The following is a 54,631-nucleotide window of genomic DNA, read 5'->3' as shown; positions in this document are numbered from 1 at the left end:
CCGCTCGCGCCCCATCAACGCCGAAACCAGCATGAACAGCGTCGATTTGGGCAAATGGAAGTTGGTGAGCAGGCCGTCGATGCCGCGGAAGGTATAGCCGGGGGTGATGAAAATCGCGGTGTCGCCTTCGAACGGGCGGATCACCTGGTCTTCGCCGCTCGCGCTTTCGATCAGGCGGAGCGAGGTGGTGCCGACCGCGATCACCCGGCCGCCGCGGGCGCGGACGGCGTTCAGGCGGTCGGCGGTGGCGGCGTCGATGCGGCCCCATTCGGCGTGCATCCGGTGGTCGTCGGTGTCGTCTGCCTTGACGGGCAGGAAGGTGCCGGCGCCGACGTGCAGCGTCAGCGTCTCGTGGCCGATGCCGGCGGCATCCAGCGCGGCGATCAGATCGGGCGTGAAGTGCAGCGCCGCTGTGGGCGCGGCGACGGCGCCGGGTTCGGCCGCGAACATCGTCTGATAATCGTCGGCATCGCGCGCGTCGGTCGGGCGCTTGGCGGCGATATAGGGCGGCAGCGGCATGCGGCCGGCGCGTTCGAGCAACAGCTCGACCGGCTCGTCACCGGCAAAGTCGAGCGCGAGGCTGCCATCCTCGCCGCGATCGGTGGCGATGGCGGTGACGCCCGAGCCGAAATCGACGCTGTCGCCGTCACGCAAACGGCGCGCGTTGCGGACGAAGGCGCGCCAGCGGCGCGGTCCTTCGCGCTTGTGTAGCGTCGCGCCGATCTTCGCCTCGCCGCGTCGCCCTTCGAGCTGCGCGGGGATCACGCGCGTGTCGTTGAAGACCAGGCAGTCGCCAGCGCGCAATTCGGCCGGCAGGTCGCGGACGATACGGTCGCAGGTCGCATCGCCGTCGAGCACCAATAGCCGTGCCGAATCGCGCGGCGATGCCGGCCGCAGCGCGATACGCTCGGCCGGCAGCTCGAAATCGAAAAGCTCGACCTTCACTTGCGGGCAGGCGCCTTCTTGGCGGGTGCCGTCTTGCGGGCCGGGGCGACCGCCTTCTTGGGCGCCGCGGTGCCAGCCGATTCGCCGCCAGGCAATGTCACGGGGGCGCCGAGCGTGACCGGGGCCGGAGCAGGTGCGGGGGTGTAGGCCGGAGGATTGTCGGCGGCGATGTAGGCGTGGACGATCTTGGTCGGGTCCGCAGGCGGCTCGCCACGCTGGATCGCGTCGACATATTGCATCCCGTCGATCACCCGGCCGAAGACGGTATACTTCTTGTCGAGGCTGAGCTTCGGCTGGAAGACGATGAAGAACTGGCTGTTCGCGCTGTTCGGATCGTCCGCACGCGCCGCCGACACCGCGCCGCGGACGTGGGGCAGATAGTTGAACTCCGACGGTACGTTGGGCAGCGTCGATCCGCCGGTGCCGTCGCCCTTGGGATCGCCGCCCTGCGCCATGAACCCGTCGATCACGCGGTGGAAGGCGAGGCCGTCATAGAAATGCTGGCGGGTCAGCGTCTTGATCCGTTCGACCATCTTGGGCGCCACGTCGGGACGCAGCCAGATGGTGACGCGGCCACCGTCCGACAGGTCGAGCAGCCACAGGTTTTCCTTGTCGGTGGTCAGCGGCGGCGTCGCGCGCTGGGTGACGTCGTCGGTGCCGGGTACGCTCTGCGCAAAGGCAGGCGCGGCGAACAGGCACAACAGAAACGCAAACAGACGGGCGAACGGGCGCATGAGATTCCCAACCTAGGTGATGCGGTGCGGCTTAGAGCAAATCGCAGGTTGCACCAAACTGAACATCGTGGCGGCAATGGGGCGGGCAGGTGCCTTACTCTCTCGTCACCCCGGACTGGTTCCGGGGTCCACTCTGCGGCGAGGGGGATGATTGGAGCCTCTTGCCATTCCCCCGCGACCCCGTGGACCTCGGAACGAGTCCGGGGTGACGAGAAGGGGGCGTCAGCTGCCCCGCCGGCCCAGCTTCTCGACCCGTGCCACCACTTCCTCGCACACGGTCGGCGTGACGAAGCGCTGGATCGGGCCGCCGAACATCGCGATTTCCTTGACCAGACGGCTGGCGATCGGCTGCAGCGCGACGTCGGCCATCAGGAAGACGGTTTCGACGCGCGGATTGATCTGCTGGTTCATCCCCGCCATCTGATATTCATACTCGAAATCGGCGACGGCACGTAGGCCGCGGACGATGACTTTCGCGCCCTCGCGCTCGGCGAAGTCCATCAGCAGCGAATCGAAGGCGACGACGTCGATCGATCCGGCAATCCCCTCCACCTCGCGGCGGACGATTGCCATGCGCTCGTCGACGCTGAACATGGGGGACTTGGAGGGGTTAGTGGTCACGCCGATCACCAGCCGGTCGACCAGCTTGGCGCCGCGGCGGATGATGTCCATATGCCCCAAAGTGATGGGGTCGAAGGTGCCCGGATAGACGCCGATCCGCTCGCTCATGTCCGCCCCCTGTGTTCGATCATTATCGTGTTGGATGAATGTCGGTCAGCGATCCCGCTCGACGACGTAGCGCGCAATCGCGCGGAGCACATCGGCCTCCGGCCCGAAACCATGCAGGTGCGCGATCGCCTGGTCGACCAGCATGCGGCATTGGTCGCGCGCGCGGTCGACGCCGAGCAGCGACAGGAACGTCTCCTTGCCGGCCGCACCGTCCTTGCGCAGCGCCTTGCCGACCACCGCCTCGTCGCCCTCGGCGTCGAGCAGGTCGTCGGCGATCTGGAAGGCGAGGCCCAGGTTGTGCGCATAGCCGCGCAAGCTGCGGCGCCCCTCTGGCGGAACGCGGCCCAAAATTGCGCCCATTTCCACCGACACACCGATCAGCGCACCGGTCTTCATCTGCTGCAGCCGGGTGACGGTGGCGAGGTCGAACGTCATGCGTTCGGCGACCAGGTCCATCATCTGCCCGCCCGCCATGCCCGACGGGCCGGAGGCGCGTGCCAGTTCCATCACCAGTTCGGCGCGAACGAAGGGGTCGGCATGCGTCGCAGGATCGGCGAGCACTTCGAAGGCGAGGGCGTGCAAGCAATCGCCCGCCAGGATCGCGGTCGCCTCGTCGAACGCCTTGTGCACCGTCGGCTTGCCGCGGCGCATGTCGTCGTCGTCCATCGCGGGCAGATCGTCGTGGATCAGCGAATAGACGTGGATCGCCTCGACCGCCATCGCGACCTCGCCCGCGCAGTCGCGGTCGACGCCGAACAGGTCGGCGGTCGCGCACAGGAGCAACGGGCGCAGCCGCTTGCCGCCACCGATCGCGGCATGGCGCATCGCCTTGTAGAGGTCGGCGCGCGGATCCTCGGGTACAGCGAGTAGCCGGTCGAAGCGTGCGTCAATATCCGCGGCGACGGCGGCGAGCGCCTGATCGAGCGAGGGCGCGGTCGCGCTGGTCATCGGATCAGCCGGCTGCAAAGGGGCGGGTGCCGGCGGCCTTGCCCTCGGCATCGAGGCGGATCGCCTCGATCCGGGCCTGGGCTGCGTCGAGCCGATCGGCGCAGCGCTGGCGCAGCCGATCGCCGCGTTCATACAGCTGGATCGATTCGTCGAGCGTCGCTTCGCCGCTTTCGAGGCGGCTGACGATGCGTTCCAGTTCCTTCAAAGCATCTTCGAACGACAGGGTTTCGATCGGCGTATCCATGCGCGTCGCTATGGGGCAGCGGCGGGACGCACGCAAGGATGCGCGCAGACCCCGCCGCTTAGCCGAATCAGACGCGCATCGGCATGAGCACGTAGAGTGCGGGCGCCTTGTCGTTTTCGCGGATCAGCGTCGGGGCTGCGGCATCGTTGAGATGCACTTCCACCACGTCGCCATCGATCTGGCCGAGGATGTCGAGCAGATAGCGGCTGTTGAAGCCGATCTCGAACGGCATCGCGGCATAATCGCCCGGCACCTCTTCGGCGGCGGTGCCGTTTTCGGGGCTGGTGACCGACAAAGTGATCTTGTCGCGATCGAGCGCCATCTTCACCGCGCGCGTCTTTTCGGTCGCGATCGTCGACACGCGGTCGACGCCCTCCATGAAGCTCTTGGGATCGAGCTTCAGGATCTTGTCGTTCGCGGTCGGGATGACGCGGCTGTAATCCGGGAACGTACCGTCGATCAGCTTGCTGGTCAGGATGGCATTGCCCAGGTCGAAGCGGATCTTGGTGCCCGACAGCGACACGCCGACCGAGCCATCGATCTCGTCGAGCAGCTTGCGCAATTCACCGACGCACTTCCGCGGTACGATCACGTCGGGCATGCCCGCAGCGCCCTCGGGGCGCGGCAGCGTGACGCGGGCGAGGCGGTGGCCGTCGGTGGCGGCGGCCTTCAGCGTCGGCTCCGACGCTTCGTCCTGAACGTGCAGGAAGATGCCGTTGAGGTAATAGCGCGTCTCTTCGGTCGAGATGGCGAAGCGGGTCTTGTCGATGATCTGCTTCAGCGTGTCCGCCGGAATTTCGAACTGCGTCGGCAGCTCGCCCTCGGCGATCACCGGGAAGTCATCGCGCGGCAGCGTGCCGAGGCTGAAGCGCGCGCGGCCGGCGACGATCGTCATGCGGCCTTCGGCGGCGGTCAGCTGGACCTGCGCGCCTTCGGGCAGCTTACGCGCGATGTCGAACAGGGTGTGCGCCGACACGGTGGTCGAACCCGGCTGGTCGACCGCGGCCTGCACCGATTCGTTGATCTGCAAATCGAGGTCCGTCGCCATCAACCGCAGCTGGCCCTCGGCCGTCGCCTCGAGCAGCACGTTCGACAGGATCGGGATGGTGTTGCGCCGCTCCACGACGGACTGGACATGGCTCAGTCCCTTGAGGAGCGTTGCACGTTCGATCGTCGCCTTCATGGATATCCCCCGTCCCCCGAGTCCGGGGCGTGTTCCTCATCAGTCCTACCCACGAAAAAGGGGTCGGAGCAAGCACTCCGACCCCTCGGGCGATTCCGGTTAACAGCCGGTTAGCGGATTGGCCGCGATTCCGGTTCCATCACGCCCGTTATCCGTTACCCCGGGTCGAGCCCGGGGTGACGGGAGAGGGCTGGCCGTCAGAAGCGCATGCCGACGCCGGCGACCAGCTGGTGGCGATCGACGTCGATATTGTAGCGGCCGACCGAATTGTCGGCCTTGCCGTAGTTCGAGTAGCGATATTCGCCCTTGATATAGGTGTTCGCACCGATCTGATGCTCCAGGCCCGCGCCGAGGCGGAAGCCGTCGAGATCGGTGTGATCGCGCGTCTCGGTCGTCCCTTGCGTGTAGCGGGTGTCGACGCGGGCGTTTGTATAGCCGCCCTTGGCATATGCGAGCGTGGTCGGGTTGAGCGGCACGCCGACGCGCGCGCCGAGATAGACGTCGCGGCCCATGCCGACGCGGAAACGATCGCCCTGGTTGATCAGATTGTCGGTGCGCGTGTCGGTGGTCGATCCGGTCAGCTCGCCCTCGGCGCCGACGACGAGGTTGTTGAGCTGCACGTCATAGCCGACCGCGCCGCCGTAGACGAAGCCGTCGCTGGTATCGTGGCCGTCCTTCAGCGCGTCATAGCCGGCGACGCCTTCGATGCGCAGGCCGGTAAAGGGGGCGCCGGCGGTGGTCTGCGCGAACGCGGGGGCGGCGAGGGCGGTGGTGGCCACCGCGGCGAGAATCAGGTTACGCATAAGCTACTCCGTATGACGGGCGCCCCGAACGCTGGGGCGCGATGGGTCAATGGCCCAGACGGAACGGCGTTGCATGAACCTCAGCTAAACACGGAAAACCGTTGCTTTTGCGCCACAGCGATCCGAGACAGCGGGGATGACGCCCACCTCTCTGCCGGTCCGCAAGGGCCGCGACTTTATCGCGCGACATGGCGAAACGGTGTTCAATGCCGCCCGGCGGTTGCAGGGCGATGCACCGCATACGCCGCTGACCCGCGCGGGCTTTGCGCAGGCCGACGAGATGGGGCGGGCGCTGCGCGATACACTGGGCGCGGCGCCGGCGCTGACCTTGTGGGCCTCGCCGACAGGCCGCGCGTTGCAGACGCTGGCGGTGATCGCCGAGCATCTGGAACTCGACTGGCATGGCGCGCATCATGACGCGCGGCTGGTGGAAATCGGCATGGGGCGCTGGGGCGGGCGCTATTATGCCGATGTCGGAGGGGAGGTGGGGCCGGTGATCACCCCCGAGGGCCTGCTGCGTCCCGCCCCCGATGGCGAGGATTATGAGGCGATTGCGGCGCGCGTGACCTCATGGCTGGAAGCGACCGCGGACGATCCCGGCGATCGGCTGGTGATCATGCACGGCATTTCCAGCCGGGTGCTGCGCGGCGTTATGACCGGCCTGCCCGATCACCCCGAATGGCGCGCGCCGATCGCCGACGGCCTGCCGCAAGGATCGCTGGTGGTGATCGAAGGCGGCGTCGAAACGCTCGTACACCGCGGTACGGGCCACGCCCCCGCGTGAGGCTGGGGGCGGTCCTGCTGCTGGCGATGGCGGTCGCGGGGCCCGCGGCGGCACGCGAGACGCTGGGCGTCTACAAGGGCTGGGGCGCGTTCCGTGATGCGGTGCCGCACCGCTGCTATGCCATCGCGCGTCCGGTGACGGCGGGTGGACGCAGTGCGGGCTGGGCGAGCGTCGCGAACTGGCCGGGCCGTGGCCTCAGCGCCTCGCTCCACATCCGCCTGTCGCGGGAGCGCGACCGCTCCGCCCCCGTCACGCTGACCATCGGCGAGCGCCGGTTCGAACTCGCCGCGGGCGGGCTCGACGCCTGGGCGACCGACGCACCCAGCGATCGCGCGATCGTCGCCGCCCTGCGCTCGGGCCGCAGCATGAGCGTCGAGGCGGTGGGCGGCGGGGGGCGCCCCTTCGCTGATGTCTACCTGCTCGCCGGTGCCGCCACCGCCATCGATGCGGCGACCTTGGGGTGCGTCGGATAGCCCGTCCCGGCGGCGGGATGGAAATGGACGCGGTTTTCCGCTATAGGCCCGCGATGCTCGACAGCGTTGCGCCCCCCATGCCCATTCCGGGCCATATCGATCCTGTGCCCGTGCCGCGCGCGAAGACGCTGCGCGAGGATGGCCGGATCGACCTCATCGGCCTCGGCAAGGACGAACTGCGCCAGACGTTGCTCGACGCCGGCATGGAGCCGCGGCAGGCGAAGCTGCGCGCCAAGCAGATCTGGCACTGGCTGTACAATCGCGGCGCGACCGAATTTGCGGCGATGACCGATATCGCCAAGGCGCAGCACCCGTGGCTGGAGCAGCGTTTCGTCATCGGCCGGCCGGAGGTGGTCGAGGCACAGGTATCGACCGACGGCACGCGCAAATGGCTTCTGCGCTCGCCCGACGGGCAGGATTACGAGGCGGTGTTCATCCCCGACGCCGATCGCGGGACGCTGTGCGTGTCGAGCCAGGTCGGCTGCACGCTCAACTGCCGTTTCTGCCACACGGGCACGATGCGCCTCGTCCGCAACCTGACCGCGGGCGAGATCGTGGGGCAGGTAATGCTGGCGCGCGACGCGCTGGGCGAATGGCCGAGCCAGCCCGAGGGGCGGATGCTCACCAACATCGTGATGATGGGCATGGGCGAGCCGCTGTATAACTTCGACAGCGTCCGCGATGCGTTGAAGCTGGTGATGGACGGCGACGGCTTGGCGCTCTCGAAGCGCCGCATCACGCTCAGCACCAGCGGCGTCGTGCCGATGATGGCGCGCGCAGGCGAAGAGATCGGCGTCAACCTTGCCGTGTCGCTGCATGCCGTGACCAAGGAGGTGCGCGACGAAATCGTGCCGCTGAACAAGAAATACGGCATCGAGGAGCTGCTGCAGGCCTGTGCCGACTATCCCGGCGCCAACAATGCGCGCCGCATCACGTTCGAATATGTGATGCTGAAGGATAAGAACGATTCGGACGCGGAAGCGCACGAGCTCGTCCGCCTGCTGCGCAAGTACAAGCTGCCCGCCAAGGTCAATCTGATCCCGTTCAACCCCTGGCCGGGCGCGCCGTACGATACGTCGACGCCGGAGCGGGTGCGCCGGTTCAGCGACATCATCTTCGAAGCGGGCATCTCGGCGCCGGTGCGTACCCCGCGCGGCCGGGACATCGATGCCGCCTGCGGCCAGTTGAAGACTGCCGCGGAGAAGAAGAGCCGCGCGCAAATGGATCGCGAAGCCGAGGAAAAGATGGCGGCGCTCGGCTGAGCCCCGGGCAACCCGTTGGCGCAGCGCGGGTTATGACCCGGGCAACGCCATTATGGGATGTCCTTCATGCTACGCTCTTTCCTGATCGGTCTCGTCGCGGGCCAGCGCGGCATGACGCCGCTGGCGGTGGTCGCGGGTGCGGCACGGCAGGGGACGCTGTCGGCCGGCGCGCCGGGCGCTCGCCTGTTGGCGCATCCGGTCGTCGCCGGCGGCGCGGTTGCGATGGCGGCGGCGGAGATGGCGGGGGACAAGATGGCGACCGCCCCCGATCGCACGATCCCGCCGGGCCTGATCGCCCGCGCGATGAGCGCCGGATTTGCGGGGGCAGCGCTCGCCGAGCGGCGGCGCATGACCGGCGCGCTCGTTGCCGCCACGACCGCGGTGGCCGCGGCCTATGCGGGTCTCGCGCTGCGGCGCTATGGCATGCGGCGCTGGGGGCAGGCTGCGACCGGCTTCGTCGAGGATGCCGCCGTGCTGGCCGGCGGGATCGCCATCGCGCGTCTGCCGGCGCGCTAAACCCTTTTCGTCGACCGAGCGGCCGGCCCATTGCGGCCGTCATCGCCGCGCGCTAGGCGCGGCCTTCGATGCGGTCCTATCAGCCATCGTCGGACCGTCGTCGAGCGCTGTCGCTGGCGCTGACCATTGCCGCGCATCTGCTGCTCGTCTGGCTGCTGATCCATCTGGCGCCCGTGTTCGACGTGCAGAAGGAGCCCGGCCGCTCGCTCACCGTCAACATGCTGCCGATTGGGGATAATCAGTCGACCGCGACGAAGAGCGCCAAGGCGCCTGCGCGCGCTGCCCAGGCAAGCCGCCGCACCGCGCCCGAACCGCCCGCCGCTCCCAGAACGCTCGCCGACGACACGCCGGTCCCGCCCCCGGTCGAGACGCCGTTCCCCGGCTATCTGGTGCTCAGCCGCAACGATTTCCGCGCGTCCGACGTCGGCAAGATGCCCTCGACCCGATCGGGCGGCAGCGCGGGCAAACAGCTTGCCGCAGCCGACGGTCAGGGTGACGGTGACGCGGGCGAGACGAGCGCGTCGGCGGGCATCGGCCCGGGCGGTCAGCGGCTCTACGCCGCCGAATGGTATGTGCGGCCCAGCGCATCGCAGACCGGCCCGTACATGCCGCGCGAACTGCCGGCGGGATCGTGGGGCGAGATCGCGTGCAAGACCGCGCCCAATTACCGTGTCGAGGACTGCGTTCAGCTGGGCGATTCGCGCCCCGGCCTAGGGCTGGCCCGCGCGCTGCGCGAGGCGGCGTGGCAGTTCAAGGTCCGTCCGCCGCGGATCAACGGCAAGCCGCAGATCGGTGCGTGGGTGCGCATCCACTATGATATCGTCGATCGCGATCCGGGCTGATCAGCCCCGCGCGCGTGCCCGTCGATACGTGCCAAGCACGCGCACCCATTTGGAATGGAAGCCCAGTTCCTCCAGCGCGCGATCGACCGCGGGGTCGCCCGGCTTCCCCTCGATATCGCAGAAGAATTCGGTCGCCACGAACTGGCCGCCGCGCTGATAGCTTTCCAGCTTGGTCATGTTGACGCCATTGGTCGCGAAGCCGCCCATCGCCTTGTAGAGCGCGGCGGGGATATTCTTCACCTCAAAGATCAGCGTCGTCATCCACGGGCCCTCGCCGACCGGCGGCTTGCCACCCCGCGCCAGCACGACGAAGCGCGTCGTATTGTGTTCGGCATCGGCGATGTCGACGCCCAGCAGGTTGAGGCCATAAATCGCCGCCGCGCCCGGCGGGGCGAGCGCCGCGATCGCCGGATCGCCGAGCTCGGCCACATAGGCCGCGGCGCCGGCGGTGTCGGGATAGGCGGCCTGCGCGATGCCGTGCGCCTTCAGCCAGTGACGGCATTGGCCCAGCGCCTGCGGGTGGCTCATCGCCTCGCGCACCTGGTCGCGCGTGCCCGGTCCCATCAGGGCGTGGCGGATCGACAGGAAATGTTCGCCGGTGATGACCAGCCCCGATTCCGGCAGCAGGAAATGCATGTCGGCGACACGGCCGTGCAGCGAGTTTTCGATCGGGATCACCGCACAATCGGCACGCCCGTCGCGCACCGCGTCGATTGCATCTTCGAAGCTGAAACAGGGCAAAGGCAGGCCACCGGGAAAGGTTTCGGTGACGGCGACATGGCTGTTCGCACCCGGCGCGCCCTGAAAGGCGACGGCGCGTTCCGGCTCGGCGGCGGCGGCGGCGGTCATCGCGGCGACGATCGGGCGGGCGGGGGCGGCGTAGGTCTCCATGGGGCCGCGGGCCTAGTGGCGTGGGGGGCGACCGGCAAGCGATGCTTGCGGACGGCCCGCGGCTTTCCTATGGGTTCGCTGCGCAAAGTATAAAACAGGGGCAGCGTTAGGCAGATGGATAACCGCACCAATACGATCGCCGGGTGGACGCTGGCAGCCTGCGGGCTCGCGCTCGGTCTGTCGATCGTCGGCGGCATGGCCTTCCACAGCGAGCGCCCCGAAAAGATGGGCTATGCGATCGAGGGCGTCGAGGAAGCCGGTGGCGGCGGCGAGGCCGCGGCGGTGCCGATCGCGACGCTGCTGCCGACCGCCGACGTCGCCAAGGGCGCCGAAGTGTTCAAGAAGTGCGCCGCCTGCCATACCGTCAACCAGGGCGGGGCGAACGGCATCGGCCCGAACCTGTACGCGACGCTCGGCGAACCGATCGGCCAGGGCAAGGGCGGCTTCGCCTTCTCCGATGCGCTGAAGGGCGTCGGCGGCAATTGGGACTTCGACAAGATGAACGCGTGGCTGACCAGCCCGCGCAAGTTCGCGCCGGGCACGAAGATGACCTTCGCCGGCCTTGGCAATGCGCAGGATCGTGCCAACGTCATCGCCTATCTGAACAGCCAGGGTTCGAACCTGCCGCTGCCGGCGGCACCGGCCGCGGGCGCTGCGCCGGCGAAGGAAGGCGCGGAGAAGCCCGCAACCAACGCCGCCAAGGATTCGATCACCAACACAGACGCCGCGAACAACCTCGGCAACACCGGCACGCCCGCGTCGGGCGCACCGTCGGTCGATCCCAACGCCGCCAAGGAAGGCGCGAAGGCGGGGAAGTAAGCCGGATTCTTCGGCGGTAAGTCCGCCGCAAGCGATCCGTCACCCCGGACTGGTTCCGGGGGGTGCCGTGCCGCAGCGGGCGGCAGTTGCCCATCACCCGTCATCCGTCACCCCGGCCTTGAGCCGGGGTCCCGCTTCGCCTTCAGCAGCAATGCAGGCTTACGTGGCGTCAAAAGCGGGACCCCGGGTCAAGCCCGGGGTGACGATACGTTGCGAGAGGTCGCGGGAAACCGGTCATCCGTCAGAGGGCGATGCCGCTCTGACAGGCTAGCCCGCGCTCAGCCCTCTTGCTTCGCCTGTTCTTCGTAGAACGCCCGCACCACGTCCCACGCCTCTTCGGCGGTTTCGACATAGGTGAAGATGCCGAGATCGCGCTGGCTGACGACGCCTTCGTCGACCAGCGCCTGGAAGTTCACCACCTTTTCCCAGAATTCGCGGCCGAACAGCAGGACGGGGATCGGCTTGATCTTGCCGGTCTGGATCAGCGTCAGCAGCTCGAACAGTTCGTCGAACGTGCCGAACCCGCCGGGGAAGGCGGCCAGCGCGCGGGCGCGGAGCAGGAAGTGCATCTTGCGCAGCGCGAAATAGTGGAACTGGAAGCTTAGCGACGGCGTGACATAGGGGTTGGGCGCCTGTTCGTGCGGCAGGACGATGTTGAGGCCGATCGATTCGGCGCCGACATCGGTCGCGCCGCGATTGGCGGCTTCCATGATCGACGGGCCGCCCCCTGAGCAGACGACGAACTGGCGCATCCCCTTCTGATCGCGCGGCACGCGGCTGGCGATCTGCGCGAGTTCGCGTGCGACCTCGTAATAGCGGCTTTTGTCGACCAGCCGCTGCGCGATCGCGCGGCTGGTGTCGTCGGTGGCGAGCTCCAGCATCGCCTGCGCCTTGGCGGGCTCCGGAATGCGCGCCGAGCCATACATGACGAAGGTGGAGGCGATCTTTGCCTCTTCCAGCAGCAGCTCGGGCTTCAGCAGTTCGAGCTGGAAGCGGACGGGGCGCAGATCCTCGCGCAGCAGGAAGTCCATGTCCTGGAAGGCGAGCTTATAGGCGGGGTGCTCGGTCTGCGGCGTCGAGATCGCCTGTTGGGCGGAGGCGGCATCCTGGCTGGCGCGGGGGAAGACCCGCTCGGGTACGCGTGTATCGGTCATCCGAGGGAAGTAGAGCAAAGCTTCCGCCCGCTCAACGGCCTATCGGCACAGGCCGGCATGATCGTCTTCCAGGTGCAGATGGTTGCGATGCGCGGCGTTATAGGCCGGCGACAGGACCGTGCCGAACCGCCGGCACGCCGAGGCGTGGATCGTCGTCAGGAAGCGTTGCACCGCCGGGTCGGGCGAGGTCCAGTCATTGAGGATCGAGACGCGCCGCCCGTCCTTCAGGGTAACGCCGCCGATATCGATCGCATTGGCGATCGCGTGGCCGGAGCGGCGATTGCCGTGTGCCGTGCCGACGACGTTGCGGCAGGCATAGCTGCCCATGCTCTGCACGCTCGCAAGTTCGCTGCCCAGGATCTGGTAAGCGGCCGGGGCCACCGCATTGCGCACCCAGGCCGAAAAGGCGCGTGCCTCACCGCAGCGGACCGCGCCCAGGCCTGGGACGGGCACGCCGATCTCGACCAGCTGCACCGCGCCCGACAGGCCGCAGCCGTTGCCGTAATCCTTGTCCGGCAGCACGCGATAGGCGACGTTCATGGCGCGCAGGTCGGCGAGGCATTGCGCGGTCTCGCGAATCGACGGGGTCGCGATCGACGCGCGGGGCGCACGCGCCGGGGCGGGCGTGGGCCGCTCGCGGCTGCCGCAACCGGCCAGCGCGAGCAAGGCCGCCGCCGTCGAAACCCTGTTTACCGCAAAACGCACATGCCCCCCAGTCCCATCCCGGCGACGTTCGGCGATCGGCGCGGTCGGCGATAGGGGCGTTACGACAGCCGGTGCCGCTGGAGCGACGACAGCTCGGTCATCAGCTTCACCAGCAGGATCGCGAGCGGGACGTCGATGGCGAGGCCGAGCACATACAGCCAATTGGCCTCGATCGCGGTGGCGACGTCCTTCGCCGCCATCGTCGCGCGGAAGGTCACCTGGCCGAACACGTTGGTCGCGAGCCACAGGCCCCACCAGACGCGCATCCAATAGGGCGTGGTCACCGCCTGCGGATCGTCGGGTGACACGGTCGCCGCCCAGCTCTCGCGCACGCCGATGAACGGCTTCCACAGCGTCGCGATCGGCACGAAGAACCAGCCGACGTTCCAGCCGGGCGAAATGGTCATGGTCTCGCTCCACTGATGCGCGTTGCGGTTGACCAGGAAAATCCAGCGCAGGACGGCGACACCGCTGAGGAGAAACATCAGCATGAACACGCCGCCGGTCACCGCCGCGATATCGTCGGACAGTTCGATGGCGGCATGATCGCGCATCGTGCCGCCGAGCCCACCGAGGACGTTGATCTGCCACAGGCTGGCCAGCGCGATGGCGATATCGCTGGCCAGCCAGAGCCAGACAAGGAGGACGGCGCGGCGCGCGGGGCGTGTAGGGTCGGTCGTCATGACGGCTCCTATCGGCAATGTGTCCGATTCGAACATTCCCCGATCGAGGGTGCCCTGTCGAGGGGCTTTCCTGCCGATGGCCGGGATCAGAGCGCGATCGTGCCCCGTTGCGCCAGCAGCGCGGCCTGTCGCGCCGAAACCTGCGTGACAATCCGCACCAGCAGGATGACGAGCGGTACGTCGATCGCGAGCAGCACCACGTCCGCCCAGCGTGCGGCCGCGAGGTGCGACGCACGGTGCGCCTCATCCATCAGCGGTCCGCCGATCGGTCCGAACAGATTGGCGAGCAGCCACAACCCCCACCACCAACGCAGCAGCGCGGGCACCGGCACGGTGTCCGGCGCGACCGGATCGACGCTCGTCCGCCAGATGTCCACCATGCCGCGAAACGGGCGCCACAGGTTGAGCACGGGAAGGAAGAATCGCCCGACCGCCCACCCCGGCGACACCGTGATCCGGTCGCTCAGTGCATGCGCCCGGACGGCGGCGCGATACACCCAGCGCAGGACCATCACGATCGTGACGAGATGGACCAGGATCGCGACCGAGCCGATCGCCTCGCCGACCGGTGCCGCTTGGGCAAGACGGTCGGGTGAGGGCGTGCCGCCGAAGGCCGCCACGCTGTTCAGGGCGAAGACGGCATAGGCCGCGACCGCCGCCTGACAGGCCAGCCATATCCACAGCCACGCCACGGTCGCCTTCGCGCCTGTCTTCGGCGGTGCCGCAATGTCCATGGCCTCATCCCCCTTCGCCCTGTCAGGTTAGTATCGTGCAGCCCGCGCAAATGGTCGATCCGAACTTTTGCACGCCTTTTGAGTTGCCAGCGCCGGCACGTGCCACTAGGGCCGTCGGCGGGCCACGCCGTCCCAACGCGGCGCGCGCTCTCTGTGAGGAGAGATACATTGACGGATACCGCCACCGCACCCGACGTTACGGGTGCGACCAAGCCGACCACCAAGCCGGTACGCCCCTTCTTCAGCTCCGGTCCTTGCGCCAAGCCTCCCGGCTGGGATGCGTCGAAGCTCGCTACCGATTCGCTCGGCCGTTCGCACCGCTCCAAGATCGGCAAGCAGCGCCTGCAATATTGCATCGACCTGATGCGCGAGCTGCTGAACCTGCCCGACACGCATCGCATCGGCATCGTGCCGGGTAGCGACACGGGCGCGTTCGAGATGGCGATGTGGACGATGCTGGGCGCGCGGCCCGTGACCGCGCTCGCCTGGGAAAGCTTCGGTGAAGGCTGGGTGACGGATGCCGTCAAGCAGCTCAAGATCGACCCCACGGTGATCCGTGCCGACTATGGCCAGCTTCCCGACCTCGGCCAGATCGACTGGACGAACGACGTGCTGTTCACCTGGAACGGCACCACCAGCGGCGTGCGGGTGCCGAACGCGGACTTTATCCCGGAGAACCGCGAGGGCCTGTCCTTCGCCGACGCGACCAGCGGCGTGTTCGCTTATGATATCGACTGGTCGAAGATCGATGTCGCAACGTTCAGCTGGCAGAAGGTGCTGGGTGGCGAGGGCGGTCATGGCGTCCTGATCCTCGGCCCCCGCGCGGTCGAGCGGCTGGAAAGCTACACGCCCGCCTGGCCTTTGCCCAAGGTGTTCCGCCTGGTGTCGAAGGGCAAGCTGACCGAGGGGATCTTCAAGGGCGAGACGATCAACACGCCGTCGATGCTGGCGGTGGAGGATTGCATCGCGAGCCTCGAATGGGCGAAGTCGCTGGGCGCCGGCGGGCTGATCGCGCGATCGGACGCCAATGCGGCGGCGCTCGACCGGATCGTCGAGACGCGCGACTGGCTCGGCCATCTGGCTGCGGACCCCGCATCGCGGTCGAAGACCAGCGTGTGCCTGACCGTGGAGGGCGCCGACGAGGCGTTCATCAAGGCGATGGCCAGCGCGCTGGAAAAGGAAGGCGCCGCCTTCGACGTCGCCGGATATCGCGATGCCCCCGCGGGCCTGCGCATCTGGTGCGGCGCGACGGTCGATACCGCGGATATCGAGGCGCTCGGCCCGTGGCTCGACTGGGCCTACGCGACCGCGAAGAGCGCCGCCTAAACCACCCACTTCGTCATTCCCGCGAAGGCGGGAATCCAGACACGCACGTCGTCGAAGGAGCCGCAACGTCAGCGGTTCTGGATCCCCGCCTTCGCGGGGATGACGACCGATATTTGAAGGGATAGCTCAATGCCCAAAGTCCTCATCAGCGACAAAATGGATCCCAAGGCCGCGCAAATCTTCCGCGAGCGTGGTGTCGAGGTCGACGAGATCACCGGCAAGACGCCGGACGAACTGAAGGCGATCATCGGCCAGTATGACGGCCTCGCCATCCGCAGCTCGACCAAGGTTACCAAGGACATCCTGGAGCATGCGACCAACCTGAAGGTCGTCGGCCGCGCCGGCATCGGCGTCGACAATGTCGATATCCCCGCGGCGAGCGCCAAGGGCGTCGTGGTGATGAACACGCCGTTCGGCAATTCGATCACCACCGCCGAACACGCCATCGCGCTGATGTTCGCGCTCGCCCGCCAATTGCCTGAGGCGGATGCCTCGACGCAGGCGGGCAAGTGGGAAAAGAACCGCTTCATGGGCGTCGAGCTGACCGCGAAGACGCTGGGCCTGATCGGTGCGGGCAATATCGGTAGCATCGTTGCCGACCGCGCGCGCGGCCTGAAGATGAAGGTCGTGGCGTTCGATCCGTTCCTCACCCCCGAACGCGCGATCGAGATGGGCGTCGAGAAGGTGACGCTCGACGAGCTGCTCGCGCGTGCCGACTTCATCACGCTGCACACGCCGCTGACCGACCAGACGCGCAACATTCTGTCGGCGGAAAACCTCGCCAAGACCAAGAAGGGCGTGCGCATCATCAATTGCGCGCGCGGCGGCCTGATCGACGAGGCGGCGCTGAAGGCGGGTCTCGATTCGGGCCATATCGCCGGCGCCGCGCTCGACGTGTTCGTCGAGGAGCCGACCAAGGCGTCGCCGCTGTTCGGCACGCCGAACTTCGTCAGCACGCCGCACCTGGGCGCGTCGACCACCGAAGCGCAGGTCAATGTCGCGATTCAGGTCGCCGAGCAGATGGCCGACTTCCTGGTGTCGGGCGGCGTCACCAACGCGCTCAACATGCCGAGCCTGTCGGCTGAGGAAGCGCCCAAGCTGAAGCCCTATATGGCGCTTGCAGAGAAGCTGGGTTCGCTGGTCGGGCAGCTCACCACCGGTGCGATCAGCCGCATCTCGGTGCATACCGAAGGCGCGGCGGCGGACCTTAATGCCAAGCCGATCGTCAGCGCGGTGCTCGCCGGGTTCCTGCGCAACCAGACCGACACGGTGAACATGGTCAACGCACCGCTGCTCGCCCGCGATCGTGGTGTCGAGGTGCGTGAGGTGCGGACCGAGCGTGAGGGCGATTACCACACGCTGCTGCGCGTGTCGGTGAAGACCGCGGACGGTGAACGCTCGGTTGCGGGGACGCTGTTCGGCGATCAGGCCCCCCGCCTGGTCGAACTGTTCGGCATCAAGGTGGAGGCTGATCTCGCCGGCCCGATGCTCTACGTCGTCAACGAGGACGCGCCGGGCTTCATCGGTCGGCTCGGCACGACGCTGGGCGAGGCGGGCGTCAACATCGGCACCTTCCACCTCGGCCGCCGTTCGGCAGGCGGCGAGGCGGTGCTGCTGCTCTCGGTCGACGAAGCGGTGAGCGCGGACCTGCTCGCGAAGGTGAAGGCACTGCCGGGCGTGAAGACCGCGATGGGCCTGGCGTTCTGATGATGGGCCGGGCAGCGCCGCGATACGGCGTTGCCCGGTCCCGCGGCTGGCGATAGGGCGGCGTGATCATGACTCCCCTGCTTCCCGAAGGTTTTCGCGACCGCCTGCCGCCCCATGCCGATGCCGCCGCGGCGATTGAGGCGCGCGCGCTGGAGGCGGCCCGCCTCTATGGCTATGAACGTGCCGATCCGCCGCTGGTGGAATATGCCGATGCGTTGGGATCGCGGTTGAAGGACGGCGCGCTGACCGATGCAGTGCGCTACGTCGATCCCGTGTCGCAGCGGACGCTCGCGATCCGGCCGGACGTGACCGCGCAGATCGCGCGCATCGCGGCGACGCGGATGGGGCATCATCCGCGGCCCGTGCGCCTGTCCTATGCCGGCCCCGTGCTGAAGCTGCGCAGCCCCGAACTCGCACCGGCGCGCGAATGGCGGCAGATCGGCTGCGAGCTGATCGGGCTCGATTCGATCCCCGCAGCGCAGGAAGTGGTGGCGGTCGCGGTATCGGCACTGACCGCGGCGGGGGCGAGCGGCCTGTCGATCGACTTCACCTTGCCCGATCTGGTCGATACGCTGGCCGCCGGGCCATTCCCGGTCGCGGCAGACAAGATCGACACGTTGCGCGAGCGGCTGGACGCGAAGGATGCCGGCGCGGTGGCGGCGCTGGCGCCGGACTATCTGCCGCTGGTCGAGGCGGCGGGGCCGTTCGCATCGGCACTGGAGCGACTGCGCGCCTTCGACCGCGATGGCGTGTTGGCGAGCCGGCTCGATGGCTTGGCCGCGATCGCCGCCGGCCTGGGGGACGGCGTCACGCTGACGCTCGATCCGACCGAGCGGCATGGCTTCGAATATCAGACGTGGCTGGGGTTCTCGCTGTTCATCGCCGGGGCGCCGCGCGAGGTGGGCCGCGGCGGGACCTATACCGTGATGCACGAAGGCGGGGCGGAGGAGGCTGCCACGGGCTTCTCGCTCTACGCCGACGCGATTCTGGCGACGGCGGGTCCGGTCGAGCGCCGCCGCCTGTTCCTGCCCTTCGGCACGCCGGCCGAGGCGGGTGCGGCGATGCGCGCGGCGGGCTGGGTCACGGTCGCGGCGTTGGAGGCGGACGATACGCCCCAGGCGCAGCTGGCGACGCACGTGTACGCGGACGGTACGGCGCGGGCGATCTAGTTCCAGAGATCGCTTCGTTCTCGCCCTCACCCTTTGACAGCCCAGGAGGCTGAGGGGGATCCACCACTACCCGGTTGACCCGCCGCACGCATGCCGGTAGCTGCGCCCTCGCATTTCAGGACCATCCGTTGCGCCGAGTCCTGTCGAAGGGCGCAAGGGATCACGCCGGCAGGCGGAGACCTGTATCCATGGCCAACGTAGCAGTCATCGGCGCGCAATGGGGCGACGAGGGCAAGGGCAAGATCGTCGACTGGCTCGCCGAGCGGGCCGACATGGTCGTGCGCTTCCAGGGTGGCCATAACGCCGGCCATACGCTTGTCGTCGGCGAGAACGTCTACAAATTATCGCTACTGCCGTCGGGCATCGTGCGCGGCACGCCGTCGGTGATCGGCAATGGCGTCGTGCTCGACCCCTGGGCGCTCAAGGCCGAGATCGAGCGGTTGGGCGAGCAGGGTGTCTCAGCGACGCCGGAAACGCTGCGCATCGCGGATACCTGCGCGCTGATCCTGCCGCTCCACCGCGACCTCGACGGGCTGCGCGAGGATGCCTCGGGCGCGGGCAAGATCGGCACTACGCGCCGCGGCATCGGTCCGGCGTACGAGGACAAGATCGGTCGCCGCGCGATCCGCGTGTGCGATCTGGCGCACCTTGACGATCTGGGGCCGCAGCTCGACCGGCTGCTGGCGCATCACGACGCACTGCGCGCCGGGTTCGGCGCGGCGCCGATCGACCGGGCGGGGCTACTCGAGGAACTGCGCGCGATCGCAGGCTTCGTCCTGCCTTTCGCCAAGCCGGTGTGGCGCGACCTCAACGAAGCGCGCGGCCGCGGCAAGCGGATCCTGTTCGAAGGCGCGCAGGGCGTGCTGCTCGACGTGGACCATGGCACCTACCCGTTCGTCACCTCGTCGAACACGATCGCCGGCACCGCGGCGGGCGGTTCGGGCTTGGGGCCGGCGGCGGTCGGCTTCGTGCTCGGCATCGCCAAAGCCTATACGACGCGCGTCGGATCGGGGCCGTTCCCGACCGAGCTGGACGACGAGACCGGTGAGCGGCTCGGCCAGCGCGGCCATGAATTCGGCACGGTGACGGGGCGAAAGCGGCGATGCGGGTGGATCGACACGGTTTTGCTGCGTCAGTCGGCCGCGGTCGGCGGCATTACCGGCATCGCGCTAACCAAGATCGACGTGCTCGACGGGTTCGAGACGGTGAAGATTTGCACCGGATACCGCCTGAACGGCGCGGAGCTCGACTATTTTCCGGCGCATGCCGCGGATCAGGCGAATGTCGAGCCGATCTACGAAGAAATGGAAGGCTGGCAGGAGTCGACGGCAGGCGCGCGCAGCTGGGCAGACCTGCCGGCGCAGGCGATCAAGTATATCCGCCGCGTCGAGGAGCTGATCCGCTGCCCGGTCGCGCTGGTGTCGACCAGCCCCGAGCGGGAGGACACGATCCTGGTCCGCGATCCCTTCGCCGACTGACGACATGAAAAAAGGGCCGGGTAGCCAAGCCACCCGGCCCTTTTTTAGGCGTTAGCCAAAGATTACGGGGTCGGCGTGGTGGTGCCGGTGGTGCCACCCATGCTGCCGCCCATCGTTCCGGTGGTCGACGTGCCGCCCATGGTGCCGGTCGTGCCGGTGCCACCCATCGTACCGGTGGTGCTACCCGTGCCGGTGCCGGTCATGCCGCCCATCGTGTCGGTCGTGCCCGGGGCGGGGGTGGTGGTCGTCGTCGAATTCGTCGTGCCGGTCGTGCTGCCGTTCATGCCGGCGGTGCCGCTACGGCCACGCTTCATCGACTTGGACGAACGGCTTTGCGTTGTGGTGGTGGTGGTGCTCTGGTCGGTCGGCGACGTGGTCGTCGTCTGGCCACCCATGGAGCCGGTGGTCGAACCGCCCATCGTGGTTTGGGCGAAAGCGGCGGTCGGGATCAGCATGGCAGCTGCCATGATCGGAAGGACCTTACGCATTGTTCTCTCCTGCAAAAATTGCTTGACCCCAACGGGTTAGCATGGAGAGTGTTCCGCCCTTCGCGGCCTCAGCCGCCCATCTGGCCCCGGTGAAGCAACGCTTGGTCCGCTAAAACCAATGCCGTCATTGCCTCGACCACGGGCACGCCGCGGATGCCGACGCAGGGGTCGTGGCGGCCTTTCGTGGCGATTTGCGTCTCCTCGCCGGTGCGCGTGATCGTGTCGACGGGGGTCAGGATCGAGCTGGTCGGCTTGAACGCGACGCGCAAGGTGACCGGCTGGCCGGTGGCGATGCCGCCCGCAATGCCGCCTGCATGGTTGGCGAGGAAGCGGGGGCCGGTATTGCCGGCGCGCATCGGGTCGGCATTCTGTTCGCCGGTCAGCGCGGCGGCGGCGAAGCCGTCTCCGATCTCGAAGCCCTTCACCGCATTGATGCTCATACAGGCCGACGCGAGTTCGCTGTCCAGCTTGGCATAGAGCGGCGCACCCCATCCGGCCGGCACGCCGGTCGCCTCGCATGCCACGATCGCGCCGACGGACGACCCGGACTTGCGCGCCGCATCGACGATCGCTTCCCAGCGGGCGGCGGCGGCAGCGTCGGGGCAGAAGAAGGGGTTGGCGTCGATCTGCGCATCGTCGAATGCGGCGTAATCGATCCGGTCGCCGCCGATCGCCTCGACCCAGGCGCGGATTTTGACCTGCGGGATCACCGCCCGCGCCACCGCGCCCGCCGCGACCCGGCTCGCCGTCTCGCGCGCCGACGACCGCCCGCCACCGCGGTAATCGCGAAAGCCATATTTGGCGTCATAGGCGTAATCGGCATGGCCGGGGCGATAGGCGAGCGCGACCTCGGAATAATCCTTCGAGCGCTGGTCGACATTCTCGATCATCAGACTGATCGGCGTGCCGGTCGTCTTGCCGTCGAATACGCCGGAGAGGATGCGCACCTGATCGGGCTCGCGCCGCTGCGTGGTGAAGCGGCTGGTGCCCGGGCGGCGCTTGTCGAGCCAGGGTTGGATGTCGGTCTCGCTCAAGGCGATCCCCGGCGGGCACCCATCGACGACCGCCCCGATCGCCGGCCCGTGGCTTTCACCCCAGGTGGTGAAGCGGAACAGATGGCCGAAGCTGTTGATGCTCATTGCGATGCCCCCAGTCGCGCAAAGGCGGGTGCATGCGCCGCCTCGCCCCGCACGCCGCACGGGATCAGTCCGCCCTGCAGCGGCAGCGCCATGAAATAGTCGCCCGCATAGGGCGACGCGAACCCGCTCGCGACATCGGTGGCGAAGCCGAAGCGGGTGTAGAAGGCCGGTTCGCCGAGTGCGAAGCAGAGCACGATACCCGCCGCCTCCAGCTGCTCGACCCCGGCGGCGACCAACGCCTCCGCCACGCCCTGTCGGCGCCATTCCGGCGCGACGGCGAGCGGGGCCAGCGCGACCGCAGCAACGGACTTGCCGCCGACGTCGACCCGCATCCGGCTGAACGCGACAAGGCCGGCCAGCGCACCGTCGATCTCGGCGACGAGGACGAGCACCATGTCGCCCTCCACGCACAGGTCGCGGACCAGCGTCGCCTCGTCGGGTGCCGGGAAACAGTCGCGCAGCAGCGCGTCTATCGCGGCGACGTCGCGGCCAGCGGCGGGGCGGATCGTCGGCATCACGCCAGCGCGATGTCGGGCGCGTCCTCTGCCTTCATGCCGATGACGTTATAACCGGCGTCGACATGGTGGATTTCGCCGGTGACGCCCGCCGACAGATCGGACAGCATGTAGACGCCCGCGCCGCCGACATCCTCGATCGTCACGATGCGACGCAGTGGGCTGTTCAGCTCGTTCCACTTCAGGATGTAGTTGAAATCGCCGATGCCGCGCGCCGCCAGCGTCTGGATGGGCCCGGCCGAGATGGCGTTGACGCGGATGTTTTCCGGGCCGAGGTCGACCGCGAGATACTTCACGCTCGTTTCCAGCGCGGCCTTGGCGACGCCCATGACGTTGTAATGCGGAATGACCTTTTCCGCGCCATAATAGGTGAGCGTCAGGATCGACCCGCCCTGCGGCATCATCGCCCGTGCGCGCTGCGCGACGGCGACCAGCGAATAGGCCGAAATGTTCATGGTCATCAGGAAGTTGTCGAGCGTGGTGTCGTAGAACTTGCCACGCAGCTGCGACTTGTCGGAAAAGCCGATCGCATGGACGACGAAGTCGATCGTCGGCCATTCCTGCGCCAGCGCCGCGAAGGTCGCATCCAGCGCCGTCATGTCCGACACGTCGCAATCGAACAGGCGGGCGACACCGAGCTGTTCGGCGAGCGGACGCACGCGCTTTTCCATCGCGGCGCCCTGATAGGAAAAGGCAAGTTCCGCGCCCTGCTGCGACAATTGCTTGGCAATGCCCCAGGCCAGCGACTTGTCGTTGGCGAGGCCCATGATCAGCCCCCGCTTGCCTGCCATCAAACCCGTCACGCGCTCATTACCTTATCCTGTGGTCGCGGCCTCCTGTAGCGCCGGTTCGGGGGGTTCCGCCAGTGCTGCGTTGAGATGGGCGCCGAAGACGAGGCCCAGACCGATCAGATAGAAGAACAGCAGCATGACCACGACGCCCGCGAGGCTGCCGTAGGTGAGGTCGTAGCCGCCCAGCTGGCTAAGAACGAGCGGCAGCAGCGCGGTCATGCTGACCCACCAGCCTGCCGTGAACAGCGCGCCTGGCCATTTCGGGCAGTCGCTGTGGCGATATTTGCCCGGCGTCACCGAGTAGAACAGCAGGTAGAGTGCCCCGAACATGATGAGGCCGGGGATGAGGCGCGACAGGCCGACCCAGCCCGCGGCGTCGCGGGCGAAGGGCAGCAGGCGATAGATGAACTGTTCGGCCGCGGTCAGGATACCCTGCACCAGGAAGCTCATCAGCGCGATGATGACCGACAGGATGATGACGCCCGACGACGACAGGCGTGATCGCCAGAAGGGCACGCTGGCCTTCACGCCATAGGCGCGGTGAAAGATGTCGCGGATCGTCTCGACGAAGCTGCCGACGGTCCACAGACCGACGAGGCCGCCGAGCCACAGCAGCGATCCCGTCCGCGCGACAAGTACGTCGGCGATCGGCTTGCGCAGGATATCGGCGACGTTGGGCGGCAGGACGTGGAGGAAGGAACTGACCGCACGCTGCGTTTCCGCGCTCTGCCCCAGCAACGACAGCACCGCCGCCGCGGTGATGAAGAACGGAAACACCGTCATCAGCGCGAGATAGGCGAGATTGCCGGCGTGGATGAAGCCATCGTTGAACACGCCGAGTCCCGCCCGCTTCACGACCTCGATCGCGGCGGGGCCGGGCTTCAGCTTGGCCAGTTGATGACGGGCGCCCTTTCGCAGATGCGCACGGGCTTCGGGGGTCAGGGCTGTCGTATCGGTCACTACCCCCGTCAGACGCCCATCGCGGCGCGCGGGTTCCGTGGGTCCTGCCATCCGTCGGCAAACTGTTGCAACGCTGCATCATCGGACGGAAGGTCGATCATCAGCGTGACCAATTGGTCGCCGCGGCTGCCGTCCTTCTTGTGGAAGCCCTTGCCCTTGAGGCGCAGCGTCTTGCCCGAGCTGGTGCCCTTGGGGATCGTCAGCATCACCGCCTTGTCGACGGTCGGCACGCGCACCGCGCCACCCTTCACCGCCTCGGTCAGCGTGATCGGCAGGTCGAGCCGCACGTCGTCGCCGTCGCGTGTGAAGAAGCGATGGCCCTGCACCTCGATCGCGACGATCGCGTCGCCCGCGCCGCCCGGGCCGGGTTCGCCCTTGCCGGCGAGCTTCATCTGGGTGCCCGTCTCGACCCCGGCGGGCAGCTTCAGGTCGATCGCCTTGCCGTCGCCCAGCGTCACGCGCTGCGGCGCCAGCGTGGCCGCGTCGACGAAGGGCACCTGCAACCGGTAGGTGATCGTCGCGCCCTTGGGCTGCGGGCGGCGGCCGAAGCCGCTGGCGAAGCCGCCACCACCGCCCCGCTGTGCGCCGCCGAACAATCCTTCGAAAATGTCGCTCATGTCGGCGTCGCCCGCGCCAAATTCGAAGCCGGCGCTGCTGAAGCCGCCGCCCGCATTGGTGCGCCCGCCGCCAGGCCGCGCACCGCCGCCGAAACCGAAGGGCGAGGCGGGGTTGCCGTCGCCGTCGATCTCGCCGCGATCGAAGCGCGCGCGCTTGTCCTTGTCGGTCAGCAGATCGTAGGCGCCGGTCACCTGGCTGAAGCGTTCGGCCGCCTTCGGATTGTCCTTGTTGCGGTCGGGATGCAGCTCTTTGGCGAGCTTGCGATACGCCTTCTTGATGTCGGCCTCGGACGCGCCCCGCGCGACGCCCAAAGTCTGATATGGATCGGCCATTGGTTCCCCGTTGGTGTATTATGAACCTATGTGGGGGAGGCCGCGCCGCAACGCAATCGGTGGCTGCTTCGTTGGTGGGTCATCGAGGAGAGTGACGATGACCGACACACAGCCCACGCAGGCGATGAGCACGGATCGCGGCGGATCGAACGACGGCGTCGAGGCGCCGGGCGGCAAGTCCGCGAGCGAGAGCAACGGCGGCGCGTATCCGAACCCGCATACGGGCAAGGACACGAAAGACCGCGACGGGGTCGGCGGTGGCTTCCTGGGTCATGGCGGGCAGAGCGGGATGGATTATTCCGGCACGGGTGATGGGGATACGGACGAAGATGTCGGCAACGCGAATGCGGTGACGAAGTAGTCCCGGCTCCCTAACCTTCGTCATCCCGGCGCACACCGGGATCCATGGTCGCGATGGGGCCGATGGCGTGCGCAACGTCGGCGGCTTCCTGTCCATGGATCCCGGCGTGCGCCGGGATGACAAACTAGGGGTCAGGTGAGCGGCGCCACGTCCACGCTGACCGACATGCTCTGCGCCTGCGAGCCCAGCACCACACCATCGACCGGCGCGATCTCGGCATAGTCGCGGCCGACCGCCATCACGATATGGTCGCCCGCCATCCAGATGCCGTTAGTGGGATCGAGCCCGATCCAACCGCGCAACGGGCCGCACCACAACAGCACCCAGGCGTGCGTCGCGTCCGCCCCGACCAGCCGCGGCTGCCCCTCCGGCGGGATGGTGCGGATATAGCCGCTGGCATAGGCCGCGGGCAGGCCGGCGGCGCGCAGGCCGGTGATCATGATCTGCGCGAAGTCCTGGCACACGCCCTTGCGCTGCCGGAACGCCTCGCGCGGGGGCGTATCGACCAGCGTCGCGTGCGGATCGAAGGCGAAATCGCGCTGGATGCGGCGGGCGAGCGCGATCCCCGCCTCCAGGCTGCCGCGGTCGGGCGCGAGGTCCTCCGCGCAATAGGCCGCGATGTCGCGGTCGAGCGAGATGAGGGGCGAGGGGAACAGGTAATTCGCCGGCCCCGCCGCCGACAGATCGCGGCTGGCGAGCGCCAGCGCGGCGATCTCGCCCAGCGTGGGGTCGTCGGCGGCGGGCACAGGCACCAGCCGGTCGACCGTCAGGCGTGCGACGCTCTCGATCGTCAGGCTGCGCACCGGCGTATCGACCACCAGTCGCGTGACATGGGCGAGACCCGCTTCGGCAAGGCCCGTGCTCGTCCGCCCGGCGGGCTCGACGGTCAGGCGGTAATCCTCCAGCACCTGCCCCGGCCAGTCGATCGGCTTCAGCCGCAGGTTGCAGCGGGCGAACTTGACGTTGCCGCCATAGTCGAACCGGGTGACGTGGCGGACGTCGTAACGCATCGGGTTGGTAGTCATGCCAGAGTGAGGCCCACGGCGCGCAGCGGCTCGGCGCCTTGCAGGAAGTAGCGGCGCGCGATCGCGTCGGACAATTGCGCAAGGCGCCGCTCGATATCGCCCAGCGCATCGGCGTCGATCGCCGCCGCATCGGTCATCGCCAGCGTCGCCGCGAGCGCGGCGGCGTGGCTTTGCTGCGGTTCGGGCATGCCGTCGTCGCTCAGCACCGGCAGGTCGGCGAGCCGCTGGGTGATGCGCTCGGCCTGATAGGCGAGGCTGCGCGGATTGCCGGGATCGAGCGCGACGAGATCGACGACGGGGACGCGCGCGATGCCGGTCAGATACCGCTGGCGATAGCTGATCTGGCTGTCGGCGAGGTCGAGCAGGGTCGACAGATCGTCCGCGGTCGCGCCGGGCATGCCGAACAGCCGCAGCGCGCGCGTCATCGCGATGGCGCGTTCGATACGCCGGCCGATGTCGTGGAAGCGCCAGGCCGCGGTGCGCCCCATATGCTCTGCCGACAGGCCGAGGATTGCGGCATAGCGGCGCTGGAGCGAGCCCGCCCGGTCGAGCATGCCGCGATGGGTGGGGAAGGGCGCTTCGAGCAGCCGCATCATATCGGCGGACAGGCGGTCGCGCGATCCTTCGCCGATGCTACGCGCCAGGCGGTTGATCTTCGCGACCGAATGCCAGCCCTCGTCCTCCATCGCGATGCGCGCGAAGGCGGTGAGGTCGCCGCGGCGCATCGAATCGGGATGGGGCGCCGCACCATTGCCTGCGATCAGGCCGACCAGCTTGGCGACGGTGGCGTCGGACAAGGCCGCCCCGCCGTCCGCCGCGATCGAATGGCCCAGCATCACGCGGATCGCCGCGAGAAGTGCCTCGCCGCGCTCCAAGTAACGGCCGAGCCAATAGACGTTGTCGGCGACGCGGCTGGGCAGGGTGCCGGGGTTGCGGCGGACGTTGTGCGAATCGGGGGCGGGGAGGAGCGAGACGGGCTCCACCGCCTCGGCGCCATGGACGCAGACGTCGGCGGACCACAGGCCTTCGCCCAGCACGCTGGCGCGCGGGTCGGTCGCCTCGCCGATGCGGGCGAAACCGCCGGGCATGACCGTCCAGCCGCCGCTCGCGTCGCGCGCCGCGAAGACGCGCAGCGTGAAGGGGCGCGGTTCCAGCGTATCACCGATGACGACGGGCATGGTCGACAGGCGGACGATTTCTTGCCCGACATAATCCTGCGGGCGCCGATCCATGTCGGCGAGGAGCATCGCCCTGGCGTCGTCGTCCAGCTCGCCGCCATGCACGGTGCGGCCCTGCGGCAACCCGAGCGGGGCGGGACCGAAGGCAGTGCCGATCAGCATGCGGTCGAGGTCTTCGGCGACGCGAGCGCGCTCGGTCGGCTGGCCGCACCACCAGGTCGCGATATTGGGCAGATGCAGGCTCTCGCCCAGCAGCCGCGTTGCGAGCTGCGGCAGGAAGGCGCCGAAAGCCGGTGCCTCCAGCACGCCCGCGCCCGGTGCGTTCGACAGCACGACATTGCCCGCGGCATACGCATCGATGAGGCCGGCGACGCCGATCTGCGAGTGGGAATCGAACGCCAGCGGATCGAGCATGCGCGGATCGACCCGTCGCCACAGCGCGTCGATGCGCTTGAGGCCTGCGATGGTGCGGACGTAGAGCTGGTTTTCGAGCGCGGCGAGGTCGGCGCCCTCGACGAGCAGCAGCCCGAGATAGCGCGCGAGATGCGCCTGTTCGGGATAGCTCGGGTTATACCGCCCCGGCGTCAGCAGGCCGATGCGTGGGTCGGCGCGGCGGCACATGGCGGCAATGCCGGCGCGGAAGGCGGCGAAGAAGGGCGCATGCCGCTGCACGTTGAGTCGCGCTTGCAATCCGCCAAGCGTGCGGCTGACCGCCAGCCGGTTCTCGAGCGCATAGCCGGCGCCTGCGGGCGCGCGCAGGTGATCGGCGAGCACGCGCCATTCGCCGGTCGGCCCGCGGCCGAGGTCGATCGCGATGAAATGCAGATGCTTGCCGCCGGGCGGATCCAGCCCCACCATCGGCCGCAGGAAATAGGGGCTGCCGGTAACGAGCGCCGCCGGGATCAACCCGCGCTCGACAAGGCGCTGCGGGCCGTAGAGATCGTCAATCACCGTCTCCATCAACTCGGCGCGCTGCGTGACGCCGCGGGCGATGCCGGCCCATTCGTCTGCCTCGATCAGCAGCGGCACCGGACTGACCGGCCAGGGGCGCTCGTCCGCCTCGCCGATGATGCGAAAGCCGGTGCCGATGTCGGCGGCGTGGCGACGCACGCGTTCGCGGACATGGTCGAGGTCGTCGGAGGCGACGCTGGCAAGTTCGGCGAACATCGCGCCCCAGGCAGGATCGCCGCTGTCGCACAGCACGTCGCCGCCGCGCGTGCGCGCGCAATAGTCGGCGATCCAGCGCCGGGCATGCGTCTCGGCATCGAATATGGGCGCCGCCTGCGTCGCCATCGCTGTCCGTTCGTCCCCCGCCTTTGGTGCGGCGCACCGTCTACACATGCTGGGGCGGATGCAACAGGGATGTGCCGTCACGTCCTCCCTCGGCAACGCCGGGGGAGGGGGATCGTTCGCGAAGCGAATGGTGGAGGGGGCGGTTCCGCACTCGACCAGTAAGCCGTATCCTCCCCCTCCGTCACCGCTTCGCGGTGCCACCTCCCCCTGGCGGGGGAGGAATTGAACGCCTCACACGTCCGGCAGCACCTGATCCGCCACGCCCCAGCCGGCCAGCGCCCGCGACGTCGCGCGCTTCAGCAGTTCGTTCGCGTCGCGGACGGTCCAGCGCGCCGCCGTGTCGATGTCGCGCAGCTCGGTCCACGACACGGGCGCCGACACCGGTGCGCCGGCCCGGGCCCGCGCCGAATAGGGCATGATCGCGGTGCTGCCACGCTGGTTGCGCAGATAGTCGATGAAGATGCGGCCCTTCCGCTTCGCCTTGGTCGCAACCGCGACGAAGCGGTCCGGCTCCGCCGCGGCCAGCGCGCGCGCGAAGCGGTCGGCGAAGTCCTTCACCGCGGGCCATTCCGCCTGGGGCGTGAGCGGCACGACGACATGGACGCCTTTGCCGCCCGACAGCAACGGGAAGCTGACGAGGCCGATCTCGGCAAGCTGCGCGCGGACGTGATCGGCGGCCGCCTTGGTGTCCGCGAAGCCCAGGCCCTCGTCGGGGTCGAGATCGATCACCAGTCGGTCGGGCATCTCGATCGCGTCGACGTGGCTCCCCCAGCCGTGAAATTCGATGCCGCCCATCTGCACGCAGGCGACCAGACCGTCCGCACTGTCGACGTAGAGGTAGGGCTCGACGCTGCCGTCCTTTTCGCGCACGTCGACATGGTGGACGTGTTCGCCGAAGCTGCCCGCGTCGTGCTTCTGGAAAAAGCATTGTTTGGCGCGGCCTTGCGGACAACGGACCAGGCTGAGCGGGCGGCGCGCGACCCAGGGCAGCATGATCGGGCTGAGCGCCGCGTAATAATCGGCGAGCTCGCTCTTGGTGACGTTGCTTTCGGGGAAGATCACGCGGTCGCGATTGCTGACCTTGACGTGGATCGCTGGCGTGTCCCCTTGGTCGGGGGCGGGTTCGGGCACTTCCACGACGACCGTATCGGCGGGTTTGTCGCAGCGCAGGCCCAGGAAGCTCGCGTGGCGCAGCAGGCCATCGGGCGTCGTTTCGGCAAAGGCGATCTCCGCGACCAATTCGGGGCGAACCCAGCGCGCGCCGCGGATGGCGGCCCGGAAGGGCTTCAGCGCGGTCGCGTCGACCGGTGGTGCGTCCGTCTTGAGCGTCGCAAGGCGTTCGGCCAGATCGTCCATCGTCGCGGTATCGAAGCCCGTGCCGACCTTGCCGGTGTAGCGCCAGCTCCCTGCCTTGCCAGCGCCTTCGCGCACGCCCAGCAGCAGTGACTTGAAGCCCCGCCGCTTGTCGGACGGCACCCAGCCGAGGATGACGAATTCCTGGCGTCGCGTGCATTTCGCCTTCAACCACGTCCGGTTGCGGCCGCCGGTATAGGGCGCATCGGCGCGTTTCGACACGACGCCTTCCATCCCCTCGCGACACATCGCATCGAACAATTGCTCGCCCGAGCCCAAGACGTGTTCGGAGAATTGCAGCCGTCCGTCGTCGCCGACGATGCCGCGCAGCCGCTCCTTGCGCTCCACCGTCGTCAGGCCGGTCAAATCCTCGCCGTCGAGCGACAGCAGATCGAAGGCAAACAGCGTCATCGCGCCGCCCGCACCGATCGCGTCCTTCAGCGTCGAGAAATCGGGCTTGCCATCCTTGAACGCGACGATCTCGCCGTCGATCAGCGCGGAGGACACGGGGAGGGCGGCGGCAGCTTCTGCTATCCCCCCAAATCTGTCCGTCCAGTCGAGGCCGTTGCGGGTGTAGACCTTGGCTGTTCCATCCGCGACCGCGACGAGGGCGCGATAGCCGTCGTATTTCATCTCGTGCACCCAGCCGGCGCCGGCGGGCACGCTGTCGACCAAGGTGCAGAGTTGGGGGTTCTGGAAGGCGGGGAGTTTGGCCTTCTTGCCCTTTTTCGCACGCGTCGCGCGCGGGGCTGCCCCTCCACCACCCGCTGCGCGGGCGGTTCCCCTCCCATGCGAAGCAGGGGAGGACTTACCGTCGGCGATCTCCGCCATCGTGCGGCCGGTTGCGACGCTGGTGAGGCCTTCCTCGACCAACGTGTCCGTCCCGCCGGCGTGAGCGTCGTCGATCTTACGCAACAGCCAATTCTCGCGCTTTTCCTTGCCGCGCGGTTTCAGGCGGATCAGCAGCCATTCGCCCTTCATCCGCTCGCCATCGAGGACGAAGTGGAGATGGCCCTTCTCAATGTCCTTGGCGGACTTGCCCGCGACTGGCGCCCAGGTTCCGCGGTCCCACAGCATCACCGTGCCGCCACCATATTCCCCTTCGGGGATCGTTCCTTCGAACGTCGCATACGACAAAGGATGGTCCTCGGTCCGCACCGCGAGCCGCTTTTCGTCGGGATCGAGGCTGGGGCCGCGCGTCACCGCCCAGCTTTTGAGGACGCCGTCCGCTTCGAGGCGGAAGTCCCAATGGAGGCGGGTGGCGTCATGCTTCTGGACGATGAAGCTGTTGCCGTTGCCGGGCGCGAGCGTACCCGCCGGCTCCGCCGTCTTCGCGAAATCGCGCTTGGCGTTGTAGCGGGCGAGCGGGTCCGTCTCAGGCACGCTTCTTCGCCGGGGCGCGTTTGGCGGGGGCCTTCTTCGCGGCGGGCTTTTTCGCCGGCGCGGCCTTGGCTGCCGACCCGCCCGATTTCTCCATCGACTTCTTCAGCGCCGCCATCAGATCGACGACGTTGCTGCTCTTGGCGGGTGTGTCGTCGTCGGCCTCCTCGATCACCTTGCCCTTGGTCTTGCGCTTGCGCTCGATCAGGTCCTTCAGCGCATTGACGTAGCGGTCGTGGAACTCCTGCGGATCGAAAGCGCCGCTTTTCTTGTCGATCAGCGCTTCGGCAAGGTCGAGCAGTTCGCTGTCGGGCTTGGCATCGGGGATCTCGCGGAAATAGCTCTGCGCCTTGTTCACCTCGTCGGCGTAGCGCAGCGTTTCCAAAACCATACCGCGGCCGCACGGCTTCAGGCTGACGACATATTCGCGTCCGCGCATCGCCAGCTGGCCGAGGCCCACCTTCTTCGTCCGCCGCAGCGCCTCGCGCAGCACGATAAACGCCTCTTCGGCCAGATCGTCCGCAGGCACGACGAAATAGGGTTTTTCGTAATAGAGGACGGGAATCTCGTCGGCGTCGACGAACTGGGTCAGCTCCAGCGTCTTCTTCGATTCGAGCTTCACCGCGTCGATCTCGTCCTGTTCCAGCAGCACGAACTCGCCCTTCGACACCTCATAGCCCTTCATGATCTCGTCGGTGTCGACGGGGCCGACGCCGGTGACGACCTTCTCGTAATGGATCGGCTTGCCGCTGGGTTCGTGGATCTGCTTGAAGGCGACGCTGGCACCGCTTTTCGTCGCCGAATAGATTTCGACCGGTATCGACACCAGCGCGAGCCGGATCTGTCCTTGCCAATAGGCGCGTGCGGGCATTGCGAGGGCTTTCCGTTGCGGAAGCGATTCAATTCATGGGAGAAAGAGTCGTTCCCGCCAATTCCTCCCCCGCCAGGGGGAGGTGGCAGCGCAGCTGACGGAGGGGGAGGGCAGCGGTGTCCTATAAATGACGTGCGCCGTTCACCTCCCCCTCCGTCACGGCTTCGCCGCGCCACCTCCCCCTGGCGGGGGAGGATTTTTGTTTGCTGCCATTTTCCGCTAAGGGGCCGGCCATGGCCGACAATCCCTTCGCGCTGTTCGATGCCTGGTATGCCGAGGCGAAAGACAGCGAACCCAATGACCCCAATGCGATGGCGCTCGCGACCGTCGATGCCGCCGGGCAGCCGTCGGTGCGCATGGTGCTGCTGAAAGGGCATGGCCCCGACGGCTTCGTCTTCTATACCAATCGCGAAAGCCGCAAGGCGGGCGATCTGGCGGCGGTGCCCAAGGCGGCGCTGCTGTTCCACTGGAAGTCGCTGCGCCGGCAGATTCGCATCGAGGGCGCGGTAACGCGGGCAACGGACGCCGAGTCGGATGCGTATTTCGCGTCGCGCGGCCGCGATTCGCAGCTGGGCGCCTGGGCATCGGACCAGTCGCGGCCGCTCGATACGCGCGAGACGTTCGAGGCGCGCTTCACCGAAATGCAGGCCCGGTTCGAGGATGGGGACGTGCCGCGGCCGCCGCATTGGGGCGGCTATCGCGTGACGCCGCAGGCGATCGAATTCTGGCAGGATCGTGCGCATCGTCTGCACGAACGCCGCCTGTTCACGCGGACCGATTCGGGCTGGACCGAAGGATTGCTGTTCCCATGACGCGCGACGAACAACGCCGTTTCCTGCCGCTGGCGACCCGCGCCGCGCTCGCCAGCGTCAGCATGGCCTGCTTCCTGCTGGCGCTGAAAAGCTTCGCGGCCTGGCACACCGGATCAGTCGCGATGCTCGGCAGCTTGGCCGACACCGCGCTCGATCTGCTCGCCAGCCTCGTGACGCTGTACGGCGTGCGGCTCGCGGCGACGCCGGCGGATCACGATCATCGCTTCGGCCATGGCAAGGCGGAGGCGCTGGCCGCTCTGTTCCAGGTCGCGCTGATCACCGCATCGGCGGCGGGCATCGCATGGCGCGCGATCACCGCGCTGGGCGAGAACGGGCCGACGGCGGACGCCGAATTCGGCATTGGCGTGTCGCTGATCGCGATCGTCGCGACGATCGTGCTGCTGTGGTATCAACGCCGCATCATCCGATCGACGGGTTCGGTCGCGATCATGGCGGACAACGTCCATTATCAGTCCGACGTGCTGCTCAACGGATCGGTGATCCTGGCTCTGGTGGTCGACCAGTATCTGGGTTGGCACAAGGCGGACCCGATCTTCGGTATCGCGATCGCGCTGTGGCTCGCCTGGGGGGCATTCCAGGCGTCGTCCAACGCGATCGACCAGCTGATGGACAAGGAATGGCCCGAGGATCAGCGCGCCGCCTTCCTCGACGTCGCCGCGCGCCAGCCGGGCCTCAAGGGCATCCACGATTTCCGCACGCGCCGCTCGGGCAGCCACGACTTCGCGCAATTCCACATGGAAGTCGATCGCAACCTGACGGTCGGCGCGGCGCATGACATCGTCGAGGGCGTCGAGCGCAACCTCAGGCAGATGTTCCCGAAGGTGGAGGTGCTGATCCACCTCGATCCCGAGGGCCATGTCGATACCGACAATCCGCTGGTCGAGGCCGACGTGACGCCGCACTGGTTCGGCAAGCGGGTCGGCTATTGATGCGCATCCCCTTCGCCCAGATCGATGCCTTTGCGGAACGCGCGTTCGGCGGCAATCCGGCGGCGGTGATGCCGCTCGCCGCGTGGTTGGCCGATGACGTGCTTCAGCAGATCGCGAGCGAGAACAACCTCAGCGAGACGGCCTTCATCGTGCCGCACGACGGGGAGGACGCCGATTTCGATCTGCGCTGGTTCACCCCCGCCGCCGAGGTGGCGCTGTGTGGCCATGCGACGCTGGCGAGCGGGCATTTCGTGCTGTCATCGGATGCGGCGCTGACGCGGGTGCGCTTCGCGACGCGGCAGGCGGGCATCCTGGAGGTGGCGCGCGATGGCGACCGCTATCGCGTGGCGCTGCCGGCATGGGGACCGAGCGCGAAGCCGTTGGACGGCGTCGTCGCGGCGCTGGGCGTGACCGATCCAGTCGAGACGCTGTGGCATGACAAGGGCTATGCCGTGGTCGTACTCGCCGACGAGGCGGCGGTGCGCGCCGTCCGCCCCGACGATCGCGCGCTGACCGCAGAGGGCCCGATCGTCGCGATCGTCACCGCGCGGGGACAGGCGACAGACATCGTCAGCCGTGCCTTCACGCCTTATTACGACATTTCCGAAGACCCGGTGACGGGTGCGGCGCATGCGGTGGTCGTGCCCTATTGGGCGCAGACGCTGGGGTGCGATCGCTTCACGGCGTATCAGGCGAGCAAGCGCGGCGGGCTGCTCTCCTGCGCGTTGGAGAGCGAGCGTGTGGTGCTGGGCGGGGCCTGCGTGACGGTGATCGAGGGGACGTTTCTGCTGCCGTAGGGTGGCCACATTTCGTCATCCCGGCGAACGCCGGGATCCATGGACGCGATGCCGCTGATGGTTCGTGTCTTACCGTCTGACCCGCAACCATGGATCCCGGCGTTCGCCGGGATGACGAAGGGAAGGGCAGGCCAGCGCGCGGAGGCCTACCGCTTCCGCCCCTTGGTCATCGGATCGGGTTTCTTCGGCTTCACCCATCCTGCCGGCGGTTCGACCTGCTGGCGACTCGTGCCGAGGCCCATCGCACCGGGCTGTTGGCGCGTCAGGCCGGCGGGGTCCGCGTCCTCGCCGCCGGCGCGCAACAGGCTGATGCGGTCGCGCAGTTCCGCGGCGCGTGCGAAATCGAGCGCTTCCGCCGCTGCCTCCATTTCCGCCTGCAGCGCCGCGATCGAAACGGTCATGCCGCCGCCGCGAGCGCTGCGGCTTCGGTCGCTGCGATCCAGCCGCCGCCGAGTACCCGGTCGCCAGCGTAGAGCACCGCCGCCTGGCCCGGCGCGACGCCATATTCGGGCGCATCGAACAGTAGGCGGTCGCCCGCCAGTCGCGCCGGCACCGGCTTGGCCATCGAACGCACCTTGGCGGTGAGCGGCCCGTCATGGTCGCCGCCGATCCAGTTCACGCCGCTCAGTCGCGCCGCCGCCACCGCCAGCGCCGCGCGGGGGCCGACGACGACCTGCCGGCTCGCGGCATCGACCCGCACGACATAGAGCGGTTCGGGACTGCCGCCGATCTCGAGGCCGCGGCGCTGGCCGACGGTGAAGTGGATGATGCCGCGATGGGTGCCGAGCTTCGTACCGTTGAGGTCGACGATATCGCCTGCCGTGTCAGCCTCGGGCCGCAGCTTGCGGACCAGCCCGGCATAATCGCCGTCGGGGACGAAACAGATATCCTGGCTGTCCGGCTTGCCGGCGACCGAGAGGCCCATCTCCGCCGCGATCTCGCGCACCCGCGCCTTGGGCAGGCCGCCGAGCGGAAAGCGCAGATAATCGAGCTGCTCCTGCGTCGTCGCGAACAGGAAATAGCTTTGGTCGCGCGCGGGATCGGCGCCGCGATGTAACTCGGCGCCAGCGGCCCCCGCGACGCGACGGACATAATGGCCGGTTGCAAGGCAGTCCGCACCGAGATCGCGCGCCAAAGCGAGCAGGTCGGTGAATTTGGGGCCGGTGTTGCACTGAACGCAGGGGATCGGCGTCTGGCCGGCGAGATAGGCGTCGGCGAAGGTATCGACCACCGTCTCGCGGAATCGGCTTTCATGGTCGAAGACGTAATGCGCGATGCCCAGCCGGTCGCAGACGGCGCGTGCGTCGCGAATGTCGCGGCCCGCGCAGCAGCTGCCCGAGCGCCCCGTCGCCTCGCCATGATCGTAAAGCTGCAAGGTCACGCCGATCGTCTCGGCGCCGGTGCGCGCGGCGAGCGCCGCCACCACCGAACTGTCGACGCCGCCCGACATGGCAACGACGATGCGCCGCGCGGACAGGGGGGCGGGCAGCTGGAAATCCGTGTCGTCCATAACGGTCTTCTCATACGCCGATGGCGGTGGAACCGCAAAGTAAGGATGGTTCACATATTCTTGCACCGGGCTTTACCCGACCTTCACCCGAACCGGGATAAAGCCGTTTCTCCTTAGTGAGTAACACGAGTGCAGCCGCGTTGGATCTCAGCTTTCCCGGTTTCGACAGACGTAGCGAAGTCAGCCGGCTTCCCCGCGATCTGTCCGCGGCCGTGGCGGATGTGGCGACGCGGCAGGGTGTGCCACCGGCGCTCCGTTCCGACATGCGGAGCGGCCGGACGGGACATCGCTCACGGCTGCTGCACCCGCTCGACTGTGCCTTCAACGGCACGGTGGCGATGCTGCTGCGGACGTTGACCGGTGCCGGGACCGGCGATGCTCACGAACATGAAGACGGCGTTTACCTCGGCGTTTCAGCCGATCTTCAAGACCGTGTCGCTAAGGACAGTGCTGCTTTCAGAGAGGGGGCCCCCCGCCCCGATCGAGGTTGAATGATGATTGAAAATCAGAAAATCCGCCCCGCCAAGGTCATCGGCCCGCTCGGCGAATCGCTGACGCTCGATACGCTGCCGCCGCCGTCGACGACGCGCTGGGTGGTACGCCGGAAGGCAGAGGTGGTCGCCGCGGTGAACGGCGGGCTGCTGACGGTGGACGAGGTCTGCACGCGCTACGGCCTGACCGTCGAGGAATTCGCCGGCTGGCAGCGCGCGATCGACCGGTCGGGCATGCCGGGCCTGCGCGTCACGCGCATCCAGCACTATAAGTCGTTGTACGAGCGCCAGCAGAAATATTGAGCGATATCGTACGCTAGACCGAAACGCGTGCGGAACATTTATCCGGCCTCATGAGTCTTTCCGCCAGAGCCCACGCCGGGCGATAAACGGAGGGACTTATGGGTATCATTCTTTGGCTCATCATCGGCGGTGTCATCGGTTGGCTCGCCAGCATCATCATGCGCACCGACGCGCAGCAGGGCATTTTCCTGAACATCGTCGTCGGTATCGTCGGCGCCTTCATCGGCGGCCTGATCATCTCGGGCGGTTCGATCAACAACGCGCCGCTCAACGTCACGTCGTTCCTGGTGTCGCTGCTGGGTGCGGTGATCCTGCTCGGGATCGTGAACCTCGTGCGTCGTGGCAGCGTGCGCTAAGCGCCGCTTCCCCCTCGAAGGTTGAAGAAAGGGCCGTCCGGGCAACCGGGCGGCCTTTTTCTGTGCGCGTGGGAGGCGGGACGCCCCACCGGATCGCCCCGATACCGTTCGCCCTGAGCCTGTCGAAGGGCACCTAGCCACGAACGTGCCGCCTGAGGCGTCCCGCCCTTCGACAAGCTCAGGGCGAACGGGTCAGCGATGTCGTGCGATGCCACAACTCCCTCATCCGATGTGCGCGGAATGATGGGCGGCGGCAGTGTAAACCGTCGCCCCCAGCTTCACCTCACTGCAACAGGTAGCGCACCGACAGCGTGACGGTGACGTCCTTCTCGCCCGGTGCGATCTCGGTGGCGGCATCCGCCTTCATCGCGCGGACCATCATCGGCACGACCGGCGATCCGCCGTCGTTCTGGCCTGCTTCGGCAATCGAAATGACGCGCACCACGCGCATGCCGGCCGCCGACGCATACAGATCGGCACGCGCGCGGGCGCGCTTCACCGCATCGGCGCGGGCTTCGTCCAGCGCGGCATCGGGCTTGTCGATCGAGAGATTGGGGCCCTCGATCTGGTTCGCGCCTTCCGCGACCAGCGTATCGAGCACGGTGCCGGCGCGCGCGACATCGCGGAAGCGGACGCTGACCGTGTTGGTCGCCTGATAGCCGGTGATGGCCGGCGGCTGGCCGTCGGTGTAGCGATATTGCGGGTTGAGGCCGACGTTCGACGTCGCGATGTCGCGGGGCGCGATGCCCGCGCGCTTCAGGCCCGCCATGACGCGCGCCATGCGCTGCGCATTGTCGGACAGTGCGGCGGCGGCGGTCGGCGCCTGCGACACGACGCCGGCACGGATCGTCGCAATGTCGGGCACGCGCGTCGTGCGGCCTTCCGCCTGGATGTCGAGGATCGTGCCCTGCGCGGGCACCAGCGGCTCGACCGTGGTCGGCAGGCTCTGCGCGTGCGCGGCGCCCGTCATCGTCACCAATCCGGCGGCGGCTCCGGCCAGCGCGGTCCAATATTTCATCGCAAGACTCCCGTTGTTGCGTGTGGGGCGGTCTTTGCCGCCGATAAGGTCAACCGTTGCTGAACGACGTCGATCCGTTGCGTAGATCAATGGCTTGCGGCATGACGCGGCGACCGTGCCGCCCATCGTCGCGACCAGGGCTTGAGTGCGGTGATATATTCCGATAACACAGTGCGACGGGTACAGGCCGGACGTAAGCCGGGACGGGGATGGGACGGGCATGAACGAATATAACGGGTCGATCGGTCACGAAGAGCGGATGGCGCTGCCGGGCGAACCGGCGCCGTCGGGCCGCGGACGGACGATCGTCATCACCGTGATCGTGATCGCGCTCCTCGGCGTGCTCGCCTATGTCATGTTCGGGCACAAGAAGGCCGATCCCAACGCCGGCAAGAAGACCGAGCAGATGCCGGCCGTCACCTATGTGGTGCCGGGGCGCAAGACGGTGGATCGCACGATCAACGCCACCGGTACGCTGGCTGCGCGGCGCGAGATGCCGGTCGGCGTCGCGGGCGAGGGCGGCATGATCACCCGCGTGCTGGTCGAGCCGGGTCAATGGGTGAATGCGGGGCAGGTGCTCGCCACCGTCGACCGTTCGGTGCAGACGCAGACCGCGCAGAGCCTGGCTGCGCAGGTCGCGGTTGCACGATCCGACCAGACGATCGCCCAGGCCGAACTCGACCGCGCCCAGCAGCTGGTCGACCGCGGCTTCATTTCCAAGGCCGATCTGCAGCGCAAGGCCGCCACGCGCGATGCCGCCGCCGCGCGCGTGCAGGTCGCCGCTGCCGGCTTGCGCGAAGCCCAGGCACGCAACGGCCGCCTCGATATCCGCGCGCCCGCCGCGGGCCTCGTCCTGACGCGCCAGGCCGAACCCGGGCAGATCGTCAGCGCCGGTTCGGGTGTGCTGTTCCGCATGGCACAGGGCGGCCAGATCGAAATGCGCGCGCAGCTCTCCGAAGCCGATCTCGCCACGCTCCACACCGGCGCACGGGCGCAGGTGACGCCGGTCGGCAGCGATCGCAGCTTCGCCGGCGAGGTGTGGCAGGTGTCGCCTGTGATCGACACGCAGACGCGGCAGGGCATCGCCCGCGTCGCGCTGCCGTACGACCCGGCGCTGCGTCCGGGCGGCTTTGCCTCGGCGACGATCGTCGGCGGTGCGGCGGTGGCGCCGCTGCTCCCCGATTCGGCGATCCAGAGCGACGACAAAGGCAGCTTCGTCTATATCGTCGGCAAGGACGACAAGGTCGAACGCCGCAACGTCAAGATCGGCCAGGTGTCGGATGCGGGCGTGACGATCACCTCAGGGCTGGACGGCAGCGAGCGTGTGGTGCGGGCGGCGGGCGGCTTCCTCGTCCCGGGCCAGAAGGTGAAGCCGGTCGTGGGAAAGGCGAGCTGACATGAGCTTTCGCAACATCTCCGCCTGGGCGATCCGGAACCCGGTTCCGCCGATCGTCCTGTTCATCGCGCTGACGCTGGCGGGCATCGTCAGCTTCATGCGGATGGACGTCAACAACGACCCCGACATCGATTTTCCGGTCGTCATCGTCGTCATCAGCCAGCCGGGCGCCGCGCCGACCGAGCTCGAAAACCAGGTCACCAACCGCGTCGAATCGGCGGTGCGGTCGCTGCAAGGCATCGACGAAATCACCTCGACCGTGACCGAGGGCCAGTCGACCACCGTCGTCCAGCTCGCGATCGGCACGCCGATCGACCGCGCGGTCAACGACACGCGCGACAAGATCGCGCAGATCCGCAGCAACCTGCCCGAAGGCATCCTGGAACCGCAGATCTTCCGCGCGGACACGACGGACAACGACCTCGCCAGCTATTCGGCGATCGCCAGCGACATGACGGTCGAACAGCTCAGCTGGTACATCGACAACACGGTCGCCAAGGAATTGCTGTCTGTGCCCGGCATGGCCGCGGTCAACCGCAACGGCGGCGTCAGCCGCGAAATCCGCGTCATCCTCGATCCGCTGAAGCTGCAGGCGCAGGGCCTCACCGCGGCGCAGGTCAATGCGCAGCTCAGACAGATCAACCTCAACGCCGCCGGTGGCCGCGCCGAGATCGCCGGGTCCGAACAATCCGTCCGCGTGCTCGGCAATGCGCGCAACGCCAACGACCTTGCGCAGACGCGGATCAGCGTCGGCGACGGCCGCACCATCCGCCTCGCGGACATCGCGACGGTGCGCGATCTCTACGCCGAACAGCGTAGCCGCGCCGCGGTCGACGGGCGTCAGGCGATCAGCTTCGACTTCCAGCGCGCCAAGGGGGCCTCGGACGTCAGCGTTTTCAACGAGGCGGTGAAGAAGCTGCAAGCGCTCGAAAAGCGCAACCCGAGCGTGCATTTCGTGCTGCGCTCCAACAGCGTCAAATATACCGAGGCGCAGTACAAGTCCGCGATCCATGCGATGATCGAGGGCGCGGTGCTGGCGGTGCTCGTCGTGCTGCTGTTCCTGCGCGACTGGCGCGCGACCTTGATCTCGGCGCTGGCGATCCCGCTGTCGGCGATCCCGACCTTCTGGTTCATGGAGCTGCTGGGCTTCAACCTGAACCAGATGACGCTGCTCGGCCTCAGCCTCGTCGCGGGCGTGCTGGTCGACGACGCGATCGTCGAGATCGAAAATATCGTCCGCCACATGCGCATGGGCAAATCGGCCTATCAGGCGTCGATCGATGCGGCGGACGAGATCGGGCTCGCGGTGCTGGCGACGACGATGTCGATCGTCGCGGTATTCATGCCGGTCAGCCTGATGCCCGGCATTTCCGGCCAGTATTTCCAGAACTTCGGCCTGACCGTCGTCGTGTCGGTCCTGATGAGCCTCGCCGTCGCTCGCCTCATCACGCCGATGATCGCGGCCTATTTCCTCAAGAGCTTCGGCCACGCGAGCCACGGCGAAGGGCGGCTGATGGACGCCTATATGGCGGTCCTGCGCTGGACGCTCGACAGCACGCGGCAAAAGGCGAGTGCAGCGCGGGGCAGCTATCACCGCGTCACCAGCCGCTGGCGCGACCATCGCATGTGGGTGATGGGCCTGGGCGTCGCCGCATTCGTCGCGACGCTGTTCATGTTCACCGTCATCCCGATGCAATTCTCGCCGCCGCAGGACAATGACGATTCGACCGCGACGATCGAGATGGTGCCGGGCACGACGCTGGCTCAGACCGACGCTGTCGTGACGCGTGTCGCCGACCTGCTCCGTCGCCAGCCGGAGGTGCAGTCGGTGTATGCGCGCACGGGATCGAACGGATCGGTCGCCAACGGTCGCGTGACGGCGACGCTGCGCGACGACCGCAAGGTCACCAGCACGGAATTCGAACGCAAGCTCGCGCCCGAGCTTGCCAAGATCCCCGACGCGCGCGTCGGCTTCCGGTCGCAGTTCGGCTGGGGCTCGTCAGGTCGCGACATGACCGTCGTCCTCGGCAGCGACGATCCCGAGCTGCTGCAGAAGACCGCGAACACCCTGGTCGATCAGATGGCAAAGCTGGGGACGATCACCCAGCCGCGCATCTCGGGCAACCTTCAGCGGCCCGAAATCATCATTAAGCCGCGCTTCGACCTCGCCGCCAATCTGGGCGTGACGACGCAGGCCCTGTCCAGCGCGATCCGCATCGCGACGCTGGGTGACATCGACCAGAATTCGGCGCGCTTCAGCCTGGCCGATCGCCAGGTGCCGATCCGCGTCGCGCTCGACCAGGGCGCGCGGACCGAGCTGTCGACGATCCAGAACCTGCCGGTCGCGACGCAGACGGGCGGATCGGTGCCGCTCAGCCTGATCGCCGATATCAGCCTGGGGTCGGGGCCGACGCAGATCGATCGCGTCAACCAGCAGCGCCGTATCGCGGTGGGCGCGGATCTTGCGCCCGGTATCGTCTCCGGCGTCGCGCAGAAGCAGATCGACAATCTGCCGATCATGAAGAACCTGCCGATCGGCGTGAACAAGCTGACGCTGGGGCAGGCGAAGTGGCAGGCGGAGATGCTGCAGAACTTCGTCGTCGCGGTGATTTCGGGGACGTTCCTCGTGTTCGCAGTGCTGGTGTTGCTGTACCGCCGCGCGCTGCCGCCGTTCGTCAACATGGCGTCGCTGCTGCTGGCGCCGCTGGGCGGCCTGATCGCTTTGTGGGCGACGGGCAATCCGCTGTCGCTGCCGGTGTTCATCGGCCTGCTGATGCTGCTCGGCATCGTCGCCAAGAACTCGATCCTGCTGATCGACTTCGCACTCGAGGAGATGAACAAGGGCGTCGACACGCTCACCGCGATCATCGACGCCGGGCACAAGCGCGCGCAGCCGATCGTGATGACGACGGTCGCGATGGTCGCAGGCATGATCCCGACGGCGCTGTCGATCGGCGGCGACGGATCGTGGCGTGCGCCGATGGGCATCGTCGTGATCGGCGGGCTGATCCTGTCGACCATTCTGACGCTGGTGATCGTGCCCGCAGCGTTCAGCCTGGCGGTGGGGGTGGAGCGCTATGTCGGCCCGCGGCTGGGCCGGCGCCTGCTCACCTACCGTCCCGGCGACGACGGCAGCACGGTGGTCGGCATCGCGGGTCCGGACACGCCGACGCTGGGGCCGGTGCCCGGGCGGCTGGGCCATGGGGACCAACCGGCGGAATAGGGGCGGGACCCGGCGTTCTTGGCCCTACCGTCATCCGGTGAGGGCCAGGTGCATCAAGGTGAGGGGCGGGCGGTGATGCGCTCCTAGAATGGCACGCTGTCCATGGATCCCGGCGTTCGCCGGGATGACGGAGAGGGCCCCTCCTCTTCCGTCATTCCCGCGAAGGCGGGAATCCATAACCGCTAACGTGGCGACTCTTTCGCAAGGGTAGCGTGTCTGGATTCCCACCTTCGCGGGAATGACGAAGTAGGGGCGTGACGGAAAAGCGGCGCCAAGTAGGGGTGGCGGCAATGACGTTGGGCAGCAGACGACGTGATGACCACCGCATGCCTCATCCATCGCGCCTCTTGAACTTCCCCGGCTTTCGGGGATTGTTTCGCCGATGACGTCCGTTCCCCGTATCCGCGCCGGCGAGGCGGCCCCGCCAGCCCTCGTCAGGATGCGGCGGATCGCGGGTGGATTGCTGTTGGCGATGGCTGCGATCTTCCTCGTCAGCCGGCATTATGCGCCCCTCTACCCCTGGGCGGGGTTCGTGCAGGCGTTCAGCGAGGCGGCGATGGTCGGTGGCCTGGCCGACTGGTTTGCCGTGACCGCGCTGTTCCGCCACCCGCTGGGGCTGCCGATCCCGCATACGGCGATCGTGCCTCGCAACAAGGATCGGATCGGCGATACGCTCGCGACCTTCCTGCGCACCAACTTCCTGTTGCCCGCCATTATCGCCCGCCAGATGCGCCGCGTCGATGTCGCGACAGCGATCGCCCGCTGGTTGACCGATCCGCCGGAAGGGGCGGGGGGGCGATTCCGCCAGGGTGCATCGAAGCTGGTGGCGCAGGTGCTCGACGGCCTCGATCCGCAGCGGCTGGGCGGTATGGTGAAGGCGGGGATCGCCGCGCGGCTGCGCGAGACCGACGTGTCGCCGATCCTCGGCCGGATCCTCACCGCCACGGTGGCCGACAATCGCCATGCCCCGCTTCTGGACGGCGCGATCCGCTGGAGTGCCAAGGCGCTGGCCGCCAACGAACATCTGATCCGCCAGATGGTGCACGATCGCGCGGGATCGATCCTGCGCTGGACGGGGCTCGACGAAACCGTCGCGGACAAATTGATCGACGGGCTCGACCGGTTGATCGTCGACATGGCCGAAGACCCGCAGCATCCGCTGCGCCTGAAGGTCGAGGAAGGGCTCGATCGGCTCGCCTGGGATCTGCAATTTGATCCCGACACGCAGGCGAAGGTGGAGGCGATGAAGGTCGAGCTGATCGCCAATCCCGCGATGCAGCGCTGGATGGACGGGCTGTGGGAATCGGCGCGTGCCGGCCTGTTGCGCATCGCCCGCGACCCCGAAGGCGCGATGCAGGGCCAGATCGGCGACCTGCTGCGCCAGCTCGGGCAAACGCTGACCAGCGATCCGCGCCTCGCCCGCACGATCAATCGCTTCGTCCGCCGTACCGTCGTGGGCATCGCCGCAGATTATGGCGAGGGCATCGTCGCGCTCGTGTCGCAAACCGTCCGTGGCTGGGACACGCGCACGATCACCAGCCGCCTGGAAAACGCCGTCGGCCGCGACCTGCAATATATCCGCATCAACGGGACGCTGGTGGGCGGGCTCGTCGGCCTCGTCATCCATAGCGTCGACGTTTTACTCTGACTTGGGCAGCCTGTCGCGCGTGCCGTGACCGATCGAACCTGACCTGAACACACCGACCGTCCCGCCGTGGGCCGTCGCACCTGCGAAACGCCTTGCCGTTTAGGGCAACTTGCCGCACAAGCCATGGCGATGAGCGGCTCACCGGACTTCCAGCAGGATAGCGGCGGAACGCTGCGCTTTTCCGGCGATCTGCTGCTGCGTACCATCGGTACGCTGCCCGAACGACTCGATGGCGTCGCGGGGCCGGTTTCGCGCATCGATCTCAGCGACGTCGGGCGGATCGATACGGTCGGCGCCTGGGTGATCCACCGCTTCGCCGCCCGCCACGACGCCGAAATCGACGGCCTAGACGAGGGCGGGCGTTACCTGCTCGACCATGTCGTGGCCGCCGACCAGCCCGTGGCGCTGCCGCAGCGCCCGTCCAACGCCTTCGTCCGCCTGCTGGGCGAGATGGGCGATGCGGTCGTCATCACCTTCCGCACGCTGTACGGTCTGCTCGGCTTCCTGGGCGCGACGACGATCGCGTTCGTCAACGTCGTCCGCCACCCCAGCCGCTTCCGCTTCAACGCGACGGTTCACCGGTTCGAAGTGGTCGGCGTGCAGGCGCTGGCGATCGTCGGGCTGATGAGTTTCCTGATCGGCATCGTCATCGCGCAACAGGGCGCGGTGCAGCTGCGACAATTCGGCGCGGAGGTGTTCACGATCAACCTCGTCGGGCGCCTGACCTTGCGCGAACTCGGCGTGCTGATGACCGCGATCATGGTGGCGGGTCGCTCGGGCTCCGCCTTCGCGGCGCAGCTCGGCACGATGAAGCTGACCGAAGAGATCGACGCGATGCGGACGATCGGCGTCTCGCCGATGGAGGCCTTGGTGCTGCCGCGCACGATCGCGGCGGTGTTGCTGATGCCGCTGCTCGGCTTCTATTCGTCGCTGATCGCGATCATCGGCGGCTGCCTGCTGGCATGGGCGTCGCTCGACATTCCACCGGTCACGTTCATCCAGCGCATCCGCGAAGTCGTGCCGATCACCGATCTGTATATCGGCCTGATCAAGGCGCCCGTCTTTGGCGCGATCATCGCGATCGCCGGCTGTTTCCAGGGCATGCTGGTCGAATCGGACGCCGAGCAGGTCGGCCTGCGCACCACGTCGGCGGTGGTGCAGGCGATCTTCCTCGTCATCGTGCTCGACGCCTTCTTCGCGGTGTTCTTCACCTGGGTGGGGTGGAACTGATGGCGCAGCGCAACACCGCCCCCGGCGATGACGGCGAGCACGTCATCCAGGTCCGCGGCCTGAAGAATGCCTTCGGCGATTCGGTGATCCACGACGGGCTCGACCTCGACGTGCGGCGCGGCGAGATCCTGGGCGTCGTCGGCGGATCGGGCACCGGCAAGTCGGTGCTGATGCGCTCGATCATCGGCCTGCAGACGCCGGTCGAGGGCGAGATCACCGTCTTCGGCGAACCGACGATCGGCCGCGAGGAAACCGAGGCCACCAACATCCGCAAGCGCTGGGGCGTGCTGTTCCAGGGCGGCGCGCTGTTCTCGACGCTGACGGTCGCCGAGAACGTCCAGGTGCCGCTGCGCGAATTCTATCGCGACCTGAACCCCGCGCTGATGGCGGAAATCGCCGCATACAAGGTCGTGATGACCGGCCTGAAGCCCGATGCCGGGCCGAAATATCCGGCCGAACTGTCGGGTGGCATGAAGAAGCGCGCCGGCCTTGCGCGGGCGCTGGCGCTCGATCCCGAACTGCTGTTCCTCGACGAACCGACGGCGGGCCTCGACCCGATCGGCGCTGCGGCGTTCGACGACCTCACCCAATCGCTCCAGAAGACGCTGGGGCTGACCGTGTTCCTGATCACCCACGATCTCGATACGCTGTACGCGATCTGCGACCGGGTCGCGGTGCTCGCGGACAAAAAGGTGATCGCGGTCGGCACGATCGACGAGCTGCTCGCGCTCGATCACCCCTGGATCCAGGAATATTTCAAGGGCCCGCGCGGCCGCGCCGCGATCGCCACACAAGAGGCGAATGCGCGCGATCACCCCACCGAAGTGAAGACCAACCAACTCGCGGCAAGTCCCGCCGCAGCGACCGAACCGGCCGAACAGGCGAGAAGCGACTGATGGAAACCCGTTCCAACCATGTGATCGTCGGCGCGGTCGTGCTGATCCTGCTCGCCGTGCTTGCGATCTTCACCGTCTGGATTGCCCGTCTCGGCGGCGCGAAGACGCACGAATACGACATCTTCTTCAAGCAATCCGTCGACGGATTGGCGACCGGATCCACCGTCACCTATTCGGGTGTCCCCACGGGGCAGGTGAAGAAGATCGCGCTGTGGAAGCCCGATCCCCAGTTCGTCCGCGTGCGCGTGTCGCTCAACGAGGATACGCCGATCCTGCAGGGCACGACCGCGACGATCCAGGGCAGCTTCACCGGCACCAGCACCGTCGCGCTTGACGGCGCGCGCAAGGGTGCGCCGCCGATCGTCTGCCCCGAACGGCCCGATCCGACGCAATGCCCCTATGGCGTGCCGGTCATCCCGACCAAGCAGGGCGGCATCGGCGCGATCCTGAACAGCGCGCCGCAGCTGCTCGAGCGCCTGTCGACGCTGACCGAGCGACTGACCGGCCTGCTCACCGATCGCAATCAGGCGTCGATCGCCGGCATCCTCGACAATACCAACCGCCTGACCGACGCGCTCGCCGATCGCGGGCCGGAGATTGCGGCGACGCTGGCGCAGACCCGCATCGCGATCCAGCAGGCGGGCGATGCCGCGCAGTCGATCGGCAAGCTCGCCGACACGACGAACGGCGTGCTGGCGGAGGACGTCAAGCCGACGCTCGCCAACCTCAACCAGACGATCGCGGCGGCCAAGCAGAGCGCGGAAACGCTCAACTCGGCGATCCAGGATGCGCGGCCGGGCCTGCAGACCTTCTCGAAGCAGACGATCCCGGAAGCCAACCGTCTGGTGCGCGACCTGCGCGTCACCGCGACCGCGCTGTCCTCGATCGCCGACAAGGTCGATCAGGGTGGGGCAGGATCGCTGATCGGCCAGCAGAAGCTCCCCGATTACAAGGGCAAGTGAGATCATGAAGACCAGACTTCTCCTTCTCGCCGCGGCCCTGCCGCTCGCCGGCTGCATCAGCTTCGGTGCCAAGCCGCCGCCCTCGCTGTTGACGCTGGAGGAGGCGGCGATGCCGGCGGTCGGCAAGGTCGAGAATTCGGCGAACGCCCGTTCGATCGTGATCCAGGTGCCGACGACGCCCGCCGCGATCGCGGTGACGCGCGTGCCGGTCGAAGAAACGCCGACCAGCCTCGCCTATGTCAAGAACGCGCAATGGGCGGAGCCGCCCGCGCGCCTGTTCGCCCGGCTGCTGGCGGACACCGTCACGGCGCGCACCAACATGGTCGTGCTGTCGTCGGTCCAGTCGATCGCCGATCCCTCCGCGACGCTGGCGGGCGAACTGCGCCGCTTCGGCCTCGACGCGACCCGGCGCGAGGCGGTGGTCGTGTACGACGCGGCGCTGACGCCGGCGGGCAAGGACAATGTCGTCAAGCGCCGGTTCGAGGCGCACGTCCCGATCGGCGCGATCGATGCGGCCAATGCCGGGCCCGCACTCAGCAATGCCGCCAATCGGGTCGCTGGTGAGGTCGCGACCTGGGTCGCGGCGAACTGATCCTGGGGGCAATCGCCCTTGGTGTAGTGTGAGGCATTGGCAGGAGCGGGTCGCCCTGCCGAACCACACGAACGTCATCCCAGCGCAGGCTGGGATCTCCCGGTAACGGCCCAGCGCGCGTCGCGTCGCGCCTAACGCGCCCAGCCTTACGGCCGCCGCCGCACCGCCGGCAGGACGTCGCACACCGCTGCCCCGCCCAGGCTGACCATCGGCGCGTCGGGGTTCTCGCGCCGGGCGACCGCTGCGGCGAAGCGGGGATTGTCCGCCGCGCGATATTGGAAGTGCGGCCGTTCGGCGGCCGGCATGTCGCTCGCCAGCCGTACCGACACGATGCCGGTGCGTTCGCCCGGTGTCGCATAGACCCCCATCGGCGCATCGCTCCGCGGCAGGCCGGACAGATAGCCCATGCCCTCCACGATCCGCCCGACGACGGTATAGTTCCGGTCCAGCCGCCGCGCCGACTGGCCGATCGGCGTGAACAGCTCGGCGCCCGATCCCGTGCTCGGCAACGCATCGCGTGCGACGCCGACCATGCCATAGCAATGCGTCAGCCACGCCTGCCGCCCGTTGGTCGCAACCGGCCAGCCGTCCGCGGTGATCCCGGAGGCGGTCGAATAAGGATCGGCGCGCGTCATCCGCACCGCGGGGTCGAACGCAACAATTTCGAACTCGGGCGCCGGCCGGTCGGTCACGCCGCCGGGCAGCGGCTTCTTTTCAGTCGCATCGCCCCATTGGGCGACCCAATTTTCCTGAACGCGATAGACGCTGGCGTCGTCCCACCAGCGCGCGTGCGCCAGCGTGCGGATATTGCCGACATGCGCGGGTGCGAACCGCGGCGCTAGCCGGATGACGACCTGCTTGCCGCTGGCGAGCGTCATCACCAGCAGCTCGTCATCGGGGATCGTCCGCCAATCGGCCTCGATCGGATCGGCGGGCGTTGCGGCCGGGGCGGGGGGCGTTGCCTGAAGTGGCACGGCGGCGAGAAGCAGGCTCAGGATCATGGCGCCAGACTGACGCAACCCAAGGCCACGCGCAATCACTTGCAGCGCGCCGACGGACAGGCTAGGCGCCCCCTTCCAGGACATGCGGAGCGGTGGCCGAGTGGTCGAAGGCGCTCGCCTGGAAAGTGAGTATACGCCAAAAGCGTATCGAGGGTTCGAATCCCTCCCGCTCCGCCACATTCTTCTGTAAGTCGTTCATTTTATTCCCGAATATCATTCGCGGTGAGGAGCGACCCACATAGAAACCAACATAATTTTGAGGTGCGCAACCGAACGCTAGTGACATAACAAAGCGCGACTCATAATTATGCGCTGAAACCAATAAGGGAGCCGCCATCATGCGATCGAACGCTGTCACTAAGCTTAAGCGCGATCGATCTGCCCATATGGCGTGCAAAGACAATCTCGCATTCATGCGCCCGCTAGACGATGGCATGATGCACCTTATCGTGACGTCGCCGCCCTATAACATCGGCAAGGCGTATGAGCGGCGGTCGCCCCTTGCCGAATATGTGAAGGCGCAAGCGCAAGTCATTTCTGAATGCGTTCGCCTGTTGGCAGATGGTGGCTCGCTGTGCTGGCAAGTTGGCAATCATGTAGATCGCGGCGAAATCTTCCCGCTCGATATGGTGCTATATCCCATCTTCAAAGAGCACGGCCTGAAGCTTCGCAATCGGATCGTGTGGCATTTCGAACACGGGCTGCATTGCAAGAACCGGCTGTCCGGCCGCTATGAGACGATCCTGTGGTTTACGAAGGGCGACGATTACGATTTCGACTTGGACCCAATCCGCGTTCCCGCGAAATACCCGGGTAAGAAGCATTTCAAGGGACCGAAGGCCGGGCAGCTTTCGGGCAATCCGCTCGGGAAGAACCCCGGCGACGTATGGATTTTTCCGAACGTTAAATCGAACCACGTCGAAAAGACGATGCACCCGTGCCAGTTCCCGGTTGAACTGGTCGAGCGGCTGGTCCTATCGCTTACGAAGCCCGGCGACAACGTGTTCGATCCCTACATGGGCGTCGGATCAAGCGTTGTCGCTGCCGCGATGCACGATCGCATCGGCTACGGCTGCGACGTTGTGAAGGAATACGTCGATACAGCATGGGATCGAGTCCACGCGCTTCGCGCAGGAACGCTGCTCACCCGGCCTATGAACAAGCCGGTTTATGATCCATCGCTGCCCAAAGGCGGGCATTGATGCAGATTGTCCAATTCTACTCGCACCTGAACGGTTTCGAGTTTCTTAAGTATCATAAGCCCCACATATGGGATGAATTCGAGGCTGTTTTGGCTGGCGTCGATGCGGAGAGATGCCGAACAAAGGCGTCAGCGGAAGCCCGAAAGGAAGGACGAACTCTCTACTCGCCTGTCGATATGAACAAGGAGTTCTGTCGCCTGTTCGCGCAACATGACTGGTCCGAACGACGCGTAACGAACTGGCTTGCCGAAGACACCGAACTTTTGCGCGCGACGATGACGCTTGAACCCGACGCCCAAAAGGCCGCGATTGAGGCGAAGGGCTTAGAGCCAATTATGACATACAACCAAACCGACTTCGTGAAGGACCGGGTCGCGGTTGAAATCCAGTTCGGCAAATACGCCTTCGTGGCGCACGATCTGTTCGTAAAGCATATGTCGTTCTTCATCGCTGGCGACATTGACGTCGGCATTGAAGTAGTACCGATGAAGTCGATGGAGCGAGAAATGTCATCGGGTGTCCCGTATTACGAACGCGACCTCTTCAATCTTATGAGACAAGGGCGCGGGATTCCGGCAGTCCCAATCATTCTTGTGGGCGTCGGCCCATAGTACCATCTAAAAGGGCACGTCGTCCCACTCGGGATCAATGGGCGCGCCGTCGGGAGAGGTCAATGCTTCGGGCGGATAGCTCGCGCCATTGCTTATGTTTTCAACGATGCAGCGTGCACGTTGATACAATTCATCGAATGTGATGATTTCTGGCGCCCGCATATGCCGACGGTAGAGTTCGAAGCACGCCACCTTGTCACCATTGCCTAAAAGTTCGGCCATGTTGCCGATTACGAGATAGCTGCGTGGTGTCACCGCGTACGCAACTTCGCCCGTGTCGTTGCCGTCCACGTCCTTCAGATCGTCGCGAAATCGATCCCGCGAGAATTCGAAGGTCGTTTTTTGGGCTTGTGTCACTGCGGACGATAGTTCGTCCGAAAGCGCCCAGCATCCCGAGCGGTAGGCATCGCTCTTTAGCAGCTTGGTGGAGTCCTTCTTTATCTCGATAAGCACGTATTGGCTTATTGCGGCTCGCGTCCGCATCAATCCGTCAGCCGTTTTGCCATGGCGGTCGAAGCTGCTTCCGGTCGTCCGTGCCTCTAGCTTCGGACCAACTTTGTCTAAGAAAACGTAGCTAAGGCCGTGGCCAAATATCCAAGGGTTAAGTTCGAAGAACCTTTGCCAATCCGGTTCAGACAAATTTTCACCTAAGTTGCGTTCGAACTGGTCTAATGCTTGTCGCTTTGATGCCACCGCATAAATATCTTGATGCAGGTCGGGTGACTCGGCTAATTCTTGAAGGAGTCCCGGCCCCTTAGTGCTGCTCAACAATGCTCTTAACGCATCAAGATTTATATGTTCGAGTGAAATTTTAGATTTTAGGGCGTCGCTCAAGTCGAGACTTGATATAATAGACAAAAATTGAGCCATCTGTGCGGTTTGGAATTTGTTTACTTGTATATGACCGTCTTTCTCCCATCCGAACCTGTTCATCTTCAACTTGGTTATCTTTAGCGAATTGAAGTCCGCTTTATCTCGCACGTAGAAAGCACGAACCGCCAACTTGCATCGCGGCGTCACGTTAACTTCCCCTAGCAGTTCCTCACTCTCATCCACGATCGTCGCGTATGCTCCCTGCGATCCGGGGTGTATGTAGAGTTGGTTTGGCTTGTAGTTCGCGAGATATTCAGCATCGTCGGACATGCGGCAGCCTTTCGACCGCGACCATACCGAACTGCGGTGGATATGTCCGCGCCGTAGTTTGAGGGCGGAGTGCTCTTCCGTAATCACCACTCCTATCACGCTGATCTTCGGCAGAAAGTTCAGCACGGGCTTCGCCGTCCCACACTCCACCCAAGTTCGGGTTAGAAATGAACCCACAGCACATTGAGCGTGCACACTACACCCACCCCCGGCCACGTGGCTCGGAACCGGTCGATTTCGATACACACATGATGGATGTATCTAAAAATAGACTCGACTTCATTTAGATGCAGCGGCAATATCGATACACCGAATCGATACAGGGAACGCCCCCATGGCCCGCACCTTTGCCTACTGCCGCGTCAGCACTGCCGACCAGACTACGGACAATCAGGTCAGAGAGATTGAAAGCGCTGGCTTCAATGTCGATGCCAAGCGGATCGTGACAGAGACGGTATCGGGATCCGTCGCCGCCATTGAGCGCAAGGGTTTCGCTAAGCTGGTTGATCGCTTGGAGGCGGAAGACGTGCTTATCGTTACGAAGCTGGACCGCCTCGGCAGAAACGCCATGGACGTTCGGGCAACGGTTGATCGCCTTGCTGCGGATGGGGTTCGTGTTCACTGCCTTGCGCTTGGCGGCGTCGATCTGACCAGCCCTGCGGGTCGTATGACGATGGGCGTGATAGCAGCGGTCGCGGAGTTTGAACGCGATCTGCTGATTGAGCGCACGCAGGCCGGTCTTAGCCGCGCTAAGGCTGCTGGCAAGGCTCTAGGGCGCCCACAGGCGCTGTCTAACGAGCAACAGGCGGCAATACTTACTGCTCGCGCTGCCGGCGTTTCCCTTGGCGCTTTGGCTAAGCAGCATGGAGTATCGCGAGCCGCTATCCAGCGGGTTGAAAAGCGAGCGGCTTAAATCGACACTTTATGGGGGAGAGACGCCCGCAATTGGTCGAGCATCACACCGGGCATTAGTTCGAGTGCTTCCGCTATAGCGATGAACTCCAATAGGTCGATGCGACGTTCTAGCAACTCTATCTTGTTGATGAACGACGGCGGCTTGCCAAGGCGACGGGCAAGCTCGCGCTGACTGGTTCCAGCCTCTTCCCTCTTACGTATCAGGGCGTCGATCAGCGCCCGATAATCCGGGGAGACAACCCAACCTCGCTGCAAAGCTGCTGCCCTCGCAATTGAGCGAGTGCGATATCCCCCCTTGCAAACGTCCCCATCATGGGGACACTGCAACTGGCCGATGCGGGACTGGGTCAATTGCCCGCTCATGAGCAACAGGGGACATGAATAATGACGAAGGTAAGTATCGCCCTCGCTATAGCGATCAGCACGACTACATCGGTCGCCATACCTGCCACTGCCCAAAAGGCCGTAGAAGCCCTCCCCGACCTAGGCCCTGATCCGGCTGATCCTATCGCTGAAACCAAGCTTATAATGGCGGATATACTGCGTGACCCTGACAGCGCCCGCTATCGCTTTGGCGGCATTCATCAGGCCCATTGCAAAGGCGGTTTGGCGGGCAAGGAATGGTACGGATACGCGGCATCCATCGACGTGAACGCGACGAACGCCATGGGCGGGTATTCAGGCTATCAGCCGTACACGATCCTCTTTGTGAGTGGTAAAGCGTGGCGGGCTATCGAAGGCGCTGACTTCGGCGCCTATGGGCCTGCAAAAGGATTGTTGGGTCTTGGTGGCGGCGCTGGTGTTTGTCGGTGGCTAGATCGGTAGGGGGACGGGCAACGGCTTATTCAGAGGGCCTTGCTAGTTCCGATCCATGACCTTCAAGAAGCCGTTCCGCGCAGTGCCGATCAAAGAGGGCAAGGTGTATCGGCGTAAACGTCGATATGCCCGTGCTAAGCGTATCGGCGTGCCAGTGGTTGTTCTTGCCGCCGCCGCCGCGATTGGCACTTGCATCGGCTTGACGCCTTCCCTCGGCTTTCCGTCGTTGCGTCCTGGCCACAGGGACACCGTAAGCGGATGCACTGTCACTGACGGCGATACGATCCGCTGTAATGGCGAGCGCATCCGCTTGTTGGGGATCGATG

Annotated in this window: 56 protein-coding genes and 1 tRNA gene (2 of these 57 only partly in view); 29 read left to right on the top strand and 28 right to left on the bottom strand. The window is 66.7% G+C overall.

The features are described 5' to 3' along the window. The 7 genes from queA to A7E77_RS04890 form a co-directional block, all read right to left on the bottom strand. Positions 1-945, bottom strand: the 5' portion of a protein-coding gene (queA, locus tag A7E77_RS04920) for a tRNA preQ1(34) S-adenosylmethionine ribosyltransferase-isomerase QueA (RefSeq protein ID WP_063686266.1). Its footprint begins 90 nt before the window's first position; only the first 945 of its 1,035 coding nucleotides appear in the window; it begins with the start codon at positions 943-945; its stop codon lies off the left edge, out of view. Then, positions 942-1,679 carry a peptidylprolyl isomerase gene (locus A7E77_RS04915; protein ID WP_063686264.1) on the bottom strand — a complete coding sequence of 246 codons (738 nt, stop codon included), beginning with the start codon at positions 1,677-1,679 and terminating at the stop codon, positions 942-944. The genes queA and A7E77_RS04915 overlap by 4 nt, the downstream gene beginning before the upstream one ends. A gap of 222 nt (positions 1,680-1,901) precedes the next feature. Next, positions 1,902-2,408 (bottom strand): pantetheine-phosphate adenylyltransferase, encoded by a 507-nt coding sequence (gene coaD / locus A7E77_RS04910; protein WP_063686262.1) that lies wholly within the window; start codon positions 2,406-2,408, stop codon positions 1,902-1,904. A gap of 45 nt (positions 2,409-2,453) precedes the next feature. Continuing rightward, on the bottom strand, positions 2,454-3,356 hold the full coding sequence (locus A7E77_RS04905; RefSeq protein WP_063686260.1) for a polyprenyl synthetase family protein: 903 nt from the start codon (positions 3,354-3,356) through the stop codon (positions 2,454-2,456). Between the two features lie 4 nt (positions 3,357-3,360). After that, positions 3,361-3,600, bottom strand: a complete 240-nt coding sequence (locus tag A7E77_RS04900) for an exodeoxyribonuclease VII small subunit (RefSeq protein ID WP_017979929.1) — start codon at positions 3,598-3,600, stop codon at positions 3,361-3,363. A gap of 67 nt (positions 3,601-3,667) precedes the next feature. Next, the gene (dnaN, locus tag A7E77_RS04895) at positions 3,668-4,783 is read right to left on the bottom strand and encodes a DNA polymerase III subunit beta (protein ID WP_017979928.1); all 1,116 of its coding nucleotides are present in this window, start codon (positions 4,781-4,783) and stop codon (positions 3,668-3,670) included. Between the two features lie 197 nt (positions 4,784-4,980). Next, positions 4,981-5,586: an outer membrane protein gene (locus tag A7E77_RS04890; RefSeq protein WP_063686258.1), complete on the bottom strand. Its 606-nt coding sequence runs from the start codon at positions 5,584-5,586 to the stop codon at positions 4,981-4,983. Positions 5,587-5,722: 136 nt separating this feature from the next. Here A7E77_RS04890 and A7E77_RS04885 point away from each other — a divergent pair, with 136 nt between their 5' ends. The 5 genes from A7E77_RS04885 to A7E77_RS04865 all read left to right on the top strand — a co-directional run bounded on the left by A7E77_RS04885 (position 5,723) and on the right by A7E77_RS04865 (position 9,463). Beyond that, on the top strand, positions 5,723-6,370 hold the full coding sequence (locus A7E77_RS04885; protein ID WP_063686256.1) for a histidine phosphatase family protein: 648 nt from the start codon (positions 5,723-5,725) through the stop codon (positions 6,368-6,370). Next, complete coding sequence (locus tag A7E77_RS04880) at positions 6,367-6,843, top strand: hypothetical protein (protein ID WP_078462234.1); 477 nt, start codon at positions 6,367-6,369, stop codon at positions 6,841-6,843. The genes A7E77_RS04885 and A7E77_RS04880 overlap by 4 nt, the downstream gene beginning before the upstream one ends. Before the next feature lie 53 nt (positions 6,844-6,896). Further along, positions 6,897-8,105 carry a 23S rRNA (adenine(2503)-C(2))-methyltransferase RlmN gene (rlmN, locus tag A7E77_RS04875; protein ID WP_226341852.1) on the top strand — a complete coding sequence of 403 codons (1,209 nt, stop codon included), beginning with the start codon at positions 6,897-6,899 and terminating at the stop codon, positions 8,103-8,105. A 66-nt stretch (positions 8,106-8,171) separates the two neighbouring features. After that, the gene (locus A7E77_RS04870; protein WP_063689720.1) at positions 8,172-8,621 is read left to right on the top strand and encodes a hypothetical protein; all 450 of its coding nucleotides are present in this window, start codon (positions 8,172-8,174) and stop codon (positions 8,619-8,621) included. Positions 8,622-8,689: 68 nt separating this feature from the next. Continuing rightward, positions 8,690-9,463: a hypothetical protein gene (locus tag A7E77_RS04865; protein WP_063686252.1), complete on the top strand. Its 774-nt coding sequence runs from the start codon at positions 8,690-8,692 to the stop codon at positions 9,461-9,463. On the opposite strand, the gene A7E77_RS04860 is transcribed toward A7E77_RS04865, so the two are convergent. Next, positions 9,464-10,354, bottom strand: coding sequence for a prephenate dehydratase (locus A7E77_RS04860; protein WP_043061204.1), 891 nt, complete (start codon positions 10,352-10,354; stop codon positions 9,464-9,466). Positions 10,355-10,468: 114 nt separating this feature from the next. Here A7E77_RS04860 and A7E77_RS04855 point away from each other — a divergent pair, with 114 nt between their 5' ends. Then, positions 10,469-11,173, top strand: coding sequence for a c-type cytochrome (locus A7E77_RS04855; protein ID WP_017979920.1), 705 nt, complete (start codon positions 10,469-10,471; stop codon positions 11,171-11,173). Positions 11,174-11,451: 278 nt separating this feature from the next. Here A7E77_RS04855 and A7E77_RS04850 read toward each other — a convergent pair whose 3' ends face one another. The 4 genes from A7E77_RS04850 to A7E77_RS04835 form a co-directional block, all read right to left on the bottom strand. Further along, complete coding sequence (locus A7E77_RS04850; protein WP_017979919.1) at positions 11,452-12,327, bottom strand: TIGR00730 family Rossman fold protein; 876 nt, start codon at positions 12,325-12,327, stop codon at positions 11,452-11,454. Positions 12,328-12,366: 39 nt separating this feature from the next. After that, positions 12,367-12,993 carry an extensin family protein gene (locus A7E77_RS04845; RefSeq protein WP_063686250.1) on the bottom strand — a complete coding sequence of 209 codons (627 nt, stop codon included), beginning with the start codon at positions 12,991-12,993 and terminating at the stop codon, positions 12,367-12,369. A gap of 98 nt (positions 12,994-13,091) precedes the next feature. Beyond that, a complete protein-coding gene (locus A7E77_RS04840) occupies positions 13,092-13,715 on the bottom strand; it encodes a DUF4328 domain-containing protein (RefSeq protein ID WP_078462232.1) in 624 nt (207 codons plus the stop codon). 86 nt (positions 13,716-13,801) lie between these two features. Beyond that, positions 13,802-14,449, bottom strand: coding sequence for a DUF4328 domain-containing protein (locus tag A7E77_RS04835; protein WP_063686248.1), 648 nt, complete (start codon positions 14,447-14,449; stop codon positions 13,802-13,804). A 168-nt stretch (positions 14,450-14,617) separates the two neighbouring features. On the opposite strand from A7E77_RS04835, the gene A7E77_RS04830 reads away from it, so the two are divergent. The 4 genes from A7E77_RS04830 (at position 14,618) to A7E77_RS04815 (ending at position 20,129) form a co-directional block, all read left to right on the top strand. Continuing rightward, a complete protein-coding gene (locus A7E77_RS04830; protein WP_063686246.1) occupies positions 14,618-15,775 on the top strand; it encodes a phosphoserine transaminase in 1,158 nt (385 codons plus the stop codon). Between the two features lie 129 nt (positions 15,776-15,904). After that, positions 15,905-17,482 (top strand): phosphoglycerate dehydrogenase, encoded by a 1,578-nt coding sequence (serA, locus tag A7E77_RS04825; RefSeq protein ID WP_063686244.1) that lies wholly within the window; start codon positions 15,905-15,907, stop codon positions 17,480-17,482. A 68-nt stretch (positions 17,483-17,550) separates the two neighbouring features. Beyond that, positions 17,551-18,651 (top strand): ATP phosphoribosyltransferase regulatory subunit, encoded by a 1,101-nt coding sequence (locus A7E77_RS04820; RefSeq protein ID WP_063689719.1) that lies wholly within the window; start codon positions 17,551-17,553, stop codon positions 18,649-18,651. Between the two features lie 188 nt (positions 18,652-18,839). Further along, a complete protein-coding gene (locus tag A7E77_RS04815; RefSeq protein WP_063686242.1) occupies positions 18,840-20,129 on the top strand; it encodes an adenylosuccinate synthase in 1,290 nt (429 codons plus the stop codon). Between the two features lie 62 nt (positions 20,130-20,191). Here A7E77_RS04815 and A7E77_RS04810 read toward each other — a convergent pair whose 3' ends face one another. The 6 genes from A7E77_RS04810 to A7E77_RS04785 all read right to left on the bottom strand — a co-directional run bounded on the left by A7E77_RS04810 (position 20,192) and on the right by A7E77_RS04785 (position 24,972). After that, positions 20,192-20,617 (bottom strand): hypothetical protein, encoded by a 426-nt coding sequence (locus tag A7E77_RS04810; RefSeq protein ID WP_063686240.1) that lies wholly within the window; start codon positions 20,615-20,617, stop codon positions 20,192-20,194. A 68-nt stretch (positions 20,618-20,685) separates the two neighbouring features. Beyond that, positions 20,686-21,756, bottom strand: a complete 1,071-nt coding sequence (aroC, locus tag A7E77_RS04805) for a chorismate synthase (RefSeq protein WP_063686238.1) — start codon at positions 21,754-21,756, stop codon at positions 20,686-20,688. Beyond that, entirely contained in the window at positions 21,753-22,271 is a 519-nt protein-coding gene (locus tag A7E77_RS04800) for a GNAT family N-acetyltransferase (RefSeq protein ID WP_043061213.1), read from the bottom strand. Before A7E77_RS04800 ends, aroC begins: the two co-directional genes overlap by 4 nt. Then, positions 22,271-23,074, bottom strand: coding sequence for an enoyl-ACP reductase FabI (gene fabI / locus A7E77_RS04795; protein ID WP_078462230.1), 804 nt, complete (start codon positions 23,072-23,074; stop codon positions 22,271-22,273). The genes A7E77_RS04800 and fabI overlap by 1 nt, the downstream gene beginning before the upstream one ends. 12 nt (positions 23,075-23,086) lie before the next feature. Then, positions 23,087-24,073, bottom strand: coding sequence for a YihY/virulence factor BrkB family protein (locus A7E77_RS04790; protein ID WP_018250645.1), 987 nt, complete (start codon positions 24,071-24,073; stop codon positions 23,087-23,089). Then, complete coding sequence (locus A7E77_RS04785) at positions 24,031-24,972, bottom strand: DnaJ C-terminal domain-containing protein (RefSeq protein ID WP_043061215.1); 942 nt, start codon at positions 24,970-24,972, stop codon at positions 24,031-24,033. Before A7E77_RS04785 ends, A7E77_RS04790 begins: the two co-directional genes overlap by 43 nt. Positions 24,973-25,069: 97 nt before the next feature. Here A7E77_RS04785 and A7E77_RS04780 point away from each other — a divergent pair, with 97 nt between their 5' ends. Then, on the top strand, positions 25,070-25,333 hold the full coding sequence (locus A7E77_RS04780; RefSeq protein ID WP_063686234.1) for a hypothetical protein: 264 nt from the start codon (positions 25,070-25,072) through the stop codon (positions 25,331-25,333). A 131-nt stretch (positions 25,334-25,464) separates the two neighbouring features. On the opposite strand, the gene A7E77_RS04775 is transcribed toward A7E77_RS04780, so the two are convergent. From A7E77_RS04775 to A7E77_RS04760, 4 genes are all read right to left on the bottom strand, one after another. Then, the gene (locus A7E77_RS04775; protein ID WP_063686232.1) at positions 25,465-26,343 is read right to left on the bottom strand and encodes a transglutaminase family protein; all 879 of its coding nucleotides are present in this window, start codon (positions 26,341-26,343) and stop codon (positions 25,465-25,467) included. Positions 26,344-26,354: 11 nt separating this feature from the next. After that, on the bottom strand, positions 26,355-28,829 hold the full coding sequence (locus tag A7E77_RS04770) for a circularly permuted type 2 ATP-grasp protein (RefSeq protein WP_063686230.1): 2,475 nt from the start codon (positions 28,827-28,829) through the stop codon (positions 26,355-26,357). A gap of 231 nt (positions 28,830-29,060) precedes the next feature. Next, positions 29,061-31,565: a DNA ligase D gene (ligD, locus tag A7E77_RS04765; RefSeq protein WP_063686228.1), complete on the bottom strand. Its 2,505-nt coding sequence runs from the start codon at positions 31,563-31,565 to the stop codon at positions 29,061-29,063. Beyond that, positions 31,558-32,433, bottom strand: a complete 876-nt coding sequence (locus A7E77_RS04760; RefSeq protein WP_063686226.1) for a Ku protein — start codon at positions 32,431-32,433, stop codon at positions 31,558-31,560. The genes ligD and A7E77_RS04760 overlap by 8 nt, the downstream gene beginning before the upstream one ends. Before the next feature lie 233 nt (positions 32,434-32,666). Here A7E77_RS04760 and pdxH point away from each other — a divergent pair, with 233 nt between their 5' ends. From pdxH to A7E77_RS04745, 3 genes are read left to right on the top strand one after another with little or no spacing between them, the layout of a single operon-like run. Beyond that, a complete protein-coding gene (gene pdxH / locus A7E77_RS04755; RefSeq protein WP_063686220.1) occupies positions 32,667-33,245 on the top strand; it encodes a pyridoxamine 5'-phosphate oxidase in 579 nt (192 codons plus the stop codon). Then, the gene (locus A7E77_RS04750; protein WP_017979898.1) at positions 33,242-34,195 is read left to right on the top strand and encodes a cation diffusion facilitator family transporter; all 954 of its coding nucleotides are present in this window, start codon (positions 33,242-33,244) and stop codon (positions 34,193-34,195) included. The genes pdxH and A7E77_RS04750 overlap by 4 nt, the downstream gene beginning before the upstream one ends. Then, entirely contained in the window at positions 34,195-34,992 is a 798-nt protein-coding gene (locus tag A7E77_RS04745; protein WP_063686219.1) for a PhzF family phenazine biosynthesis protein, read from the top strand. Before A7E77_RS04750 ends, A7E77_RS04745 begins: the two co-directional genes overlap by 1 nt. Before the next feature lie 146 nt (positions 34,993-35,138). Here the strand turns inward: A7E77_RS04745 and A7E77_RS04740 are convergent, their stop codons facing one another. Together A7E77_RS04740 and mnmA are read right to left on the bottom strand one after the other, a co-directional pair. Continuing rightward, complete coding sequence (locus A7E77_RS04740) at positions 35,139-35,393, bottom strand: UvrB/UvrC motif-containing protein (protein ID WP_063686217.1); 255 nt, start codon at positions 35,391-35,393, stop codon at positions 35,139-35,141. Beyond that, on the bottom strand, positions 35,390-36,502 hold the full coding sequence (gene mnmA, locus A7E77_RS04735) for a tRNA 2-thiouridine(34) synthase MnmA (protein ID WP_063686214.1): 1,113 nt from the start codon (positions 36,500-36,502) through the stop codon (positions 35,390-35,392). Before mnmA ends, A7E77_RS04740 begins: the two co-directional genes overlap by 4 nt. Positions 36,503-36,996: 494 nt before the next feature. Between mnmA and A7E77_RS04730 the strand changes: the two genes are divergently transcribed. Next, entirely contained in the window at positions 36,997-37,296 is a 300-nt protein-coding gene (locus tag A7E77_RS04730) for a DUF1153 domain-containing protein (protein WP_024310369.1), read from the top strand. Positions 37,297-37,394: 98 nt separating this feature from the next. Then, positions 37,395-37,652 carry a GlsB/YeaQ/YmgE family stress response membrane protein gene (locus A7E77_RS04725; RefSeq protein ID WP_017979892.1) on the top strand — a complete coding sequence of 86 codons (258 nt, stop codon included), beginning with the start codon at positions 37,395-37,397 and terminating at the stop codon, positions 37,650-37,652. Between the two features lie 283 nt (positions 37,653-37,935). Here A7E77_RS04725 and A7E77_RS04720 read toward each other — a convergent pair whose 3' ends face one another. Beyond that, entirely contained in the window at positions 37,936-38,670 is a 735-nt protein-coding gene (locus tag A7E77_RS04720; protein ID WP_063686212.1) for an SIMPL domain-containing protein, read from the bottom strand. Between the two features lie 220 nt (positions 38,671-38,890). On the opposite strand from A7E77_RS04720, the gene A7E77_RS04715 reads away from it, so the two are divergent. From A7E77_RS04715 to A7E77_RS04685, 7 genes are all read left to right on the top strand, one after another. Continuing rightward, positions 38,891-40,066, top strand: a complete 1,176-nt coding sequence (locus A7E77_RS04715) for an efflux RND transporter periplasmic adaptor subunit (protein WP_063686210.1) — start codon at positions 38,891-38,893, stop codon at positions 40,064-40,066. A gap of 1 nt (position 40,067) precedes the next feature. After that, a complete protein-coding gene (locus A7E77_RS04710; protein ID WP_017979889.1) occupies positions 40,068-43,289 on the top strand; it encodes an efflux RND transporter permease subunit in 3,222 nt (1,073 codons plus the stop codon). Between the two features lie 382 nt (positions 43,290-43,671). Beyond that, entirely contained in the window at positions 43,672-44,937 is a 1,266-nt protein-coding gene (locus tag A7E77_RS04705; protein ID WP_226341850.1) for a DUF445 domain-containing protein, read from the top strand. A 123-nt stretch (positions 44,938-45,060) separates the two neighbouring features. Then, positions 45,061-46,167 (top strand): ABC transporter permease, encoded by a 1,107-nt coding sequence (locus A7E77_RS04700; protein ID WP_017979887.1) that lies wholly within the window; start codon positions 45,061-45,063, stop codon positions 46,165-46,167. Continuing rightward, a complete protein-coding gene (locus A7E77_RS04695; protein WP_018250648.1) occupies positions 46,167-47,063 on the top strand; it encodes an ABC transporter ATP-binding protein in 897 nt (298 codons plus the stop codon). Before A7E77_RS04700 ends, A7E77_RS04695 begins: the two co-directional genes overlap by 1 nt. After that, the gene (locus A7E77_RS04690) at positions 47,063-48,025 is read left to right on the top strand and encodes an MlaD family protein (protein WP_017979885.1); all 963 of its coding nucleotides are present in this window, start codon (positions 47,063-47,065) and stop codon (positions 48,023-48,025) included. The genes A7E77_RS04695 and A7E77_RS04690 overlap by 1 nt, the downstream gene beginning before the upstream one ends. Before the next feature lie 4 nt (positions 48,026-48,029). Then, entirely contained in the window at positions 48,030-48,617 is a 588-nt protein-coding gene (locus A7E77_RS04685; protein WP_043061226.1) for an ABC-type transport auxiliary lipoprotein family protein, read from the top strand. Between the two features lie 146 nt (positions 48,618-48,763). Here A7E77_RS04685 and A7E77_RS04680 read toward each other — a convergent pair whose 3' ends face one another. Next, positions 48,764-49,618 carry a peptidylprolyl isomerase gene (locus A7E77_RS04680; RefSeq protein WP_063686207.1) on the bottom strand — a complete coding sequence of 285 codons (855 nt, stop codon included), beginning with the start codon at positions 49,616-49,618 and terminating at the stop codon, positions 48,764-48,766. Between the two features lie 86 nt (positions 49,619-49,704). On the opposite strand from A7E77_RS04680, the gene A7E77_RS04675 reads away from it, so the two are divergent. The 3 genes from A7E77_RS04675 (at position 49,705) to A7E77_RS04665 (ending at position 51,431) form a co-directional block, all read left to right on the top strand. Further along, positions 49,705-49,795: transfer RNA gene (locus A7E77_RS04675), tRNA-Ser, on the top strand. Positions 49,796-50,052: 257 nt separating this feature from the next. Beyond that, positions 50,053-50,820: a DNA-methyltransferase gene (locus A7E77_RS04670; protein ID WP_226341849.1), complete on the top strand. Its 768-nt coding sequence runs from the start codon at positions 50,053-50,055 to the stop codon at positions 50,818-50,820. Continuing rightward, positions 50,820-51,431, top strand: coding sequence for a BglII/BstYI family type II restriction endonuclease (locus tag A7E77_RS04665; RefSeq protein WP_063686203.1), 612 nt, complete (start codon positions 50,820-50,822; stop codon positions 51,429-51,431). Before A7E77_RS04670 ends, A7E77_RS04665 begins: the two co-directional genes overlap by 1 nt. 6 nt (positions 51,432-51,437) lie before the next feature. On the opposite strand, the gene A7E77_RS17280 is transcribed toward A7E77_RS04665, so the two are convergent. Continuing rightward, entirely contained in the window at positions 51,438-52,700 is a 1,263-nt protein-coding gene (locus A7E77_RS17280; RefSeq protein ID WP_192930020.1) for a Shedu immune nuclease family protein, read from the bottom strand. A gap of 208 nt (positions 52,701-52,908) precedes the next feature. Here A7E77_RS17280 and A7E77_RS04655 point away from each other — a divergent pair, with 208 nt between their 5' ends. Further along, positions 52,909-53,487, top strand: coding sequence for a recombinase family protein (locus A7E77_RS04655; protein WP_063686199.1), 579 nt, complete (start codon positions 52,909-52,911; stop codon positions 53,485-53,487). On the opposite strand, the gene A7E77_RS04650 is transcribed toward A7E77_RS04655, so the two are convergent. Next, positions 53,484-53,852 (bottom strand): helix-turn-helix domain-containing protein, encoded by a 369-nt coding sequence (locus tag A7E77_RS04650; protein WP_078462227.1) that lies wholly within the window; start codon positions 53,850-53,852, stop codon positions 53,484-53,486. The genes A7E77_RS04655 and A7E77_RS04650 overlap by 4 nt on opposite strands. A 165-nt stretch (positions 53,853-54,017) precedes the next feature. Here A7E77_RS04650 and A7E77_RS17650 point away from each other — a divergent pair, with 165 nt between their 5' ends. Continuing rightward, positions 54,018-54,314, top strand: coding sequence for a hypothetical protein (locus A7E77_RS17650; RefSeq protein ID WP_151895451.1), 297 nt, complete (start codon positions 54,018-54,020; stop codon positions 54,312-54,314). Positions 54,315-54,360: 46 nt separating this feature from the next. Then, positions 54,361-54,631, top strand: partial view of a thermonuclease family protein gene (locus A7E77_RS17275; protein WP_318842604.1) — the 5' end (the start) only. 278 nt of this gene lie beyond the right edge of the window; only the first 271 of its 549 coding nucleotides appear in the window; it begins with the start codon at positions 54,361-54,363; its stop codon lies beyond the right edge, outside the window.

The sequence above is a fragment of the Sphingomonas sp. NIC1 genome (genome assembly GCF_001638925.1).
GTDB classification, from domain to species: Bacteria; Pseudomonadota; Alphaproteobacteria; order Sphingomonadales; family Sphingomonadaceae; genus Sphingomonas; species Sphingomonas aquatilis.
Note: the sequence above shows the minus strand (reverse complement) of the source record. Positions and strands in the feature narration are given on the sequence as shown.

What these genes read in the sequence shown, in the direction of transcription:
- rlmN (WP_226341852.1), top strand. Translation starts at nt 6,897, where the DNA reads ATGCTCGACAGCGTTGCGCCCCCCATGCCCATTCCGGGCCATATCGAT.
- A7E77_RS04800 (WP_043061213.1), bottom strand. Translation starts at nt 22,271, where the DNA reads ATGCCGACGATCCGCCCCGCCGCTGGCCGCGACGTCGCCGCGATAGAC.
- A7E77_RS04655 (WP_063686199.1), top strand. Translation starts at nt 52,909, where the DNA reads ATGGCCCGCACCTTTGCCTACTGCCGCGTCAGCACTGCCGACCAGACT.
- A7E77_RS04870 (WP_063689720.1), top strand. Translation starts at nt 8,172, where the DNA reads ATGCTACGCTCTTTCCTGATCGGTCTCGTCGCGGGCCAGCGCGGCATG.
- A7E77_RS04900 (WP_017979929.1), bottom strand. Translation starts at nt 3,600, where the DNA reads ATGGATACGCCGATCGAAACCCTGTCGTTCGAAGATGCTTTGAAGGAA.
- serA (WP_063686244.1), top strand. Translation starts at nt 15,905, where the DNA reads ATGCCCAAAGTCCTCATCAGCGACAAAATGGATCCCAAGGCCGCGCAA.
- A7E77_RS04915 (WP_063686264.1), bottom strand. Translation starts at nt 1,679, where the DNA reads ATGCGCCCGTTCGCCCGTCTGTTTGCGTTTCTGTTGTGCCTGTTCGCC.
- A7E77_RS04760 (WP_063686226.1), bottom strand. Translation starts at nt 32,433, where the DNA reads ATGCCCGCACGCGCCTATTGGCAAGGACAGATCCGGCTCGCGCTGGTG.
- A7E77_RS04865 (WP_063686252.1), top strand. Translation starts at nt 8,690, where the DNA reads ATGCGGTCCTATCAGCCATCGTCGGACCGTCGTCGAGCGCTGTCGCTG.
- A7E77_RS04855 (WP_017979920.1), top strand. Translation starts at nt 10,469, where the DNA reads ATGGATAACCGCACCAATACGATCGCCGGGTGGACGCTGGCAGCCTGC.
- mnmA (WP_063686214.1), bottom strand. Translation starts at nt 36,502, where the DNA reads ATGGACGACACGGATTTCCAGCTGCCCGCCCCCCTGTCCGCGCGGCGC.
- A7E77_RS17650 (WP_151895451.1), top strand. Translation starts at nt 54,018, where the DNA reads ATGGCGGATATACTGCGTGACCCTGACAGCGCCCGCTATCGCTTTGGC.
- A7E77_RS04775 (WP_063686232.1), bottom strand. Translation starts at nt 26,343, where the DNA reads ATGCGTTACGACGTCCGCCACGTCACCCGGTTCGACTATGGCGGCAAC.
- A7E77_RS04670 (WP_226341849.1), top strand. Translation starts at nt 50,053, where the DNA reads ATGATGCACCTTATCGTGACGTCGCCGCCCTATAACATCGGCAAGGCG.
- A7E77_RS04740 (WP_063686217.1), bottom strand. Translation starts at nt 35,393, where the DNA reads ATGACCGTTTCGATCGCGGCGCTGCAGGCGGAAATGGAGGCAGCGGCG.
- A7E77_RS04850 (WP_017979919.1), bottom strand. Translation starts at nt 12,327, where the DNA reads ATGACCGATACACGCGTACCCGAGCGGGTCTTCCCCCGCGCCAGCCAG.
- A7E77_RS04840 (WP_078462232.1), bottom strand. Translation starts at nt 13,715, where the DNA reads ATGACGACCGACCCTACACGCCCCGCGCGCCGCGCCGTCCTCCTTGTC.
- A7E77_RS04700 (WP_017979887.1), top strand. Translation starts at nt 45,061, where the DNA reads ATGGCGATGAGCGGCTCACCGGACTTCCAGCAGGATAGCGGCGGAACG.
- coaD (WP_063686262.1), bottom strand. Translation starts at nt 2,408, where the DNA reads ATGAGCGAGCGGATCGGCGTCTATCCGGGCACCTTCGACCCCATCACT.
- A7E77_RS04885 (WP_063686256.1), top strand. Translation starts at nt 5,723, where the DNA reads ATGACGCCCACCTCTCTGCCGGTCCGCAAGGGCCGCGACTTTATCGCG.
- A7E77_RS04820 (WP_063689719.1), top strand. Translation starts at nt 17,551, where the DNA reads ATGACTCCCCTGCTTCCCGAAGGTTTTCGCGACCGCCTGCCGCCCCAT.
- A7E77_RS04650 (WP_078462227.1), bottom strand. Translation starts at nt 53,852, where the DNA reads ATGAGCGGGCAATTGACCCAGTCCCGCATCGGCCAGTTGCAGTGTCCC.
- aroC (WP_063686238.1), bottom strand. Translation starts at nt 21,756, where the DNA reads ATGAGCATCAACAGCTTCGGCCATCTGTTCCGCTTCACCACCTGGGGT.
- pdxH (WP_063686220.1), top strand. Translation starts at nt 32,667, where the DNA reads ATGGCCGACAATCCCTTCGCGCTGTTCGATGCCTGGTATGCCGAGGCG.
- A7E77_RS04780 (WP_063686234.1), top strand. Translation starts at nt 25,070, where the DNA reads ATGACCGACACACAGCCCACGCAGGCGATGAGCACGGATCGCGGCGGA.
- A7E77_RS04680 (WP_063686207.1), bottom strand. Translation starts at nt 49,618, where the DNA reads ATGATCCTGAGCCTGCTTCTCGCCGCCGTGCCACTTCAGGCAACGCCC.
- A7E77_RS04785 (WP_043061215.1), bottom strand. Translation starts at nt 24,972, where the DNA reads ATGGCCGATCCATATCAGACTTTGGGCGTCGCGCGGGGCGCGTCCGAG.
- A7E77_RS04790 (WP_018250645.1), bottom strand. Translation starts at nt 24,073, where the DNA reads ATGGCAGGACCCACGGAACCCGCGCGCCGCGATGGGCGTCTGACGGGG.
- A7E77_RS04715 (WP_063686210.1), top strand. Translation starts at nt 38,891, where the DNA reads ATGAACGAATATAACGGGTCGATCGGTCACGAAGAGCGGATGGCGCTG.
- A7E77_RS04815 (WP_063686242.1), top strand. Translation starts at nt 18,840, where the DNA reads ATGGCCAACGTAGCAGTCATCGGCGCGCAATGGGGCGACGAGGGCAAG.
- A7E77_RS04690 (WP_017979885.1), top strand. Translation starts at nt 47,063, where the DNA reads ATGGAAACCCGTTCCAACCATGTGATCGTCGGCGCGGTCGTGCTGATC.
- A7E77_RS04685 (WP_043061226.1), top strand. Translation starts at nt 48,030, where the DNA reads ATGAAGACCAGACTTCTCCTTCTCGCCGCGGCCCTGCCGCTCGCCGGC.
- A7E77_RS04770 (WP_063686230.1), bottom strand. Translation starts at nt 28,829, where the DNA reads ATGGCGACGCAGGCGGCGCCCATATTCGATGCCGAGACGCATGCCCGG.
- A7E77_RS04730 (WP_024310369.1), top strand. Translation starts at nt 36,997, where the DNA reads ATGATTGAAAATCAGAAAATCCGCCCCGCCAAGGTCATCGGCCCGCTC.
- A7E77_RS04725 (WP_017979892.1), top strand. Translation starts at nt 37,395, where the DNA reads ATGGGTATCATTCTTTGGCTCATCATCGGCGGTGTCATCGGTTGGCTC.
- A7E77_RS04750 (WP_017979898.1), top strand. Translation starts at nt 33,242, where the DNA reads ATGACGCGCGACGAACAACGCCGTTTCCTGCCGCTGGCGACCCGCGCC.
- A7E77_RS04810 (WP_063686240.1), bottom strand. Translation starts at nt 20,617, where the DNA reads ATGCGTAAGGTCCTTCCGATCATGGCAGCTGCCATGCTGATCCCGACC.
- A7E77_RS04720 (WP_063686212.1), bottom strand. Translation starts at nt 38,670, where the DNA reads ATGAAATATTGGACCGCGCTGGCCGGAGCCGCCGCCGGATTGGTGACG.
- A7E77_RS04710 (WP_017979889.1), top strand. Translation starts at nt 40,068, where the DNA reads ATGAGCTTTCGCAACATCTCCGCCTGGGCGATCCGGAACCCGGTTCCG.
- A7E77_RS04745 (WP_063686219.1), top strand. Translation starts at nt 34,195, where the DNA reads ATGCGCATCCCCTTCGCCCAGATCGATGCCTTTGCGGAACGCGCGTTC.
- A7E77_RS04835 (WP_063686248.1), bottom strand. Translation starts at nt 14,449, where the DNA reads ATGGACATTGCGGCACCGCCGAAGACAGGCGCGAAGGCGACCGTGGCG.
- A7E77_RS04665 (WP_063686203.1), top strand. Translation starts at nt 50,820, where the DNA reads ATGCAGATTGTCCAATTCTACTCGCACCTGAACGGTTTCGAGTTTCTT.
- A7E77_RS04905 (WP_063686260.1), bottom strand. Translation starts at nt 3,356, where the DNA reads ATGACCAGCGCGACCGCGCCCTCGCTCGATCAGGCGCTCGCCGCCGTC.
- A7E77_RS04890 (WP_063686258.1), bottom strand. Translation starts at nt 5,586, where the DNA reads ATGCGTAACCTGATTCTCGCCGCGGTGGCCACCACCGCCCTCGCCGCC.
- A7E77_RS04695 (WP_018250648.1), top strand. Translation starts at nt 46,167, where the DNA reads ATGGCGCAGCGCAACACCGCCCCCGGCGATGACGGCGAGCACGTCATC.
- A7E77_RS04705 (WP_226341850.1), top strand. Translation starts at nt 43,672, where the DNA reads ATGACGTCCGTTCCCCGTATCCGCGCCGGCGAGGCGGCCCCGCCAGCC.
- A7E77_RS04860 (WP_043061204.1), bottom strand. Translation starts at nt 10,354, where the DNA reads ATGGAGACCTACGCCGCCCCCGCCCGCCCGATCGTCGCCGCGATGACC.
- dnaN (WP_017979928.1), bottom strand. Translation starts at nt 4,783, where the DNA reads ATGAAGGCGACGATCGAACGTGCAACGCTCCTCAAGGGACTGAGCCAT.